The organism is uncultured Nocardioides sp. (assembly GCF_947488025.1).
Taxonomy (GTDB): Bacteria; Actinomycetota; Actinomycetes; order Propionibacteriales; family Nocardioidaceae; genus Nocardioides.
Genome location: NZ_CANKYS010000012.1, coordinates 57,064 through 112,251 on the forward strand (window position 1 = coordinate 57,064; position 55,188 = coordinate 112,251).

Annotated in this window: 54 protein-coding genes and 1 tRNA gene (2 of these 55 cut by a window edge); 28 read left to right on the plus strand and 27 right to left on the minus strand. The window is 72.7% G+C overall.

What is annotated here, in order from left to right; genetic code table 11:
• The 4 genes from Q1B24_RS17750 to Q1B24_RS17765 all read right to left on the minus strand — a co-directional run.
• Nucleotides 1-823, minus strand: partial view of a helix-turn-helix transcriptional regulator gene (locus tag Q1B24_RS17750; protein WP_299931344.1) — the start only. 2,093 nt of this gene lie to the left of the window's left edge; 823 of the gene's 2,916 nt are visible here — the first part of the coding sequence; it begins with the start codon at nucleotides 821-823; its stop codon lies beyond the left edge, outside the window.
• A 430-nt stretch (nucleotides 824-1,253) separates the two neighbouring features.
• Complete coding sequence (hutI, locus tag Q1B24_RS17755; protein ID WP_299931345.1) at nucleotides 1,254-2,444, minus strand: imidazolonepropionase; 1,191 nt, start codon at nucleotides 2,442-2,444, stop codon at nucleotides 1,254-1,256.
• Nucleotides 2,441-3,757 carry a formimidoylglutamate deiminase gene (locus tag Q1B24_RS17760; protein ID WP_299931346.1) on the minus strand — a complete coding sequence of 439 codons (1,317 nt, stop codon included), beginning with the start codon at nucleotides 3,755-3,757 and terminating at the stop codon, nucleotides 2,441-2,443. Before Q1B24_RS17760 ends, hutI begins: the two co-directional genes overlap by 4 nt.
• A 61-nt stretch (nucleotides 3,758-3,818) precedes the next feature.
• The gene (locus tag Q1B24_RS17765) at nucleotides 3,819-5,036 is read right to left on the minus strand and encodes an allantoate amidohydrolase (RefSeq protein WP_299931347.1); all 1,218 of its coding nucleotides are present in this window, start codon (nucleotides 5,034-5,036) and stop codon (nucleotides 3,819-3,821) included.
• Nucleotides 5,037-5,122: 86 nt separating this feature from the next.
• On the opposite strand from Q1B24_RS17765, the gene Q1B24_RS17770 reads away from it, so the two are divergent.
• On the plus strand, nucleotides 5,123-5,719 hold the full coding sequence (locus tag Q1B24_RS17770; protein WP_299931348.1) for a nitroreductase family protein: 597 nt from the start codon (nucleotides 5,123-5,125) through the stop codon (nucleotides 5,717-5,719).
• Here Q1B24_RS17770 and Q1B24_RS17775 read toward each other — a convergent pair.
• From Q1B24_RS17775 to Q1B24_RS17785, 3 genes are all read right to left on the minus strand, one after another.
• The gene (locus tag Q1B24_RS17775; RefSeq protein ID WP_299931349.1) at nucleotides 5,666-6,520 is read right to left on the minus strand and encodes a serine/threonine-protein kinase; all 855 of its coding nucleotides are present in this window, start codon (nucleotides 6,518-6,520) and stop codon (nucleotides 5,666-5,668) included. The genes Q1B24_RS17770 and Q1B24_RS17775 overlap by 54 nt on opposite strands.
• Nucleotides 6,517-8,256 (minus strand): ABC transporter ATP-binding protein, encoded by a 1,740-nt coding sequence (locus tag Q1B24_RS17780; RefSeq protein ID WP_299931350.1) that lies wholly within the window; start codon nucleotides 8,254-8,256, stop codon nucleotides 6,517-6,519. The genes Q1B24_RS17775 and Q1B24_RS17780 overlap by 4 nt, the downstream gene beginning before the upstream one ends.
• Nucleotides 8,257-8,351: 95 nt before the next feature.
• Nucleotides 8,352-8,492 carry a hypothetical protein gene (locus Q1B24_RS17785; protein WP_299931351.1) on the minus strand — a complete coding sequence of 47 codons (141 nt, stop codon included), beginning with the start codon at nucleotides 8,490-8,492 and terminating at the stop codon, nucleotides 8,352-8,354.
• A gap of 132 nt (nucleotides 8,493-8,624) precedes the next feature.
• On the opposite strand from Q1B24_RS17785, the gene Q1B24_RS17790 reads away from it, so the two are divergent.
• Both Q1B24_RS17790 and Q1B24_RS17795 read left to right on the plus strand, forming a co-directional pair.
• A complete protein-coding gene (locus Q1B24_RS17790; RefSeq protein ID WP_299931352.1) occupies nucleotides 8,625-9,971 on the plus strand; it encodes a M20/M25/M40 family metallo-hydrolase in 1,347 nt (448 codons plus the stop codon).
• Nucleotides 9,968-11,431 (plus strand): MFS transporter, encoded by a 1,464-nt coding sequence (locus Q1B24_RS17795; protein ID WP_299931353.1) that lies wholly within the window; start codon nucleotides 9,968-9,970, stop codon nucleotides 11,429-11,431. Before Q1B24_RS17790 ends, Q1B24_RS17795 begins: the two co-directional genes overlap by 4 nt.
• Nucleotides 11,432-11,442: 11 nt before the next feature.
• Here Q1B24_RS17795 and Q1B24_RS17800 read toward each other — a convergent pair whose 3' ends face one another.
• The 5 genes from Q1B24_RS17800 to Q1B24_RS17820 all read right to left on the minus strand — a co-directional run bounded on the left by Q1B24_RS17800 (nucleotide 11,443) and on the right by Q1B24_RS17820 (nucleotide 15,584).
• Entirely contained in the window at nucleotides 11,443-12,219 is a 777-nt protein-coding gene (locus Q1B24_RS17800; protein WP_299931354.1) for a DUF427 domain-containing protein, read from the minus strand.
• A 63-nt stretch (nucleotides 12,220-12,282) separates the two neighbouring features.
• The gene (locus tag Q1B24_RS17805; protein WP_299931355.1) at nucleotides 12,283-12,912 is read right to left on the minus strand and encodes a maleylpyruvate isomerase family mycothiol-dependent enzyme; all 630 of its coding nucleotides are present in this window, start codon (nucleotides 12,910-12,912) and stop codon (nucleotides 12,283-12,285) included.
• Between the two features lie 52 nt (nucleotides 12,913-12,964).
• Nucleotides 12,965-13,219: a PspC domain-containing protein gene (locus Q1B24_RS17810; protein WP_299931356.1), complete on the minus strand. Its 255-nt coding sequence runs from the start codon at nucleotides 13,217-13,219 to the stop codon at nucleotides 12,965-12,967.
• A 77-nt stretch (nucleotides 13,220-13,296) separates the two neighbouring features.
• Entirely contained in the window at nucleotides 13,297-14,529 is a 1,233-nt protein-coding gene (locus tag Q1B24_RS17815; protein ID WP_299931357.1) for a 4-alpha-glucanotransferase, read from the minus strand.
• Nucleotides 14,530-14,648: 119 nt separating this feature from the next.
• Complete coding sequence (locus Q1B24_RS17820) at nucleotides 14,649-15,584, minus strand: hypothetical protein (RefSeq protein ID WP_299931358.1); 936 nt, start codon at nucleotides 15,582-15,584, stop codon at nucleotides 14,649-14,651.
• A 275-nt stretch (nucleotides 15,585-15,859) separates the two neighbouring features.
• Here Q1B24_RS17820 and Q1B24_RS17825 point away from each other — a divergent pair, with 275 nt between their 5' ends.
• The 4 genes from Q1B24_RS17825 (at nucleotide 15,860) to Q1B24_RS17840 (ending at nucleotide 18,767) form a co-directional block, all read left to right on the plus strand.
• On the plus strand, nucleotides 15,860-16,426 hold the full coding sequence (locus tag Q1B24_RS17825) for a DUF1992 domain-containing protein (RefSeq protein WP_299931359.1): 567 nt from the start codon (nucleotides 15,860-15,862) through the stop codon (nucleotides 16,424-16,426).
• 65 nt (nucleotides 16,427-16,491) lie between these two features.
• On the plus strand, nucleotides 16,492-17,589 hold the full coding sequence (locus Q1B24_RS17830) for a CoA ester lyase (protein WP_299931360.1): 1,098 nt from the start codon (nucleotides 16,492-16,494) through the stop codon (nucleotides 17,587-17,589).
• 1 nt (nucleotide 17,590) lies between these two features.
• The gene (locus tag Q1B24_RS17835) at nucleotides 17,591-18,472 is read left to right on the plus strand and encodes a CoA ester lyase (protein WP_299931361.1); all 882 of its coding nucleotides are present in this window, start codon (nucleotides 17,591-17,593) and stop codon (nucleotides 18,470-18,472) included.
• A gap of 151 nt (nucleotides 18,473-18,623) precedes the next feature.
• Complete coding sequence (locus Q1B24_RS17840; protein WP_165355940.1) at nucleotides 18,624-18,767, plus strand: hypothetical protein; 144 nt, start codon at nucleotides 18,624-18,626, stop codon at nucleotides 18,765-18,767.
• An 89-nt stretch (nucleotides 18,768-18,856) separates the two neighbouring features.
• On the opposite strand, the gene Q1B24_RS17845 is transcribed toward Q1B24_RS17840, so the two are convergent.
• On the minus strand, nucleotides 18,857-19,885 hold the full coding sequence (locus Q1B24_RS17845; protein WP_299931362.1) for a M48 family metallopeptidase: 1,029 nt from the start codon (nucleotides 19,883-19,885) through the stop codon (nucleotides 18,857-18,859).
• A 101-nt stretch (nucleotides 19,886-19,986) separates the two neighbouring features.
• Between Q1B24_RS17845 and Q1B24_RS17850 the strand changes: the two genes are divergently transcribed.
• Nucleotides 19,987-21,276, plus strand: a complete 1,290-nt coding sequence (locus Q1B24_RS17850) for an aminoglycoside phosphotransferase family protein (RefSeq protein WP_299931363.1) — start codon at nucleotides 19,987-19,989, stop codon at nucleotides 21,274-21,276.
• 118 nt (nucleotides 21,277-21,394) lie between these two features.
• On the opposite strand, the gene Q1B24_RS17855 is transcribed toward Q1B24_RS17850, so the two are convergent.
• From Q1B24_RS17855 to hutH, 3 genes are all read right to left on the minus strand, one after another.
• Nucleotides 21,395-22,537, minus strand: a complete 1,143-nt coding sequence (locus tag Q1B24_RS17855; RefSeq protein WP_299931364.1) for a M14 family zinc carboxypeptidase — start codon at nucleotides 22,535-22,537, stop codon at nucleotides 21,395-21,397.
• A 105-nt stretch (nucleotides 22,538-22,642) separates the two neighbouring features.
• Nucleotides 22,643-24,349, minus strand: a complete 1,707-nt coding sequence (gene hutU / locus Q1B24_RS17860) for a urocanate hydratase (RefSeq protein ID WP_299931365.1) — start codon at nucleotides 24,347-24,349, stop codon at nucleotides 22,643-22,645.
• The gene (gene hutH / locus Q1B24_RS17865) at nucleotides 24,346-25,899 is read right to left on the minus strand and encodes a histidine ammonia-lyase (protein WP_299931366.1); all 1,554 of its coding nucleotides are present in this window, start codon (nucleotides 25,897-25,899) and stop codon (nucleotides 24,346-24,348) included. Before hutH ends, hutU begins: the two co-directional genes overlap by 4 nt.
• Before the next feature lie 183 nt (nucleotides 25,900-26,082).
• Here hutH and Q1B24_RS17870 point away from each other — a divergent pair, with 183 nt between their 5' ends.
• The 3 genes from Q1B24_RS17870 to Q1B24_RS17880 all read left to right on the plus strand — a co-directional run bounded on the left by Q1B24_RS17870 (nucleotide 26,083) and on the right by Q1B24_RS17880 (nucleotide 27,970).
• Nucleotides 26,083-26,514 carry a hypothetical protein gene (locus Q1B24_RS17870; protein ID WP_299931367.1) on the plus strand — a complete coding sequence of 144 codons (432 nt, stop codon included), beginning with the start codon at nucleotides 26,083-26,085 and terminating at the stop codon, nucleotides 26,512-26,514.
• Nucleotides 26,515-26,599: 85 nt separating this feature from the next.
• The gene (locus Q1B24_RS17875) at nucleotides 26,600-27,178 is read left to right on the plus strand and encodes a hypothetical protein (protein WP_299931368.1); all 579 of its coding nucleotides are present in this window, start codon (nucleotides 26,600-26,602) and stop codon (nucleotides 27,176-27,178) included.
• Nucleotides 27,179-27,202: 24 nt separating this feature from the next.
• On the plus strand, nucleotides 27,203-27,970 hold the full coding sequence (locus Q1B24_RS17880; protein ID WP_299931369.1) for an IclR family transcriptional regulator: 768 nt from the start codon (nucleotides 27,203-27,205) through the stop codon (nucleotides 27,968-27,970).
• Here the strand turns inward: Q1B24_RS17880 and Q1B24_RS17885 are convergent.
• The gene (locus Q1B24_RS17885) at nucleotides 27,942-28,484 is read right to left on the minus strand and encodes a class F sortase (protein ID WP_299931370.1); all 543 of its coding nucleotides are present in this window, start codon (nucleotides 28,482-28,484) and stop codon (nucleotides 27,942-27,944) included. The two genes, Q1B24_RS17880 and Q1B24_RS17885, sit on opposite strands and share 29 nt — an antisense overlap.
• 371 nt (nucleotides 28,485-28,855) lie before the next feature.
• On the opposite strand from Q1B24_RS17885, the gene Q1B24_RS17890 reads away from it, so the two are divergent.
• On the plus strand, nucleotides 28,856-32,527 hold the full coding sequence (locus Q1B24_RS17890) for a heterodisulfide reductase-related iron-sulfur binding cluster (RefSeq protein WP_299931371.1): 3,672 nt from the start codon (nucleotides 28,856-28,858) through the stop codon (nucleotides 32,525-32,527).
• Nucleotides 32,528-32,618: 91 nt separating this feature from the next.
• On the opposite strand, the gene Q1B24_RS17895 is transcribed toward Q1B24_RS17890, so the two are convergent.
• Nucleotides 32,619-33,803 carry an IS481 family transposase gene (locus Q1B24_RS17895; protein WP_299931372.1) on the minus strand — a complete coding sequence of 395 codons (1,185 nt, stop codon included), beginning with the start codon at nucleotides 33,801-33,803 and terminating at the stop codon, nucleotides 32,619-32,621.
• A gap of 206 nt (nucleotides 33,804-34,009) precedes the next feature.
• Between Q1B24_RS17895 and Q1B24_RS17900 the strand changes: the two genes are divergently transcribed.
• On the plus strand, nucleotides 34,010-34,558 hold the full coding sequence (locus tag Q1B24_RS17900; RefSeq protein WP_299931373.1) for a toxin-antitoxin system HicB family antitoxin: 549 nt from the start codon (nucleotides 34,010-34,012) through the stop codon (nucleotides 34,556-34,558).
• 116 nt (nucleotides 34,559-34,674) lie between these two features.
• Complete coding sequence (locus tag Q1B24_RS17905) at nucleotides 34,675-35,508, plus strand: DUF4097 family beta strand repeat-containing protein (protein WP_299931374.1); 834 nt, start codon at nucleotides 34,675-34,677, stop codon at nucleotides 35,506-35,508.
• 167 nt (nucleotides 35,509-35,675) lie between these two features.
• Here Q1B24_RS17905 and Q1B24_RS17910 read toward each other — a convergent pair whose 3' ends face one another.
• The 6 genes from Q1B24_RS17910 to dcd form a co-directional block, all read right to left on the minus strand.
• Nucleotides 35,676-36,641: a siderophore-interacting protein gene (locus Q1B24_RS17910; RefSeq protein WP_299931375.1), complete on the minus strand. Its 966-nt coding sequence runs from the start codon at nucleotides 36,639-36,641 to the stop codon at nucleotides 35,676-35,678.
• On the minus strand, nucleotides 36,638-37,504 hold the full coding sequence (locus Q1B24_RS17915; RefSeq protein WP_299931376.1) for an ABC transporter ATP-binding protein: 867 nt from the start codon (nucleotides 37,502-37,504) through the stop codon (nucleotides 36,638-36,640). The genes Q1B24_RS17910 and Q1B24_RS17915 overlap by 4 nt, the downstream gene beginning before the upstream one ends.
• Nucleotides 37,501-38,577 carry an iron ABC transporter permease gene (locus tag Q1B24_RS17920; RefSeq protein ID WP_299931377.1) on the minus strand — a complete coding sequence of 359 codons (1,077 nt, stop codon included), beginning with the start codon at nucleotides 38,575-38,577 and terminating at the stop codon, nucleotides 37,501-37,503. Before Q1B24_RS17920 ends, Q1B24_RS17915 begins: the two co-directional genes overlap by 4 nt.
• Entirely contained in the window at nucleotides 38,574-39,608 is a 1,035-nt protein-coding gene (locus tag Q1B24_RS17925) for an iron ABC transporter permease (protein WP_299931378.1), read from the minus strand. Before Q1B24_RS17925 ends, Q1B24_RS17920 begins: the two co-directional genes overlap by 4 nt.
• Nucleotides 39,608-40,654 (minus strand): ABC transporter substrate-binding protein, encoded by a 1,047-nt coding sequence (locus Q1B24_RS17930; protein WP_299931379.1) that lies wholly within the window; start codon nucleotides 40,652-40,654, stop codon nucleotides 39,608-39,610. Before Q1B24_RS17930 ends, Q1B24_RS17925 begins: the two co-directional genes overlap by 1 nt.
• A 113-nt stretch (nucleotides 40,655-40,767) precedes the next feature.
• A complete protein-coding gene (gene dcd / locus Q1B24_RS17935; RefSeq protein ID WP_299931380.1) occupies nucleotides 40,768-41,343 on the minus strand; it encodes a dCTP deaminase in 576 nt (191 codons plus the stop codon).
• Nucleotides 41,344-41,423: 80 nt separating this feature from the next.
• On the opposite strand from dcd, the gene Q1B24_RS17940 reads away from it, so the two are divergent.
• From Q1B24_RS17940 to Q1B24_RS17970, 7 genes are all read left to right on the plus strand, one after another.
• Nucleotides 41,424-42,197 (plus strand): SGNH/GDSL hydrolase family protein, encoded by a 774-nt coding sequence (locus Q1B24_RS17940; protein ID WP_299931381.1) that lies wholly within the window; start codon nucleotides 41,424-41,426, stop codon nucleotides 42,195-42,197.
• 29 nt (nucleotides 42,198-42,226) lie between these two features.
• A tRNA-Gly gene (locus tag Q1B24_RS17945) sits at nucleotides 42,227-42,302 on the plus strand.
• Between the two features lie 349 nt (nucleotides 42,303-42,651).
• Nucleotides 42,652-43,887 carry a C39 family peptidase gene (locus Q1B24_RS17950; RefSeq protein ID WP_299931382.1) on the plus strand — a complete coding sequence of 412 codons (1,236 nt, stop codon included), beginning with the start codon at nucleotides 42,652-42,654 and terminating at the stop codon, nucleotides 43,885-43,887.
• Nucleotide 43,888: 1 nt separating this feature from the next.
• Complete coding sequence (locus tag Q1B24_RS17955) at nucleotides 43,889-44,980, plus strand: hypothetical protein (protein WP_299931383.1); 1,092 nt, start codon at nucleotides 43,889-43,891, stop codon at nucleotides 44,978-44,980.
• A gap of 1 nt (nucleotide 44,981) precedes the next feature.
• Nucleotides 44,982-45,614, plus strand: a complete 633-nt coding sequence (locus Q1B24_RS17960; RefSeq protein ID WP_299931384.1) for a DUF2461 domain-containing protein — start codon at nucleotides 44,982-44,984, stop codon at nucleotides 45,612-45,614.
• A gap of 5 nt (nucleotides 45,615-45,619) precedes the next feature.
• Complete coding sequence (locus Q1B24_RS17965) at nucleotides 45,620-46,294, plus strand: HAD family hydrolase (RefSeq protein ID WP_299931385.1); 675 nt, start codon at nucleotides 45,620-45,622, stop codon at nucleotides 46,292-46,294.
• A gap of 107 nt (nucleotides 46,295-46,401) precedes the next feature.
• On the plus strand, nucleotides 46,402-46,938 hold the full coding sequence (locus tag Q1B24_RS17970) for a hypothetical protein (protein WP_299931386.1): 537 nt from the start codon (nucleotides 46,402-46,404) through the stop codon (nucleotides 46,936-46,938).
• Nucleotides 46,939-46,947: 9 nt separating this feature from the next.
• Here the strand turns inward: Q1B24_RS17970 and Q1B24_RS17975 are convergent, their stop codons facing one another.
• Both Q1B24_RS17975 and Q1B24_RS17980 read right to left on the minus strand, forming a co-directional pair.
• Nucleotides 46,948-47,406, minus strand: coding sequence for an Rrf2 family transcriptional regulator (locus Q1B24_RS17975; protein WP_299931387.1), 459 nt, complete (start codon nucleotides 47,404-47,406; stop codon nucleotides 46,948-46,950).
• Nucleotides 47,407-47,521: 115 nt separating this feature from the next.
• The gene (locus tag Q1B24_RS17980) at nucleotides 47,522-48,424 is read right to left on the minus strand and encodes a sulfite exporter TauE/SafE family protein (RefSeq protein WP_299931388.1); all 903 of its coding nucleotides are present in this window, start codon (nucleotides 48,422-48,424) and stop codon (nucleotides 47,522-47,524) included.
• A 261-nt stretch (nucleotides 48,425-48,685) separates the two neighbouring features.
• Between Q1B24_RS17980 and Q1B24_RS17985 the strand changes: the two genes are divergently transcribed.
• The 6 genes from Q1B24_RS17985 (at nucleotide 48,686) to Q1B24_RS18010 (ending at nucleotide 54,316) form a co-directional block, all read left to right on the plus strand.
• Nucleotides 48,686-50,560: an acyl-CoA dehydrogenase gene (locus tag Q1B24_RS17985; RefSeq protein ID WP_299931389.1), complete on the plus strand. Its 1,875-nt coding sequence runs from the start codon at nucleotides 48,686-48,688 to the stop codon at nucleotides 50,558-50,560.
• Nucleotides 50,561-50,764: 204 nt separating this feature from the next.
• Nucleotides 50,765-51,634 carry an ABC transporter ATP-binding protein gene (locus tag Q1B24_RS17990; RefSeq protein WP_299931390.1) on the plus strand — a complete coding sequence of 290 codons (870 nt, stop codon included), beginning with the start codon at nucleotides 50,765-50,767 and terminating at the stop codon, nucleotides 51,632-51,634.
• Nucleotides 51,631-52,443 (plus strand): ABC transporter permease, encoded by an 813-nt coding sequence (locus Q1B24_RS17995; protein ID WP_299931391.1) that lies wholly within the window; start codon nucleotides 51,631-51,633, stop codon nucleotides 52,441-52,443. Before Q1B24_RS17990 ends, Q1B24_RS17995 begins: the two co-directional genes overlap by 4 nt.
• Nucleotides 52,440-53,498, plus strand: coding sequence for a sensor histidine kinase (locus Q1B24_RS18000; protein WP_299931392.1), 1,059 nt, complete (start codon nucleotides 52,440-52,442; stop codon nucleotides 53,496-53,498). The genes Q1B24_RS17995 and Q1B24_RS18000 overlap by 4 nt, the downstream gene beginning before the upstream one ends.
• A complete protein-coding gene (locus tag Q1B24_RS18005) occupies nucleotides 53,495-54,100 on the plus strand; it encodes a response regulator transcription factor (RefSeq protein WP_299931393.1) in 606 nt (201 codons plus the stop codon). The genes Q1B24_RS18000 and Q1B24_RS18005 overlap by 4 nt, the downstream gene beginning before the upstream one ends.
• A 93-nt stretch (nucleotides 54,101-54,193) precedes the next feature.
• Nucleotides 54,194-54,316, plus strand: a complete 123-nt coding sequence (locus Q1B24_RS18010; protein ID WP_299931394.1) for a hypothetical protein — start codon at nucleotides 54,194-54,196, stop codon at nucleotides 54,314-54,316.
• Between the two features lie 83 nt (nucleotides 54,317-54,399).
• Here the strand turns inward: Q1B24_RS18010 and Q1B24_RS18015 are convergent, their stop codons facing one another.
• Entirely contained in the window at nucleotides 54,400-54,612 is a 213-nt protein-coding gene (locus tag Q1B24_RS18015) for a DUF6458 family protein (protein ID WP_299931395.1), read from the minus strand.
• Nucleotides 54,613-54,784: 172 nt separating this feature from the next.
• Between Q1B24_RS18015 and Q1B24_RS18020 the strand changes: the two genes are divergently transcribed.
• Nucleotides 54,785-55,188, plus strand: the 5' portion of a protein-coding gene (locus Q1B24_RS18020; RefSeq protein WP_299931396.1) for a maleylpyruvate isomerase family mycothiol-dependent enzyme. It continues 433 nt past the right edge of the window; only the first 404 of its 837 coding nucleotides appear in the window; it begins with the start codon at nucleotides 54,785-54,787; its stop codon lies beyond the right edge, outside the window.

Genomic DNA, 55,188 nt, shown 5'->3' on the forward strand with positions numbered 1-55,188 from the left:
CGAGCAGCACGTCGGCGAGCTCGCCGGGGACCTGGCCGGACCACGCGGCACCGACGAGCTCCTCGATGAAGAACGGGTTGCCCTCGGCGCGGTCGACGATGGAGACGTACTCCGCCTCGGACAGCGTGGAGGGGTGGAGCGCGCGGACCAGGCGGCGTACGTCGTCGGCGGCGAGCGGCTCGACCTGGAGCCGGTCGACCCCGCGCAGGCGCATCCACTCCGCGACCTGGCGGCGCAGCGGGTGGCGGCGGTGGAGGTCGTCGGAGCGGTAGGACACCACGAGCGCGACGCCGGGGACCGGTCGGGAGAAGAGGAAGCTCAGCATGTCGCGGGTCGACTCGTCGGCCCAGTGGGCGTCCTCCACCACGACGAGGACCGGGGCCTGCTCGGCGACGGCGGCGAGGAGGTGGCCGAACGCGTCGTAGACGTTGCCGCGGTCGAGGGCCTGGTCGCCCGACGCGGTCTCGCTGCTGCGGATCCGACGGCCGGGCTGGAGGCGGGCGAGGGTGGGGTGCACCTCGAGGACGCGGCCCGTGACGTCGGGGTGGTCGGCCATCAGGCGGCCGAGGATCTCGGAGAAGGGGAGGTAGGGCAGCGAGCTGTCGGCGAGGTCGAGGCAGTGGCCGGCGACGACCTGCCAGTCGGCCTCCAGCGCGGTGTCGCACAGGGCCATCAGCAGGCGGGTCTTGCCCACGCCCGCGTCACCGCCGACCAGCACCGCGCGGGCGGCAGCAGGCGCGGACGTGCGAATGCCGAGCTGGGCGGTGAGGTGCTCCAGCTCGGCATCGCGTCCGATGAGATCGGTGGTCCGCAGGGCCGGCACGGACGACATTGTGTCCTGTCGGTCCGACACTGATGGGTCGATCGCGGTACGGGTCACTTCTCGGTGTCGTCGGTGCGGACCCGGGTCCAGCGGCGGTGCCCGTAGTCCTTCCGGATCCTGTCCTGTCGGTAGCTGACCTCGGCGCCCAGGAAGCTGTCGGTGGTGTACATGTCGATCTCCTCTTCTCCTCGGCCCGGTGCGGGCCATGGGAAGAGCGTGCGTCCGTGAGGTGGGCCCCGACATCGGGCGCGTGCCCTATCCCCGGGTGGCCGGCTACCTCAGACGCGGTCCCCGACGGCGTACGGCGCGCGCCTGAGGTAGCGGGCCGGGCGGGGTCGGGCCGGGCGGGGTCGGGCCGGGCGGGGTCGGGCCGGGGTAGTCCAGTGGGTAGTGGCTGCGAACCAGGCGGCGACAGCCAGATCCCACTGGACTACCCCCAGGGGCCGACGACGGGGCGGCCGGCCTGCCAGACCCCGGCGACGAGCGGGACGCCGGGGCGGTAGGCGAGGTGGACGTAGGAGGGAGCCTCGAGCAGGACGAGGTCGGCCATCTTGCCGGGGGCGATCACGCCGACGTCGTCCCGGTCGAGGGCGGCAGCGCCCATGGCGGTCGCGGCGTGCAGGGCCTCGGCAGGACTCATCCGCATCTCGCGGACCGCCAGCGCGATGCACAGCGCCATCGAGGAGGTGAAGCACGAGCCCGGGTTGCAGTCGCTGGCGAGCGCGACGCGTACGCCGGCGTCGAGCAGGCCGCGCGCGTCGGGGTAGGGCTGGCGGGTGGAGAACTCCACCCCCGGCAGCAGCGTCGCGATGGTGCCGCTCGACGCGAGCGCGGACACGTCGGCGTCGGAGAGGTAGGTGCAGTGGTCGACGGCGACGAGACCGAGCTCGCACGCCAGCTGCACACCCCCGCCGTACGTCAGCTGGTTGGCGTGGAGGCGTCCGCGCAGGCCGCTGTCGGACCCCGCCGCCAGGATGGTGCGTGCCTGGTCGACGTCGAAGGCGCCGTCCTCGCAGAACACGTCGATCCACCGGGCGTGCGGCGCCGCGGCCGCGAGCATGGGGCCGGTGACGAGGTCGACGTAGTCCTCGGGGGTGGTCTCCGCGGGGACGACGTGGGCGCCGAGGAAGGTGGTGTCCTCGGTGAACTGGCGGGCCACTGCGAGGCTGCGGGCCTCGTCGTGGACCGACAGCCCGTAACCGCTCTTGATCTCGATGGAGGTGGTGCCCTGGGCCCGCATCTCGGCGACGAGCCTGGCGACGTGCGACGTGAGCTGCTCATCGGTGGCGGCACGGGTCCTCGCGACCGTGGTGCGGATGCCACCGGCCGTGTAGGGCTGGCCGGTCATCCGCGCCTCGAACTCCGCGGATCGGTCGCCGGCGAAGACGAGGTGGCTGTGCGAGTCGACGAAACCGGGGACGACCGCGCGCCCGCCGGCGTCGACCTGCACGTCGGCGTCGGGCGCCTCCGCGGCCGGACCGACCCAGGCGACGCGGGTCCCCTCGACCACGACGGCGGCGTCGTGGACGAGGCCGAGCAGGCCGCCCTGCTCGGCCCGCTCCGGGTCGTTGGTGGTGAGCTCGCCGATGCCGGTGATCACGGTCGAGAGCTGGTGGCTCATCGGCGTTCCTCCCCCCAGGTGCGGGCGATCGCCGACTCCAGCTCGAGCCCGATGTCGTAGCGCTGGCCCTCCTCGACGACCCAGTGGCCGTCGACCATCACCCGCTGCACGTCCTCGGCGGTCGCGGCGAAGACGACCGCGCCCTCGTCACGGCCGGCGCCGGCGGTGCGGGGGCTGGCCGGGTCGACGACCACGAGGTCGGCGCGCTGCCCGACGGCGATGGCACCCGCGTCGTCCCAGCCGAGCGACGCGTGCCCGTCGGTGGTGGCGGCGGTCAGCAGCTCGGCGGCGGTCCAGTGGCCGCGCTGCTGGGTGGCCAGCCGCTCGTCGAGCTCGACGGCGCGCATCTCCTCGAAGAGGTCGATCACCGCGTGGCTGTCGGACCCGAGGGTGAGCCGGGCGCCGGCGTCGTGCAGCCGCCTGCTGGGCCCGATGCCGTCGCCGAGGTCGCGCTCGGTGGTCGGGCAGAAGGACGCATGCGCACGGGACCCGCCGACCAGCGCGATGTCGTCGTCGCTCAGGTGGGTGGCGTGCACCAGCGACGACCTCGGCCCGAGGAGGCCGTGGTCGGCGAGCAGCCGCGTCGGGGTCACGCCGTACGCCTCGAGGCAGGCGGCGTTCTCGGCGACCTGCTCGGAGACGTGGACGTGGAACGGGCGGTCGGCGAGGCGGTCGGCGACGGCTGCCAGGTCGCTGGCGGGGACGGCGCGCACGGAGTGGACCGCCATCCCGGTGACGGCGTGCGGCGCGGGCGCCAGCGCGTCCACGCGGTCGGCCCATGCCTCGACGCTGCCGTCGCTGTAGCGGACCTGCGCACCCTCGGGCGGCACCCCGAAGCCGGAGGAGAGGTAGAGCGTGTCCAGCAGGGTGACCCGGATGCCGGCCTGACGCGCCGCCTCGACCAGCACCTCGCCCATCTCGTTGGGGTCGGCGTAGGGCGTGCCGTCGGGGCGGTGGTGGAGGTAGTGGAACTCCCCGACGCACGTGATCCCGGCCGCCGCCATCTCGCGGTAGGTCGCGGTGGCGAGGGCGAGGTAGGTGTCCGGGTCGAGTCGCGCGGCGACGGCGTACATCTGCTCGCGCCAGGTCCAGAAGGTGCCGCGCTCGCGCTGGGTGCGGCCGCGCAGCGCGCGGTGGAAGGCATGGCTGTGGGTGTTGGCGAGGCCGGGGACGACCAGGCCGCGGACCGGGATGGCGCGCGGCGGGTCGGAGTCGGGCGTGACGGAGGTGAAGCGGTCGTCCTCGACCTCGACCAGCACGTCGTCGAGGAAGCGGTCCCCGATCCAGGCGTGCTCGAGGAGGTACGCCGTCACGCGGGGTCCCTGCGGCGTTGTTGGGAGGAGCGAAGCGGGGGACAAGAACGCCGTGGGGTGCTCATGCTGGCGCACCCGTCAGCTCGGCGAGCACGTCGGCGAGCGCGTCGACGCCGGCCAGGCAGTCGGCGGTCTCGGCGTGCTCATCGGGCGAGTGGGAGACGCCGGTGGGGTTGCGGACGAAGACCATGGCCGTGGGGATGCCGGCGTCGGACAGGATCCCGGCGTCGTGGCCGGCCTGGGTCGGGATGACCGGCCAGTCGCCGAGACCGGCGAGCCGCGCGGCCAGGTCGGGGTCGAAGACGACCGAGCCGGAGACCGACTCCGCGGTGACCTCGAGCGACGTCCCGTCGCGGCCCGCACGGTCGTGCGCCTGCCGCTCGACCGCGTCGACGAGCGCGGCGAGGGCGTCGCCGGACGAGGCCCGCGCGTCGAGCCACGCGGTGACCAGCGAGGGCACGGCGTTGGTGCCGTTGGGCTCGACGGCGATGCGGCCGAAGGTGGCCCGCTGCCCGGCCAGGCGGGCCTGCTTGTTGGCGGCCAGTGCCGTCATCGCGTAGGTGAGCATCGGGTCGCGGCGGTCCTCCATCCGCGTCGAGCCGGCGTGGTTGGCCTGCCCGGCGAAGTCGAAGCGCCACCGCCCGTGCGGCCAGATCTCGCTGGCCAGGCCGACGGCGACGTCGCGGTCGACGAGGTCGCGCCCCTGCTCGACGTGCAGCTCGACGAAGGTGCCCACCCGGTCCAGCGACAGCAGCCCCGCCGACGGGTCGAGACCGGCCCCGGCGACGGCGTCGGCGAGGAACACCCCGTCGCGGTCGCGCAGCTCGCGCGCCTGCTCCCACGTCGTGGCGCCGGTGACCAGCCGAGACCCCAGGCACGCGCGCCCGAACCGCGACCCCTCCTCCTCCACGAAGACGCCGATGCCCAGAGGACGGCCCGGCTCGAAGCCCCGGGCCCGCAGGGTGTCGACGGCGGCGAGCGCGGACGCCACGCCCAGCGGTCCGTCGTACGCCCCGCCGTCGAGGACGGAGTCGAGGTGCGAGCCGGTGAGGACCCCTCGCTCGCCCGTGGCGCTGGCGGGCTCCCACCAGGCGACCTGGTTGCCGATGCCGTCGGTCTCGACGACCAGCCCGCGCGCCGCGCACTCCTCCGCGAACCACGTCCGCAGCTCGGCCTCGGCGGTGGTCCAGGGCTGGCGGAAGTAGCCGCCCGAGGACGCCGAGCGCCCGACCGGCGCGAGGTCGCGCCACATCTGCTCGAAGTCGGTCGTCGGGGCCATGCCAGCAGTCCACCGGGATCGTCGGGCGGGGTCAACGAGCGCGCGTGGCGAGTCGTCTCGGATCCGAGACCACCATGATGGGGACCATGGAGTTCCGCGAGGTCGTACGCCGTCGCCGGATGGTGCGCCGCTACGCCGACCGCCCGGTCGACCCGGCCGTCGTCGACCGGATGCTCGAGCACGCCCAGCGCGCGCCCAACGCGGGTTTCACGCAGGGCTGGGCGTTCCTGGTGCTCGACACCCCCGACGACGTCGCGCTGTTCTGGGAGGCGACGGGCGCGGACCCGGCCGCCTCCAACACGTGGCTCGACGGCATGCGCACCGCGCCGGTCGTGATCGTCCCGCTGACCAGCAAGAGCGCCTACCTCGACCGCTACGCCCAGCCGGACAAGGGCTGGACCGACCGCAGCGAGGACCGCTGGCCGGTGCCGTACTGGTGGGTCGACGCCGGCATGGCCGCCCTGCTCGTCCTGCAGACCGCGGTCGACGAGGGCCTCGGTGCGTGCTTCTTCGGCATCCCCGGGGAGCACCTGGCGACCTTCCGGGAGGCGTTCGGCATCCCGGAGGACCACGCACCGGTCGGCGCGATCACCGTCGGACACCGCGAGGCCGACGCCGGCGCGGCGGGGTCAGCGGCCCGTCGCGAGCGGCGCGGGGACGTCGTCCACCGCGGGCGCTGGTGAGCGGAGCGGCTCGAGGGCGGACCGCACCTGTGCGAGCAGCGGGCGCGCGGCGGGGTCGCGGCTGAGGCACGCGGCCAGCACCTCGCGCACCTCCTCGGGCAGCAGGTCGAGGCCCTCGGGCTCGACCGGCATCCGGCGGTGGAGCAGCGGCCAGCGGCGACGGCTCTCCCACGTCGCCTCGTCGCCGTACGGCGCGGTGCGCGCGAGCGCGTCGACGAGCGTCATCCCCAGCCCCCACACGTCGGTGGCGGGCGACAGTCCGCGCCCGATCGCCTGCTCGGGGGCGAGCCAGCCGCGGGTGCCCGCTCCGGGCCTGCCGTCGCCCGGTCGCCCGGCGAGGCTGAGGTCGATGAGCACCGCCAAGCCATGGTCGACCACCACGTTGTCGGGCTTGAGGTCGAGGTGCAGCCAGTCGTGGCGGTGGAGGTAGCCGAGCACCGACGCGAGCTGGCAGCCGAGCTCCGCCGCGTCCGCGAGCCCGAGCGGCTCGTGCTCGACGAGCGCGGACAGCGTCGCGCCGCGCAGCGTCTCGAGGACGACGGTGGGCGGGTCGTCGAGGACGTCGTAGCCGCGCACGAGGTGGGGGTGGGCGAGCGTCGTGGCCAGGTGGCCCTCGAGCAGCACCGCCTGCCGCACCCGCGGGTCGTCGCGGCGGTCGGCCCGCAGCAGCTTGACCACGCACCGCGTGCCGCGCGCCTCGTCCCAGGCGTCCCACGTCTCGAGCCGGCGACCGTCGGCGAGCAGCGCGAGCGGGCGGTAGCCGACCGGCAGGTCCCCCGTCGGCGTACGTCGCCGGGTCATGCGGGCACCTCCGCGAGGGACGGGGCGAGCGGCACCACGCGGTCGACGTGCTCGAGCACGACCGGGTCGTGGGTGAGCACGACCACCGTCCGCTCGCGCGGGCCGGTGGTCAGCGCGACCATCAGCCGCCGCGCGGCCTCGGCGTCGAGCCCGGTGGTCGGCTCGTCGAGCACCAGCACGCGGCCCGGTCGCAGCAGGGCGCGGGCGACGGCCAGCCGCTGCCGCTGGCCGCCCGACAGGGTGCGACCGCGCTGGCCGATGCGCGTGCCGTAGCCGTGCGGCAGGGCCTCGACGAAGTCGTGCGCGCCGGCGTCGCGGGCCGCCGCGCGCACCTCGGCGCGCGTGGCGTCGGGCCGGCCGATCACGAGGTTCTCGTGCACCGTCGCGTCGAGCATGAGCTGCTCCTGGTGGACCACGGTGACGGCCTCGCGCACCGACGTCGCGGTGTGCGCGGCGACGTCGTGCCCGTCGATCGCCACGACGCCGGAGTCGGCGACGAGCTGGCGCGCCAGCAGCCGGCCGAGGGTGGACTTGCCCGCGCCGCTGGGACCGACGAGCGCCACCACTTCGCCCGCAGCGACGTCGAGCGAGACGGCCTCGAGCGCCTGGCGCGGCGCACCGAGGTAGGTGAACGACACGTCCCGCACCGACAGCGCCCCCGGCCCGGCAGGCAGCGGGGTGGCACCGTCGCGATCCCCGCCGGCGGGCTCGTCGAGCAGCTCCACGACCCGCTCGACGCCCGCACTGGCGGAGTAGAGGGCAGGCACGAGGTCGGCCAGCGTCCGCACCGGACCGAAGCACTGCATGAGGAGGGTGAGGAACGCGAGCAGCCCGCCCAGCGTGAGCCGCCCATCGGCCAGCGACCAGACGCCGAGCCCGACGACGACCAGCACGCCGACCAGCTCGGCGAGGTCGACGAGCGGGAGGAACAGGGCACGGATGCGGCTGGCGGCCAGCTCGGCGCCCGCGATGGCGCGGTTGTGGTCGTCGTACGACGCCACGGCGCGGTCCTGGCGGCCGTAGGACTGCACGAGCGCAGCGTTGCCCAGCGCCTCCTCCGTGACGCTGCCGAGCGAGCCTCCGCGCCGACGACGCTCGCGCGAGACGTCGCGGGTGAGCCGGGCGAAGCGGGTGGAGACCCACCAGAAGAGGGGCACCACGACGAGCGAGGCGAGTGCGAGCTGCCAGTCCATCCACACGAGCGCGCCCGCGAGCACGAGCAGGCGCACGAGGGCGCCGACGCCGTCGCTGACCTGCGACACCATGAACCGCTCGACCGCGGCGACGTCGGACGTCAGCCGCGTGAGGGTGTCGCCGAGCCGGCGGCGGTCGTGGGTCGCGGCCGGCAGCGACAGCACGTGGGCGAACACGTCCCGGCGCAGGTCGACCAGGAAGCGTTGCGAGACGTACGTCGCCAGGTAGTCGTCGGCGCCCGAGACGATCCCGCTCGCGAGGTTGAGGCCGATGTAGAGCAGCGCCAGCACGAGGAGCGGCTCGAACGCGGCCGGCACGAGCACGTCGTCGACGAGCCGCTGGTAGAGGAACGCCTCGGCGACCGCGATCGCCGGCGCGACCGTGAGGAGGAGCAGCCCCAGCAGGAGCCAGCCGCGCAGGGGGCGCAGCCGCGGCCAGAACCGGCGCGCGATGTCGACCGGACGGAGCGCGGCGGCGACGTCGACGAGGGCCTGCTGCTCGGGAGCGGCTCGCAACAGGCCGGCGACACGGCGGAGGGACATCGGAGCTCCTGCGACTCGGGCGAGGGGACGGGACGGCGGGACGGGTGGGCGGCCCGGGGGTGGGGCCGCCCACCCGTCGTGGGGGCAGCGGTCGCTCAGCTGGAGCGCGAGCGCGACCGGCTGCGGTTGCGACGGCGCCGACGGCGACGACGGCGGCGTCCGTCGTCGCTCGAGGAGTCGGCGCGGCGGGCCTGGACGGCCGGCGTGAGGGCGGTGAGGATTCCGGAGCGGGCCATGGTGGCCTCCTTCGGTTGCGGTGTCCGGGTCTTCCCCGGCTGACGAGAAGGACTCTGGTCGTCCGTCATGACGTGACGATGAGTTGTCGGTGAGAGCGCCCTCATGCGCCCGAGCGGCGCTAGGTTCTGCGCATGACCGACCGCATGACCGACCGTGTGGTCACCGCCCTGCAGGCGCTCGTCCGCATCCCGACCGTCTCCGACCGCGACCCGGCGCGGGTCGACACCGATGCCTTCGACCGGCTGCTGGCCGAGCTCGCGACCCAGTTCCCGCTGCTCCACGAGCGGCTGGACCTGACGCGGGTCGGCAGCCACGGGCTGCTCCTCCACTGGGCCGGCGCGAGCGCCGAGCGACCGGTCGTGCTGATGGCCCACCTCGACGTCGTACCCGTCGACGGTGACGCGCCGTGGCGCCACGACCCGTTCGGTGGCGAGGTGCACGACTCCCCCACCGGGCCGGCGATCTGGGGGCGCGGCACCCTGGACGACAAGGGTTGTGTCGCCGCGATCTGCGAGGCCGTCGAGGGCCTGCTGGAGGCCGGGCACGTGCCCGCGCAGGACGTCTGGCTGTCCTTCGGCTGCGACGAGGAGGTCAGCGGCACCGCCGCGGTCGAGGCCGTGGAGGTGCTGCGCGGACGCGGCGTCACCCCGTGGCTGGTGCTCGACGAGGGTGGCGCGATCGCGGCCGGCGCGTTCCCCGGCGTGAAGGCGCCGCTGGGCGTCATCGGCGTCACCGAGAAGGGCACGACCTCGCTCGAGCTGGTGGCCGAGGGGCGCGGCGGGCACGCCTCGACACCCGCCCGCAACGGCCCCACCGCTCGCATCGCGCGGGCGATCCTGCGCGTCGAGAAGTCGCCCTTCCCGGCGTCCGCGCCCGCTCCGACGTTGGAGCTGATGCGCCGCCTGGCGCCGCACGTGTCCCTGCCGCTGCGTCCCCTGCTCGGTCGTGCGGACCGGCTGGCGCCGGTGGTCACCCGGGCGCTGCTGGCCGCAGGCCCGGAGGCCGCGGCCATGACGCGTACGACGGTCGCGGCCACCACCCTCAGCGGGTCACCGGCCCTCAACGTGATCGCGTCGACCGCGAAGGCCGGGCTCAACATCCGGGTGATGGTCGGCGACACGGTCGCCGGTGTCGTCGAGCACATCAGGAAGGCGGTCGACGACGACTCGATCCGCATCGACGTGGTCGAGTCCGGCGAGCCGTCGCCGGTCTCGCCGATGGGTGACGCCTTCGAGCTGCTCGAGGACTGCATCGGCGACGTCTTCCCCGACGCGGTCGCGACGCCCTACGTGATGATGGCGGCGACCGACTCGCGGCACTTCACTGCGATCAGCGAGCACGTGTACCGCTTCGCCCCCTTCCGGATGACCAAGGCCCAGCGCGAGGCGATCCACTCCTACGACGAGCACATCGGTGTCGCCGCGCTCGTCGACGGCGCCCGCTGGTACACGCTGCTGATCGAGAGGCTCCCGCGATGAGCACCACCCAGACCTCCTCGGCCGGCACCGCCGTCAAGGGCCTCGCCACGATCGTCGGCTTCCTGGTGCTGGTGGAGTTCGCCAGCGGCATCCTGCAGGGCTACTACACGCCGATCTACCCGCAGATCGCCGAGCACCTGTCGATCAGCGAGGGCGACATCAACTGGTTCGAGGCGGCGCAGCTGATCGTCAGCGCCCTCTGCATCCCGCTCCTCGCGCGGCTCGGCGACCTGTCCGGGCACAAGCGCGTCCTGCTCGTCTCGACCGCCGTGACCGCGCTCGGCTCGTGGTGGCTGGCGTTCGCGCCGTCCTTCACCACGTTCCTCATCGGCTGGGCCATCCAGGGCGCGTACGTCGTGTGGCTGCCGCTGGAGATCGCGATCGTGCACCGCCGCACGCGCCGCTCGGGCCGCCAGGAGCTGCTCACCCGACGCGGCGCCGCGATCCTCGTCGGCTCGCTCGAGCTGGCGGTGATCGTGGGTGCGGTCAGCAGCGGCCTGCTCGTCGACTCCCTCGACATGAACCTCCTGCTCGCGCTGCCCGCCGTCGTGGTGACGGCTGTCTTCTTCGTGATCCTCTTCGGCATCGAGCAGGCACCCGGCGACGCCACCGGTCGCATCGACTGGACCGGCCTGGCGCTGGTCACCGTCGCGCTGGGCGTGCTGATGGGCGGCCTCGTGTGGCTCCGCCTCGACGGCGCGGGCTCCCTGCTCGGCTGGTCGACGATCGTGCTGTCGGTCGCCGTGTTCGTCGCGTTCTGGCGCTTCGAGCTGCAGCACCCCGACCCCATCGTCGACGTCCGCCTGCTCTCCAGCCCGGCCCAGTGGCCGGTCCAGGTCACCGCCTTCCTGTTCGGCATCCCGGTCCTGGGCGGACAGATCCCGCTGTCGACCTACGCCCAGGCCGACCCGGCCGAGCGCGGCTACGGGCTCGGCGCCGAGCCGGCGTTCATCTCCACCCTGATCGGGCTCTACGTCGTGACACTGGCGATCGGCGCGTTCACGCTGCCGTTGACGACGCGGCTGTTCGGCGGCGTACGACGCGCGCTGGTCGTCGCGTGCTGCCTCGTCGGGCTGGGCTACCTGCTGTGGCTGCCCTTCAACTCCGAGACGTGGCACGCCCTGGTCAACATGGGCATCGCCGGACTCGGGTCGGGTGCGCTCGTCGCCGCTCTGCCCGCCGCCGCGGCGGCCGCGGCACCGCCCGAGCGCACCGGCATCGCGACCGGCATGACCAACGGCACCAAGACCGTCGGTGGTGCGATCGCGTCGGCCGTCTTCGCGATCGCGCTCACCGCGACCGGTTCGCTCGACGCGACGTCGGAGCAGGTCGCGCCGTTCAGCGGCTACCTCACCGTCTGGGCCGTCTGCGCGGGCGCGTCCTTCCTCGCAGCGCTCGCGCTGCTCGCCGCGCCGGCCCACGCCTTCAGCGACGTACGCAACGAGACCGTCCCGCACTGACCTTCGGCGCGTCAGGCGTCGCCGCCGGGCCGCTGCTCGCGCGAGCTGAACGGCGACTCGGGCCGCTCCTGGCGCACCCCGTCGACGGTGAGGTCCACCAGCTCGTTGTAGAACGCCACCCGGCCGGCCACGGCACCGACGGCCGGCGCGGGCGAGGTGTACGTCCAGGCGACATTGGGCAGGGCAGGCGGACCCGGCCAGGTCCAGTAGCCGTCGGTCCTGCCCTTGTAGGGGCAGTACGAGACGTTGTCGGTGGGCTCCAGCAGGTCGAGCCGCACGTCCTCGACCGGGAGGTAGAAGCGCGTCGGCAGATGGGTCTCGAACAGCAGCACCGGCCGGTCGCTGTGGGCGAGCGCCACGCCGTCGACGGCCACCTCCACGCGGCGCGAGCTCGCGATGGCCTCGACCCGCTTGTGCGGGTCACGGGGGTGACCCGTGACCGGCTCCTCCTCCTCGGTCCACTCGAGCAGCCCCGGCTCCCAGGTGAGCACCACCCGGTCGGCGACTGCCTCGTCGGCCAGCGACCACGCGGCCGCCGGGAGCACACGGCCCGCTGCAGCAACGTCGTACCACTGCGACACCGGGACCTGAGGGGCGAAGAAGGAGAACCCTGCACGCACGGGCGGGTCGATGGGCGCGAGCACGCCGTCGGCGATCTCGTCGCGACGGAAGGCATAGACCGGCGGGAACATGCCCTGCCAGACGAGCAGGGGCTCCCGGGACTCGACGACCACCTCGCCGTCGAGGCGGCCCCGCACCCACTTGTCGATCGGCTCGGTCCGCACCACCTCGCCAGTGTGCTCCCGCTGCGGACGGCCGCGCCACCGTCCGGCGCGTCAGGCGCCGCGCGGTCAGCTCGCGAGCGCTCCTTCGAGCCGGTCCAGCCCGGGTCCGGTCAGGTCGTCGAGCGCCTCACCCCGACCCGAGACGGCCATCAGCAGGGACACCAGCGGACCGCTGACCTCGGCGCCCTCACCGTGGGACCAGTCGCCGTCGGTCGCCACGAGCCGGAGACCGGCCGCGCGTTGCTTGCCACCGCCCAGCCCGACCGGCGTCCTGAGCTGGTGGGCCAGGGCGCGCTCGACGGTCTCCGTCGGGTAGTCGCGGCTCACCTCGAGCGGGCGTCGTACGTCCTCGCCGTGCACGACCTCCTCGACGAGCCGGCTGTCGAGCGGCGCGGGAGGGGTCGTACGCCGCCCCGCCACCGCCCGCAACCGGTCGAGCGTCTCGGCTGGGGTCGCCCCCTTCTCGCGCGCGACGCCGGTGTCGTTCTGCCGGTCGAAGTCGAAGCGCGCCCGCACCATCGCGACCACGATGCCGAGCCTCGTGGTGCGCGCGTTGTCGACGAGGTGGGCGGCGACGTCGTGCACCGTCCAGCCGCCGCACAGCGACGGCACCTCCCACTGCTCGGGCGTCAGCCCCGCCAGGTCGTCGACGAGCGCCCTGCGCTCCTGGTGCACCAGCTCCCACACGTCAGTCATGCGGTCACCCTGACAGGACGCACGGACAGCCGGTCGCCGCGCGTGTCCTGGGTCAGCGCGTCGGGAACTCCCCGCGGGCAGCGGCGGCCTCGATGCTGTCCTCGGACGGCATGAGGAACCAGAGCAGCGGGTAGATCAGGATCTGGCTGCCCGGGAGCACGATCATCGACACGATGAAGAGCAGCCGGGTGATCCACGGCGTGAGACCGATGCGGCGGCCGACGCCGGCGCAGACACCGGCGATGATCGCCCGGTCGGTCGCGCGAACGAGGCCCTGCCGGGCGAGGGACGTACGGATCTTCTCCATGTCTCCAGCATGCGCCTCCTCACGGCGTCATGCCATCGGGATCGACCCTTGCCCGACCCCGAGCCACCGACCCCGAGTCACCCGCGGGTGCGTCCGGACTCCTCGCTCACGTCGCGCAACCGGGCCGCGAGGTCGGCGGTGAGCATCCCCGGCTCGAGCTGCCAGGACCACGTGGCCGCGGTGCCGGGCGTGTTCATCCGCGCCTCGGAGCCGAGGGAGAGCACGTCCTGCGCCTGCACCATGGCGAGCCGGCAGGGAGCCGCATGGGCGAGCCGGATCATCGCCCACGCGGGGTCGGGGTCCGTGGTGCCGGCCGCGCGCCAGGCTCGCTGCGCCTCGTCGCGCCGCCGCCGCGGCAGCGTGTCCCACCAGCCGACGACGGTGTCGTTGTCGTGGGTGCCGGTGTAGACGACCTGGTCGCGGTGGAGGTGGTCCGGCTCGTGGGAGCGGTCCTCGCCGTCGGGGTCGAAGGCGAACTGCAGCACCGCCGTCCCGGGGAAGCCCAGCGCGTCACGCAGCTCCTCGACCGGGGCGTCGATGACGCCGAGGTCCTCGGCGACGGCCGGCAACGGCCCCAGCTCGGCGGCCGCCGCGTCGAAGACCGCGCGCCCGGGCCCCGGCTCCCAGGTGCCGTGCTCGGCCGTCGCGTGGTCGGCCGGGACCGCCCAGTAGGCCGCGAAGCCCCGGAAGTGGTCGAGGCGGACCATGTCGTAGAGGGCGAGGCTGCGGCGCAGCCGCTCCACCCACCACCGGTAGCCGTCGGCGGCCATCGCGTCCCAGTCGTAGAGCGGGTTGCCCCACAGCTGGCCGGTGTCGCTGAAGGCATCGGGCGGGACGCCGGCGACGGCGTCGTCGCGGAAGAGCTGCGGCCAGGTCGCGACGTCCGCGCTGCCCGCGGCGACGTAGATCGGGACGTCGCCCATCACCCGGACGCCGTGGTCGGCGGCGAAGGACCGCAGCGCGGACCACTCCCGCTCGAAGCGCACCTGGTCGGCGAGCGCCCCTCCGTGCGCCGCCCACGACCCGGCCCAGTAGGCGTGCTCGGTAGCGAACTCCGCCACCTGGTCGTCGTCGACGGGCGCGCCGGGATCCTCGAGCAGCCCGGGCCAGGCGGCGAAGGCCGACGGGGAGGCGTACGGCGATCCGTGAGGGTCGGGGACGGCGAGGGGCAGGACCTGCCACACCGACTGGCCGGCGGCCGCGAGCCACCGGACGAAGTCGCGGGCCGGCTCGCCGAGCCGACCCCCGGGGAGCGACGTGACGTGGAGCTGGACGCCGGCGGCCAGATCGGGGATGCCTGGGGTGTCCACGCACCCAGCCTGACACGGTCCCCCCGGATGAACTTCCACCCGAGCGCGTGGAAGTTCAGCACCCACCGCGCGCTTCCACGCTCAGCCCCCGATGAACTTCCGCCCCACCGTGTGGAAGTTCAGGCGGCGAGCCGTCCCGGGAAGTGGGGTCGCCAGTCCTCGCTCGGGCGCGCTGGCAGGCCCTCGAGTCCCCGTCGCTCGAGCAGCCGGAAGATCCGGCGGACCGTGCGTGCCGGATCGACGTAGATGCCGGACGCGACGACCACGAGGATCCGCCACTCCTCGTCGTCGATCTCCTCGCGCCGGTCGATGTCGGACTCCCACTGCTCGACGCGTTCGACGTGGTGCCGCCCGTCGTACTCCACGATCACCCGGACCTCGGGCCAGCACAGGTCGAAGCGGCGGACCTCCTGGCCGTCGACCGTGCGTACGGAGACGTTGACCTCGGGCTCAGGCATGCCGGCCAGGACGATCAGCATCCGCAGCCGGGTCTCCATCGGGGAGTCCACCCGGGGGCGGACGTAGCGCGCCGCCCGGCGCGCCAACCGGGCATGTGGTCCGGTCGCCGTCGTGGCCGCGCGCCGGAGGTCCTTCGGACGGACGCGGTGACGACGCACCATCCAGTCCCCCGCGACCACCAGCTCCACCAGCGAGAGCTCCTCGGCCAGCTCCACGAAGAGGTCGACGAGCGTGGACACCCGCACGCCGTCTCGCACCGCGACCGATGCACCGGTCCGGTGGTACGTGGTCACGCCGGCGCGACGCAGCCGGTGGGCCTGGTCGACGACGGTGACGTGCTCGCCAGGACGGGTCTGCACCGGGACACGCCAGACTCTCGCCGCCGAGGCGTGACTCGCATAGGCACTGTCGAAGTGGCACGCGAGCGCGGCCTTCACCCTCAGCACTGCAGAGTCGGGCACGTCGGCAGACACGATGACCCCGTGCAGCAGCCGCCTGAAGGCGTCCGAGTCGACGGTGGCGCGCGGGATGCCGGCCTGCAGCGCACGGAACCGCGGGAACGGCTGACGGGGGTCGAAGGGGCGACGACGGTGCATCGGCTCAGCGTGCCCAGAACGGGACGCGGGCGTCGTACGTCATCCACAGGCGCCCGACACCGCCCCGACCGCCCCGCCCCGCCCGCCCTACCGACCCGCCCTCCCGATGAATTTCCACCCGAGCGCGTGGAAGTTCAGCTCCCTCAGCAGCACCGCACGCGGAACACGCGATGGACTTCCACCCGAGCGCGTGGAAGTTCAACGCGGGGGGGTCGGGGCGGGCAGGGGTCCGCTCGCCAGGGGGCGCCTAGGCTGGCCGGACGGAGGTGATCGTGATGTCCGACCTCGAGCCGTCCCCCGAGGAGTCCGGCGTCGAGCCTGTCCGCAAGGAGCGGGAGCGCGACGACCGCACCGGCCGCTCCGCCGCAGCCGCCCGGATCGCGCAGCAGGCCACCTGGGTGGACCTGCAGGTGCGCCAGGCGATGGAGCGCGGGGAGTTCGACGACCTGCCCGGGAAGGGCAAGCCGATCGAGGACCTCGGCGTCGAGCACGACCCGGACTGGTGGGTCAAGAAGCTCGTCGAGCGGGAGAACATCGCCCTGCTCCCCCCGGCCATCGCGCTGCGCAAGGAGGACGCCGAGCTCCACGACCGGCTCGACGAGATCACGGCCGAGAGCGAGGTACGGCGCGAGCTCGCCGACTTCAACAAGCGGGTGGTCGAGACGCGGCGGCAGCTGCAGGGCGGACCCCCGGTGATCACCGCACCGCGCGACGTCGACGCCGAGGTGACCGCGTGGCGCGAGCGACGTACGGCCCGGGTCGAGGCGCAGCGCGCGGCCGTCGCAGCGAGTCGGCCGGCACCGCGCAAGCGGTCGTGGTGGTCACCCTGGCGCGAGCGCTGACCGGCCTCACGCGGAGGAGACATGCGTCATATCCGCCGCCCGGCGGGCGACGGTAGTTTGCGGCCATGACACGCCCCGCCAAGGACTTCTTCGCTCCCCTCGCCGTCGGTGCGCCGGCGCCCCCGCGCGAGATCCCGGCCCGGCCGAGCCGTGCGATCCACTTCTTCGACCCCGGCAACGAGAAGATGGCCGGCAAGGTGCCCGACATGGTCGGCACGGTCGACGTGCTGCTCGGCAACCTCGAGGACGCGGTCAAGGCGGAGAACAAGGAGAAGTCCCGGCAGGGCCTCGTCGACATCGGGAAGTCCACCGAGTTCGGTCCCACGCAGTTCTGGACCCGCATCAACTCCCTCGACAGCCCGTGGGTGCTCGACGACCTCACCACGCTCGTGCCCGAGATCGGTCACAAGCTCGACGTGATCATGGTGCCGAAGGTGCAGGGCGCCGAGGACATCCACTACGTCGACCGGCTGCTCGCCCAGCTCGAGGCGAAGGCCGGCCTCGACCGTCCGATCCTGGTCCACGCGATCCTCGAGACCGCGCGCGGCGTGGCCAACATCGAGGAGATCTGCGCCGCCAGCCCGCGCATGCAGGGGCTGTCGCTCGGTCCCGCCGACCTCGCCGCAGACCGTCGGATGAAGACCACCCGCGTGGGCGGCGGCCACCCCGGCTACGTCGTGCGGCAGGACCCGGTCAAGGACGACCTCGGCGTGCCGCAGTACGACGCCCAGCGCACGTCGTACCAGCAGGACCTGTGGCACTACACGATCGCGCGCATGGTCGACGCGTGCGCGATGCACGGGATCTACCCCTACTACGGGCCGTTCGGGGACATCAAGGACACCGTCGCGTGCGAGGACCAGTTCCGCAACGCGTTCCTGCTGGGCTGCGTCGGTGCCTGGTCGCTCCACCCGGTGCAGATCGCGATCGCCAACCGGGTCTTCTCCCCCAGCGTCGAGGACGTCGCGCACGCCCGCCGCGTCATCGCGGCCATGGGCGACGGCACCGGCGCGGTGATGATCGACGGCAAGATGGAGGACGACGCGTCGGTCAAGCAGTGCCAGGTCATGGTGGCGCTCGCCGAGGAGCTCGCCGCGATCGACCCGGAGCTGAAGAAGCAGTACGACGCCATCCCCGACCAGCAGAGCGCGACGGAGGCCTGAGATGACCCGCCAAGAGACGGCATTCACCCCGCTCCGCTCCGTCCTCTACATGCCGAGCTCCAACGAGCGCGCGCTGGAGAAGGCGAAGACCATCGCCTGCGACGGCCTGATCCTCGACCTCGAGGACGCCGTGGCTCCCGACGCCAAGCCGGCCGCCCGCGAGGCCGCGGCCGCCGCGGCTGCCAGCGGCGACTACGGCCGGCGTACGGTCACCATCCGCGTCAACGGCCTCGGCACCGAGTGGCACGACGACGACATCGTCGCCGCCAGCCAGGCCGGACCCGCCGCGATCGTGGTGCCCAAGGTCGACAGCGCCGACGACGTCGCCCGGCTCGTCGCGGCGATGGAGAAGGCCGGCGCGCCCGACCACACCCGGCTCTGGGCGATGGTCGAGACCCCGGTCGCGATCCTCGACGCCCTCGCCATCGCGCGCGCGTCCGAGCGGATCGGCGCCTTCGTCCTCGGCACCAACGACCTCGTCAAGGAGCTGTACGCCGAGCACGTCCCCGGTCGTGCCCCGATCCTGCCCAGCCTCCACACCGCGCTGCTCGCCGGTCGGGCCGCCGGCATCGCCGTCGTCGACGGGGTCTACAACGACGTCAAGGACACCGAGGGCTTCCTCGCCGAGTGCGAGCAGGGGCGCCAGATGGGCTTCGACGGCAAGACCCTCATCCACCCCGGCCAGGTCGAGGGCGCCAACCGGGCCTTCGCCCCCAGCGAGGCCGCGGTCGACGACGCCCGCGGCCTGATCGCTGCCTGGGAGGACGGGAAGGGCGCCGGCGTCGTGACGTACAACGGCAAGATGGTGGAGAACCTGCACGTCGAGTCGGCCCGTCGCACGCTCGCGATCGACGAGGCGATCCGGGGCCTCGGCACCGCCTGAACCCCACCCGACGCGGTGGACAGAGCGTGGACACTCCCTCACCCACAGGGATGAGGACGACTTGGCCGGAGGCGGGTGGTACCGCCAGAGTGATCCGGCCCGCCCACCGTGGGCCGGCCGCACCACCCCGCGTCACCTAGGAGGCACACCCATGATTGTCCTCGGACTGATCCTTCTCATCCTCGGACTCCTGCTCCCGCAGAGCATCCTGACCACGATCGGCATCATCCTGATCGTCGTCGGCCTGGTGCTCAACTTCGTGCCGATCGGCGGCTCCAGCCGACGGGTCTGGTGACACCCACCGCCTGACTGGCTCCCGGCCCCGGACACCCATCGGTGTCCGGGGCCGAGCTGTCTTTCGGACCGGCAGGGTCCGGACGTGGGTCAGGCGCCCTCGTTGGCTCGGCGAATGCGGTCGTTGAGCCACGAGCTCGCCGTGCCCACCCAGCCGGCGAGGTCGTGGACCAGCCGGCCGAGGGTGTCCTGGGTCCGCTCGAACGCAGCGGTGTAGCTGGCGGCCGCCTCCTGCGCGGCGTCACTGACCGAGGCGGTGTCGTCGTCGGCGCGGCGCGGGTAGTCGCCCCCGAGGATCGCCGTGTAGGCGCCCGAGTCGATCCAGCGCCGCAGCTCGGTCGCACGGACCACCGCGAACGGGTGGCTCTGCTGCTGGAGCAGCGAGAGCTTGATGAGGGACTCGCGGACGTCGCCACCCTCGTCGTACTCCGCACCCTGCGACAGGAACGACGTGACGTCGAGCTCGTCGAGGGTGCCACCGCTGGCGAGCTTCATGTGGGTGCGCAGCGCTGCGGTGGGGTCCTGGCTGGCCAGCAGGCCGGCGCGGTCGGCCGACAGCTCGGCCTTGCGCGACCACTCCAGCAGGCCGACGGTGATCATCCGGATGCCGATGGCGCCGCCGGGGATCGCGTAGAGCAGGCCGCCGAGGCCCAGCAGCCGCACCAGGAGCGTGCGGTAGACGGCGTGGCCGCTGACGGCGTGCCCGAGCTCGTGACCGATGACGAAGCGCAGCTCGTCGTCGTCGAGGTGGTGCACCAGGCCCGAGGACAGCACGATGATCGGCCGGTCCATGCCGACCGTGACGGCACCGAGCGCAGGGTCGGCCTGGACGTAGAGCTCCGGCAGGTCGCTGACGTCGAGGCTGCGGCCGACCTCCGCGAGCAGCCGGTGCAGGCGCGCGAACTGGCGCTCGTCCACGCGCACGGCTGAGCCGAGCAGCGTCAACCGCCAGGCCCGCTCCCGGAAGACCCCCGACATGGTCTTGAGCAGCACGTCGAAGCCCTTGAGCTTGCGCAGCGCGACCAGTGCGCCCCTGTCGGCGGGGTGCTCCCACGCCCGCGAGCTGATGTCCGTGAGCACGGCGCGCGCACGCGCCGGCTTCTTCTCCCCCGATGCCATGGGGGGATCCTGACCTACGCGACCGCGTCGTGTCGCGGGTTCGCCCGGACCGCGTGGAAATCGGGTGACGACGAGCGAACCGCGCGGCGATCATTCCGGGCATGGCCGGCTCGCAGCGCACGCACCACGTCGCCCTCGTCCGCGACGGCACCGTCCTGGTCGGCCCCGACGGGTCGCTGGCGAGCTTCGTGCAGGACCTCGCGGACGACGACGCGCCTGAGCCCACGGCGTACGCCACCACGCTGGTCGGCGACGGGGTGCACGCGGCGCCGGTCGTGACTCTGCCCCCGGAGTACGACGACGTCCGGCCCGACCTGTTGCACGTCCTCGCCCTGCGCGGCGGGGCTCCCGCGGGCGTCACGTGGCGCGCGGTCGACGACCTCGCCGAACCGTGGCGCTCACCGGTGCGGACAGCACTGCAGCAGTACGCCGACGAGGCCCCGCCGCGCCGACCGGCCTGGTTCCGAGCGGGTTGGCACGACCGCGTCGAGGGGTGGGTCGACCAGCAGCTGTCCGGGACCGACCGCGGCCGCACCGGCCCGCTCCGGACGCACCGGGTCTGGGGCATCTCTGCCGTCTTCGAGGTGCCGACCGACCGCGGCGCGCTGTGGTTCAAGGCGTGCTGCGACCACTTCATCGCCGAGGCAGCGATCGTGCACCGCCTTGCCCGGCGGATCGGCCACCTGGTGCCGGTGCTGGCGGGCGCGGACGACGAGGCCGGCTGGCTGCTCATGGAGCCGATGCGAGGTGCCTCGGACCGGGACCGTGCCCCGGGAGCGGTGGACGCGGTGGCGCCCGCATGGGCGCAGGCCCAGATCGCGGCGCTCGACTGGCTCGACGAGCTGCGGGCGGCGGGCTGCCCCGAACGCGGCCTGGAGGCCACCCTCGAGGCATGGCACGCCGTGCTGGCCACCAGCCCGGAGATGGCCCTGCTCACCGACGGCGAGCGGGAGGAGCTGGCGACCGCGGCCCCGCGCGCCGAGGCGCTGGTGCGTGAGTTCTGGGGGTGCGGGATCCCCGACACCCTCTCCCACGGCGACCTGCACCCGGGCAACGTCGCCTACGACGGGCGCGAGGTGCGGATCTTCGACTGGACGGACGGCTGCGTGACCCACCCGTTCCTCGACGGCAGCCACCTGGCGCGCGTGCTCGACTGGTACGGGACCGGTGATGGCGAGGCGGAGCGGGTGATGCGGGCGCACGCGCGGCCGTGGCGCGATGCCTTCCCCGAGGCCGATGTCGACCGCGCGCTCGAGCTCGCGCCGCTGGCCGACCTCGTCTTCCAGACCGTCACCTTCGCCCACATCGCCACCGCATCCGAGGACGGTTCGGGCGACTTCACCGGCACGGTCGCCCGGCTCACGAGCGCGCTGCTCGACCTCGTCCGCTGACGGGCGACCGCCACCGCGCACGTCCTGGCGCTCGTGCTTCAGGTAGCTGTGGAGGTTGGCCTTCGCGGCGTCGGCGTCATGGGCGGCACCCTGCCACCGACGCCGCGTCGGCCACCGGTCATCCGTGCGGGTCAGGGACGAACGGACCGCGCTCGCGGATCGTGTCGGCGGGCACCGTGTCGCGGGTCCACAGCGAGCCGTCCGCAGCAGCCCGGAGGATCGCCGTGCCGGCGACCTCGGTCTGCTTCGCGATCATCCCGCTGCTGGCCTGGCCCATGTCACCGCGGGCCTCGTAGAGCACGGAGGCGGAGCCGAGCAAGCCGTAGGCGTTGCGGGCGATGCCCGGGAACGGGGTGCTCGGGTAGCGCGTGATGTTGGCGTAGCCCTTGCCCTCCAGGGCGTCGAGCATCTCCGAGACCACCCGCTTGGAGTCGGTCACGACGCCGGCGAACTCCTCGCTGATGCCCAGGGCCTCGGCCTCCGCCTCGGCGTTGGGCCACATCACCGAGCCGGTGATCATCCGGCCCTCGTCGTCGACGTAGGTCCCCTGGTGGTGGAAGTCCACGACGAGCCGCGGTTGCCGCTCGTCCCACAGCAGCCGCATCGCGGTGGCCTCGGGCACGGGGTTGTTCGTGTCCGGACCGGGCTGGTAGGGGTGGTCGTACGCGTTCTCCGAGTAGGAGTGGTAGCGGTTGATGTCGTAGCCGCGACCGGCCTGGTAGAACTCGCAGAAGGCCGGGCAGGAGGTGTCGAAGTTCTGCCGCCACGGCGTGGTGTTGCCGGCCAGGTCGACCACGTCGGCGTCGAAGCCGTCGACGTTGACGCGCGGCACGATCGTGACGGTGAGCGCGTCCCTGATCGCCTTCGCCTCAGCCGACCCGCCGGCCAGTCCGCGGACGACGCTGATCATCGCGTTGGAGACGAGGTACTCGTTGCCGTGCTGGTTGGCGACGAACATGATGTCGGTGTCGCCGTCGCCGATCGTCACGACGGGGATCTCGCGGCCCGTGTTGGACGGCAGGGGTGCCGGGCTGAGGTCGAAGCTCCCCTTTGCGCTGCCCTCGATCGACTCGAGGGTGCTCCACAGCTGCTCGTAGCTGCGGATGGCGTTGGTGTTCTCCTCGCCCTGCGGCCACGGGCCGCCCGGGGTGGTGTCGGGGCCGGCGACCGCCGGTCCCATGGTTCCCGCGGCTGCTGCCAGTGCGACGGCTGCCGCGGCGAGGGCGCACGTCCGGGTGCGCCTGGTGATGGATGGGTGCATGAGCCTGTCCTCCCGATAGGTGGTCTCGCGGTCCATCCACCCACCGGCCCGGAGGGGTGTCAACGGCTACCGGCCGGTCACCCCTCTACGGGCGAAGGCCGGGGCTCAGACCTCGGACATCGGCACCCGGACGCCGCGCTCCTCGGCGACCTCGATCGCACGGTCGTAGCCCGCGTCGACGTGGCGGATGACGCCCATCCCGGGGTCGTTGGTCAGCACGCGCTGGATCTTCTCGGCTGCGAGGTCCGTGCCGTCGGCGACGGTCACCTGGCCGGCGTGCAGCGACCGGCCGATGCCGACGCCACCGCCGTGGTGGAAGGACACCCAGGTGGCACCCGAGGCCGTGTTGACGAGCGCGTTGAGGATCGCCCAGTCGGCGATCGCGTCGGAGCCGTCGAGCATCGCCTCGGTCTCGCGGTAGGGCGAGGCGACGGAGCCGCAGTCGAGGTGGTCGCGGCCGATGACGACCGGCGCCTTGAGCTCGCCGCTGGCGACCATCTCGTTGAACTTCGCGCCGGCCTTCGCGCGGTCGCCGTAGCCCAGCCAGCAGATGCGCGCCGGCAGGCCCTGGAACTGCACGCGCTCGGCGGCCATGTCGAGCCACGTGTGGAGGCGGGCGTACTCCGGCTTCGCGTCGGCCGGGAACAGCTCCTTGATCGCCCGGTCGGTCGCGGCGATGTCGGCGGGGTCGCCCGACAGCGCGGCCCAGCGGAAGGGGCCCTTGCCCTCGCAGAAGAGCGGACGGATGTAGGCCGGCACGAAACCGGGGAACTCGAACGCCCGGTCGTAGCCGCCCTTGCGGGCCTCGTCGCGGATCGAGTTGCCGTAGTCGAAGACCTCGGCACCGGCGTCCTGCAGCTCCACCATCGCCCGCACGTGGGTCGCCATCGACTCCTGCGCACGCTTGGTGAGACCGCGGGGGTCCTCGGTGCGCTCGCGCTCCCAGTCGCCGTACGACGTCCCCGCCGGCAGGTAGTAGAGCGGGTCGTGGGCGGAGGTCTGGTCGGTGACGATGTCGACCAGCGGTCCCTCGCCCTTGCCCGCCCGGTCGAGGTGGCGCTCGAGGATCTCGGGCAGCACCACCGCGGCGTTGCCGAGCAGACCGATCGACAGGCCGCGCCGCTCCTCGCGCGCCTCGAGCGCGAGCTCGATGGCGTGGTCGAGGTCGCGGGCCTGGACGTCGAGGTAGCGCGTCTCGAGCCGCCGGTCGATGCGGTGCTGGTCGCACTCGACGCAGATGGCGACACCGTCGTTCATGGTGACCGCGAGCGGCTGCGCGCCGCCCATGCCACCCAGCCCGGCGGTGACGGTGATGGTGCCGGCGAGAGTCCCGCCAAAGCGCTTGTCCGCGATCGCGGCGAAGGTCTCGAAGGTGCCCTGGAGGATGCCCTGGGTGCCGATGTAGATCCACGAGCCGGCCGTCATCTGGCCGTACATCGTGAGTCCGAGGTCCTCGAGGCGCCGGAACTCCTCCCAGTCGGCCCAGTCGCCCACGAGGTTGGAGTTGGCGATCAGCACGCGGGGAGCCCACGCGTGGGTCCGCATGATGCCGACCGGCTTGCCCGACTGCACGAGCAGCGTCTCGTCGTCCTCGAGGTCGCGCAGGGACGCCACGATCGCGTCGTACGCCTCCCAGCTGCGCGCTGCCTTGCCGGTGCCGCCGTAGACGACGAGGTCCTCGGGGCGCTCGGCGTTGTCGGGGTCGAGGTTGTTCATCAGCATCCGCAGCGGCGCCTCGGTCTGCCACGACTTCGCGGTCAGCTCGGTGCCGGTCGCGGCGTGGATGGGCAGGCGGGGGTTGGACGAGGTCACTGGAGTTCTCCGATCACGGACTCGGCGGCGGCGAGGACCGCGCCGGACTGGACGAGGCCGACGGCGGCCTCGATCTCGGGCGAGAGGTGGCGGTCGGGGCCGGGGCCCTCGATGCCGTTGCGACGCAGCAGGTCGACGACCGCTCCCGTCGCGGGCGAGGGGGTGAGGGGGGCGCGGAGGTCGAGGGCGCGAGCCGCGGTGAGCACCTCGACCGCGACCACCCGTGACAACCCGTCGACGGACCGGCGCAGCTTGCGGGCGGCGTTCCAGCCCATCGAGACGTGGTCCTCCTGCATCGCGCTCGACGGGATCGAATCGACGGACGCGGGCACCGCGAGCCGCTTCAGCTCGGACACGATCGAGGCCTGGGTGTACTGCGCGATCATGTGGCCGCTGTCGACCCCCGGGTCGCTGGCGAGGAACGGCGGCAGCCCGTGGCTGCGCGCCCGGTCGAGGAAGCGGTCCGTACGTCGCTCGCTGATCGAGGCCACGTCGGCCGCGACGATCGCGAGGAAGTCGAGCACGTAGCCGACCGGGGCGCCGTGGAAGTTGCCGTTGGACTCGACGCGGTCGCCCACCACGACCGGGTTGTCGATCGCGCTGGCGAGCTCACGGCCGGCCACGGTCGCGGCGTGCTCGACGGTGTCGCGGGCGGCGCCGTGCACCTGCGGGGAGCACCGCAGCGAGTAGGCGTCCTGGACCTTGTTGCACTCCACCGTGTTCTCCGGCCCGGTCCGGTGTGAGGCGACGATCGCCGAGTCGGCCATCAGCGCGGTGAGGTTGGCCGCCGACAGGGCCTGGCCCGGGTGGGGCCGGATGTCCTGCAGCTCGGCCGCGAAGACCCGGTCGGTGCCGAGCTGCGCCTCGACGCTCATCGCCGCGGCGACGTCGGCGCTGCGCAGCAGCATCCGCAGGTCGGTGATCGCCATGACGAGCATGCCCAGCATCCCGTCGGTGCCGTTGATGAGGGCGAGCCCTTCCTTGGCGACCAGCTCGACCGGCTCGAGCCCGGCAGCCGCGAGGGCGTCGGCCGCCGGCACCAGCGTGCCGTCGGCGTCGCGGACCTCGCCCTCGCCCATCAGGGCCAGCGCGCAGTGCGACAGCGGGGCGAGGTCGCCCGAGCAGCCGAGCGAGCCGTACTCCCGCACCACCGGCGTGATGCCGTGGGACAGCAGGTCGGCCATCAGCTGCGCGGTCTCGCGACGTACGCCGGTGCGACCCGTCGCGAGCGTCGAGAGCCGCAGCAGCATCAGCGCGCGCACCACCTCGCGCTCCACCTCGGGACCGGAGCCGGCGGCGTGCGAGCGGACGAGGGAGCGCTGCAGCTGGGCGCGCATCTCGGTGGGGATGTGCCGGGTGGCGAGGGCGCCGAAACCGGTGCTGACGCCGTAGGCCGGCGTCTCGGCGGCGGCGAGCGCCTCGACCACACCCCGGGCGTGGTCGATCGCTGCCAGCGCGTCGTCGGTGAGCGTGACGCGGGAGCCCTCGCGGGCGACGCTGACGAGGTCGTCGAACGAGACGGGGCCGACCCCGACGTGGATGGTCTGCATGCCTTCATCAAACGCTCGTGACGAGGTCGTCGCCAGAGGCGGAAGCGAGGTCCAGTCTCAGATCCGAGACCGGATCACTCACCCGTACGGAGGACACCGGACACGCCCGGCGCATGGCACGGTGGAGGGGCGGGGACACACCCGTGGCAAGCCCAGAAGCAAGCCGGAACAAGGAGGCCCTCGATGGACGCGACGACATGGATCATCGTCCTGGTGGTGGTGCTGGTCGTGGCGGCGCTCGTCGCCTGGCTGGTCACCCAGCAGCGCAAGAAGAAGCAGCAGGAGCACGCCGAGCACCTGCGGGCGGAGGCCCACGAGCACGCGACCGAGATCCCGGAGACCCAGGTGCGGGCAAAGGAGGCCGAGGCCGAGGCGGAGCGCGCCCGGCTCGAGGCCGAGCGCGCCCAGTCGAAGGCCCGCGAGGCGCAGGTGGCCGCCACCCAGCAGCAGGCGGTGCACGAGGACCGGCTGCGGACGGCCGACGAGGTCGACCCCCGCGTCGACACCTCGTCGGACGACTACGCCCCGGGCACGTCCGCGCACGACCCCGACACCGTGCTCGACGCGGACGACCCGCGCCGCAGCGACGGGACCGAGGGCACGCACCGGGCCTGACCGGCACGCCTCACGACGCAACGCAGGACAGGGACGGCCAGTGCTGGAAGACTGGCCGTCCCTGTCCCGTGAAAGAGGAAGCCCCGTGACCACGCTCATCATCGTCCTCGTCATCATCGCCGTCGTGCTCGCTGTCGCGGCGTTCCTCGTCCGGAAGAAGAACCGCGAGGCAAACGTCGCGCGAGCCGAGCAGCTCCGCGCCCAGGCCGCGACCCAGGCCCAGTCCACGATCGCCCCGGCCCAGGAGCGCGCCGCGGCTGCAGAGGCCGAGGCCGAGCAGGCCCGCGCCGCAGCCGCCAAGGCCGAGGCGGAGGCCGAGGAGGCCCGCGTGGCCGCCCAGCAGATCGAGGCGACCCACGAGGGCCAGGTCCGCGCGGCCGACCGGATCGACCCGCGGGTGGACCACCGGGCCGACGGCTACGCCCCGCAGGTGCCGGGCACCGCGGACCACACCCCGACCCCGCCGTCGGAGGTCAACGCCGAGCCGACCGCCAGCCAGCCCGCCGAGCAGCCGGCCGCCGGCAGCACCGAGGACGGCCGGGCGCCGCTGCTGCCGCGCCGCACCCCCGGCGCCAACGAGATGCCCGGCAAGCCGATCGAGCAGACCGACGGCGGCGGTGGGTGGTTCACCAAGGAGTCCGACAAGGACTCCGACCGCACCTGACCGGGACGTGCCACCATCGGCCCCGTGAGCCAGGTCCCCGCAGCGACGCGCACCCTGCGCGTCCTGCGATTCCTGGCCACGCAGGCCGATCCGGTGCCGCTGGACCGCATCGTGCGCGCGTGCGGCCTGCCGCGCAGCACGGCGTACCACCTGCTCAACACGATGATCGACGAGGGCTTCGTCGTCCACCTGCCCGACGAGCACCGCTACGGCCTCGGGGTCGCCGCGTTCGAGGTGGGCAGCGGCTTCACGCGCCAGGAGCCGCTGGCCCGCCTGGCCCGTAGACCGCTGGCCGAGCTGGTCGACCGGACCGGCCACGGAGCCCACCTCGCCGTGCTCCACGGTCGCGACGTCCTCTACGTCATCGAGGAGCGCGCCCCCGGACGGCCACCGCTCGTCACGGACGTCGGGGTGCGCCTGCCCGCCCACCTGACCGCCTCCGGCCGCGCGATCCTCGCCGCACTGCCGGCCAGCCAGGTCCGGGCGCTCTACCCCGACCGCGACGCGTTCGTCGACCGGCACGGCAAGGGCCCCTCGTCGTTGAGCGCCCTCCGCACGGTGCTGTCCACGACGAGGCAGCGCGGCCACGCGAGCGAGGACGGCGAGGTGACACCGGGGCTGCAGAGCGTGGCCGCCGCGGTGCTCGACCACAACGCGCACCCGGTGGCAGGCGTGGCGGTGACCTTCCCCAGCGACACCGGGGCGGACGTCGAGGCGATCGCCGCGGCGGTGAGGCAGACCGCCGCCCGGCTGACCCGGCGGGTCAGCGGGCGGGCAGCAGCCGCGCGTTGACGACGATCCGGGTGCGGTAGACGCCGGTCAGGTCGTTGCGGTCGCCACACGTGATCAGGACCAACCGCGGCCTGCCCCGGTCGCTGAACAGCGCGGCCACCCCCGTACGCGTCATCCCGGTGACGCGGCGCACCCGGGTGACCGCGAAGCGGTGGCGACCCACCACGACGACGTTGCCGGGACGCAGCCGTCCGAGGTCGTCGAAGACGCCTGGCCCCTTGGACCAGGTGTGGCCGGCGAGGACGGCGCTGCCCGGCTGCCCGGGCAGCACGCCCGAGCGCCAGCGGTAGACGTCGCGGACGCTCCGCCCGATCGCGAGGTGGCCGGCCCGGGTGACGCCCACCGGGATGATCCCGGCGTCCACCCCGATCGCCGGGATGGCCAGGCGGCCGGTCGGCGCGGCCCGCGCGATCGTGTCGGGTGACGCCACGACCGGGTACGCACCCGCGGGCGCGCCCGCGAGCACAGCCGACGCCACCAGCGCGACCACCAGCACCCTGCGCATGCCCCACATCGCGAAACCCTCCTCGGACCCATCGGACGAACCCCCTCGTCCGGCGATCGGAGGCTACGCCCGCGCGGGCGCCCTCGTGTCGATCTTCGACCAACGTGGGGGGATCCTTCGACGAGCAGCCAGGAGAAGGGGCCGTGGCGTCAACGCTGCTGCATGCGCCGGCCGGCGCTCAGCAGCTCGCGGGTATCCCACACGTTGCCCGCCCGCGAGATCGGGGTCGAGAACATCGCGATCGGGAACTGATCGCCCGCACCTCGGAACTTCAAGTTACCTGCGGGTAGGATCCATCTCACGCCGCAGAGCCCTGCCGTCGGCGTGTTCGGCGGACCTAGGCTGCGGCTCTGTACGCCCCTACCGAGGAGCAGCCCTTCATGCAGATGTTCGCGATCGTCGTCTCGTTCGCACTGACCGTCGCCGCCGTCGCCATGCTCGTCCCGGCCGTACGGCGCATGCTGGGCGTGATCCGCGCGAGCCAGCCGGCGCCGGGCCGCAACGACAACCCGACCGGTCGCACCGCGACGATGCTCAAGGAGACGTTCCTCCACACCCGGATGCTGCAGTGGCACTGGGTCGGCATCATGCACTGGTTCGTCTACATGGGGTTCCTGCTCCTCAGCACGGCCGTGCTGGCCGCGTACTTCCAGCTGTTCAAGCCCGACTTCGCGTACCCGATCATCGGCCACTGGTACCCCTTCGAGTGGCTCATGGAGGTCATCGGGGCACTGAGCACGATCGGCATCGTCTTCCTGATCGTCTACCGGCAGACGCACCACCCGCGCAGCGAGGGCCGCCGGAGCCGGTTCTTCGGCTCCACCTTCTGGCAGGCCTACTTCGTCGAGGCGCTCGCGCTGCTCGAGGGGTCCGCGATCCTCTTCGTCCGCGCCGCGGAGTGGCGGCTCGACGAGGAGGCCGGCCGCGCCCACTACCCGTTCTCGTCGTGGCTCGGCGACGTGCTCTACCCGAGCTCCGTCACGTCGCTCGAGAACCTCATCTACGTGATCGCGACCTTCAAGATCGCGCTGGCGATGATCTGGCTGATGGTGATCGCCCGCAACATCACCATGGGCATCGCGTGGCACCGCTTCACCGCGTGGTTCAACATCTGGTTCAAGCGCGAGGCCGACGGCACCACCGCCCTCGGCGCGATGAAGCCGCTGACCTCGGACGGCAAGGCGATCACCCTCGACGACATCGACGACCTCGACGAGGACTCGGTGCTCGGCGTGGGCAAGGTCGAGGACTTCTCGTGGAAGGGCATCCTCGACTTCACCACCTGCACCGAGTGCGGCCGCTGCCAGTCGCAGTGCCCCGCGTGGAACACCGAGAAGCCCCTCTCCCCCAAGCTCCTGATCACCAGCCTGCGCGACCACGCGTACGCCAAGCACGACGGCGACGCAGCCCACGCCCAGCGCGAGCTGGTCGGCGTCGGCTCCAAGGGCGAGACCGCCGGAGCGGGCACCGACGTCCTCGACTACTTCTACAACCCCGCGGACGGCGACTTCGTCATCGACGAGGACGTGCTCTGGAGCTGCACCTCGTGCGGCGCCTGCGTCCAGCAGTGCCCCGTCGACATCGAGCACGTCGACCACATCATGGACATGCGCCGCTACCAGCTGCTGGTGGAGTCCAACTTCCCGGCCGAGCTCAACCAGCTGTTCAAGGGCCTGGAGAACAAGGGCAACCCCTGGAACATGTCGAGCACTGCTCGGATGGACTGGGCCAAGGGCCTCGACTTCGAGGTGCCGGTCGTCGGGGAGGACCTGGAGTCCCTCGAGTCGGTCGACTGGCTGTTCTGGGTCGGGTGCGCAGGGGCGTACGAGGACCGCGCGAAGAAGACCACGCGGGCGGTCGCCGAGCTGCTCGACATGGCCGGCATCTCCTTCGGCGTGCTCGGCAACGGCGAGACCTGCACCGGCGACCCGGCCCGGCGCGCCGGCAACGAGTTCGTCTTCCAGGGCCTCGCGCAGCAGAACGTGGAGACCTTCAAGGAGTACAAGGTCAAGAAGGTCGTCTCGACCTGCGCCCACTGCTTCAACACGCTGAAGAACGAGTACAAGGACTTCGGCATCGAGCTCGAGGTCGTGCACCACACCCAGCTGCTCAACCGCCTCGTCCGTGAGGGGAGGCTGACGCCGGTCAAGGACGGCGCGGGCGCCGCGAAGCGCTCGATCACCTACCACGACCCGTGCTACCTCGGTCGCCACAACGAGGTCTACTCGCCGCCGCGCGAGCTGCTCCAGGTGCTGCCCGGCGCCGAGGTCATCGAGATGGAGCGCAACTCCGAGCGGTCCTTCTGCTGCGGCGCCGGTGGCGCGCGCATGTGGATGGAGGAGAACCTCGGCGAGCGGATCAACATGAACCGCACCAGGGAGGCCGTCGGCACCGGCGCGGACCAGATCGCCGTGGGCTGCCCCTTCTGCCGCGTGATGCTCTCCGACGGGCTGACCTCGCAGCAGGCGTCCGGCGAGGCCCGCGAGGAGGTCGAGGTCCTCGACGTCGCGCAGATGCTGCTCGCCTCGGTCAAGGGCGAGCAGGCGACCAAGGCCGCCCCGGGCTCGGCGCCCGCAGCTGCACCCGCTGCCGCTGCCGCGTCCGCCGCCTCTGCCGCTTCCGCCACCGACGTCGCGACCAAGGACGAGCCTGAGGCGGGAGACGTCACCGTCACCGACGACACCGTGACCGAGACCGCCGACGTCGGTCCCGCCGCCAAGGCGTCCGGCGGCTCGTCGCTCTTCGACACCCCGGCCCCCGCAGAGTCGGCTCCTGCCGCAGAGCCAGCCTCCTCCGGATCGCTGTTCGACACCCAGGCGCCTGCGGAGGCGCCGGCGGCCAAGGCGGACGACAAGGCCCAGGAGAAGCCGGCCGAGGCCTTCTCCGGGGGGTCGCTGTTCGACACCCCGGCCCCGGAGCCGGAGGCGCCGAAGGACGAGGCGCCCACGGCGGCCCCCGCCGAGGCGCCTGCCGACGAGAAGCCCGCGGCCCAGCCGACGACGGACCTCGGCTCCGGTGGCTCGCTCTTCGACCTCGGCACTCCCGAGCCGGAGCCGGCAGCTGCCGAGGCCCCGCCGACCGCCACGGCCGAGCCCGCCGCCGTCGAGGAGAAGCCCGCTCCCGCACCGACCGCCGACCTGGGCGCCGGAGGCTCGCTCTTCGACATCGCGGCCCCCGAGCCGGTGGCCGACCAGCCTGCGGCCGACGCCGAGCCGGCCCCCGAGCCGAAGGCGGAGGTCGCGCCCGAACCGGTCGCTGACGCACCGTCCGCCGGTGGCGCGGCGTCCACGCCCACCACCGACGCCGACCTCTCGGGCCTGGGGTCGCTCTTCGACCTCCCGGCCCCCGAGCCGGCAACTCCCGAGCCCGCCCCCGAGCCCGCCAGCGAGCGCCCAGTGGACCGTGAGTCTCCTGGAGACTCAGCGGCCAGTGAGCCGGCCGAGGCGGCTCCTGAGCAGGCCGGCGAGGCGCCCGTTGAGCCGGCGCCCGAGGCGACACCGGCGGCTGCCGAGTCGGCGCCCGCGAGCGCTACGGCGTCGACGCCTGCGACGGACGTCGACCTGTCGAGCCTGGGGTCGCTGTTCGACCTCGAGGCGCCCGCGACCCAGCCGGCGGCGGGCGAGCCCGCAGCGAACGTTGAGTCTCCCAGCGACTCAGCTCCCAGCACACCGACCGAGACCGTCGCCGAGCCCGAAACGGCAGCTCCGTCGGAGACGACGCCCGAGCCGGACCCCGAGCCGCAGGCCGAGTCCCCGTCGACACCCCCGAGCGGGTCGGACCTGAGCCAGGCGGCCCTGTTCCGCGACGCCGACGACGCGCCCGTGCCGGCCGATCCCGAGCCGGCCGAGCCCGAGCCCGAGCCCGCGGAGGACCCGGAGACCGTGCTCGATGCGGACGACGCCGACCGCGAGCCGGCAGCCGACGCGCCGGCGGACGCGGGCGACGTACCCGCGTCGACGGACGACGAGCCCAGGCCCGCCTCCGACGGCCCGGCCCACACGCCGCGGACGGACGCCGACATCAGCGGATCCGGCTCGCTCTTCGACCTCTGACCCGGCCTCAGCGTCATACGAACCCGCACCCATCGGTGCGTGTGATGTCTCAGGACATCGGTGACACATATGTCTCAGGACATCGGTGACACTACGCGGTGCGGGCGTGGCGTCTTTGGTAGCCGCGTGTGCCGCTGAGGGTGACCTCGGCGAGGAGCTCGTTGCCTCGTAGGACGACGACGTGGCGGTGTTGTCGGATCACGGTGACGTGCTCGCCGCTGTGGCGCCGGCCGACGCTGAAGAGGTGGCCGTCGATGCCGATGCAGCCGCTCGAGCTGACCTTGGCGGTGAGGATCTTGACCGGCCACGGGGTGGGGCCATCTCCCGGGCCGTCCTTGGGGCCGAGGGCGTAGCGCTCGGCTGGGGTAAGGCCGTTGAGGTGGGTCTTGCGGCGACGATGGTTGTAGTGCTCGCGGTAGCGGTCGAGCAGCGTCTGGAGCTCCTCCAACGAGCTGGCAGGGGGTCGTTTTCGCAGCCACTTGAGCACCGTGGCGTGGGCCCGTTCGTTCTTCCCGCAGGTCTGGGGGTGGGCGATCGAGCTGGTGCACGGCGCGACCCCCAGGGCGCGGAGATTCTCCTCCAGCGCAGCGATCCAGCCTCGGCGTGCGCCGGAGAATGCTGTGCCGTTGTCGGTGAGGAACCGGGCCGGCAGCGCGTAGCGGGAGCTGGCCCACAGCACCGCGGTCCAGACATCGGCGGCGTTCTCGCTCACCGCAGCCCGCAATGCGAGGTCGAAACGGGAGCAGTCATCGATGATCTGCAAGACACACACCACCCGCCCGTCGTGCAGGGTGTAGTCGAAGCCATCCATCTGCCACAGGTGGTTGGGCTGGACGGCCTCGAAGCGGTGCCGCGAGGAACGAGGTCGACGCTGCGGGACGCGCACCACCTGGCCCCGACGATCCAGGACCCGGTTAATCGTGGCCCGGCTCGGCACCGGCTCACCGGCCGGCCACCGCTCGAGATGCTCGCCGATCCAGAACGCGATCTGCTCCGCCCCGGCATCCCAGCCCTCACCATCGAGGTCCTTGCGAGCCTCCACGACCACGTCCTCGACCGCCGCGCTGACCCTCGTCGGCGACGTCAACGGGCGTCGTGAACGCGGGTAGAACCCCTCGACGCCCTCATCGCTGAACCGCTTGCGGTACTTGTAGAACGTCTTGGTCGACACACCGATCCGGGCGCACTCCGCCCTCACGTCGAACCGCTCACCACCGACAGCCCTGGCCACCAACGCAGCCACCTCTGGTCCCACCGGAACCCCATCTCTGGCCATCGCCCAGCATGGACGAGAACCGATCAGGTGTTACCGATGTCCTGAGACATATCCCGTTACCGATGTCCTGAGACTCGACACGCACCCATCGGTGCGGGTTCGTATGACGTCCGGGCGGTTCGCCCGTCACGACTGACGTCACGACGATGTCAGTTGACATCACCAAGGCGTTGACATGACATCACCGTGATGTCAGAGTGGTGCGCATGGACATCACCCCGTACGTCGACAGCCTGCGCCGCGACCTGGTCGCCGCGTCCGAGGCGGGGGGCGAGGAGCTGAAGCAGGCCGCCGAGCGCCTGGCGTACGCCCTGGACCCGAGCGCCCGGCTCGCGCTCATGGAGGCCATCTCCCACGCCGCGGCCGAGATCACCGCCGAGCTGCCCGACGGCAGCGTGGACGTGCGGCTCGTGGGCCGCGAGCTCGACTTCGTCGTCGAGGTCGCCCCGCCGACGGCCCTGCCCACGCCTCCCCCGCCGCCCGCTCCCCCGGCGCCCCCGGAGGAGGAGGCCGGCGACCTGGCCCGCATCACGCTCCGGATCCCGGAGGCGGTCAAGGCCAAGGCCGAGGAGAAGGCCGCCGCCGCCGGGCAGAGCCTCAACACCTGGATGGTCAACGTCGTGCGCAGCGCGACCAGCGAGCATGCCATCAACGTCGACATCGACCTCAGCAGCGTCCCCTTCGTGGGCTACGACCCGTTCGCAGGCAACCGCAAGCAGGGCCAGGGCAACCGCCGGATGACCGGCTGGCTCTGACCACCTGACCACCTGACCACCTGACCACCTGATCCCGGGGCCCGAGCCCCGCCACCTCATCGCCCACCGGACCGGCACCGCCGGCCCGTCGGACGAGCACACCCTCAGGAGACCCGATGAGCCACCAGCTCGACCTCACCTTCGACACCCCCGAACCGATCGACCTCTACGTCGAGAACGGTCGCGGTCGTGTCGACGTCACCGCCACCGACACCACCGAGACCACCATCCGCATCACCGGCGAGCGCGCCGAGGAGTTCGACGTGCGCGACCTCGGCGACCGGATCGCGATCATCGCCCCCCGGCGGGGCGGTGGCCTCCTCGGCAGGGACCCGCACGCGGAGATCGTGGTCGAGGTCCCCGTCGCCAGCGGGCTGCAGGCCAAGGTCGGCAGCAGCGACGTCCGCACCCACGGCCGGTTCGGCGACGTCCGGGTCGACAGCGGCTCGGGTGACGTCTCGCTCGACGTCGTCGAGGGCGACGTCCTCGTCCAGACCGGCTCCGGCGACCTGGTCGCCCACCACGTCCTCGGCGAGACGCGCCTCAAGTCCGGCTCGGGCGACGTCCTCGTCCGGCGAGCCGAGTCGGCGCTGGTCGTCACGACGGGCAGCGGCGACGTCCGAGTCGAGTCGGCCCGCGCCGAGCTCGCGGTCAAGACGGGCTCGGGCGACACGCACGTCCTGTCGATGGGCGGCGAGGCCGTGGTCAACACCGGCTCGGGCGACCTGGTCATCGGCGAGGTCGCCTCGGGCCGGGTCACGGCCAAGACCGCCAGCGGCGACGTGAGCATCGGGGTGGTGCCCGGTACGCCGGTGTGGACCGACGTCCGCACCGTGAGCGGCCGGCTCAGCTCGACGCTCCCGAGCACGGGCGAGCCGGCACCCGACCAGCCCTACCTCGAGGTGCGCGCGACCACGGCGTCCGGAGACGTCACCCTCCACCACAGCTGACACCCGACCTCACCGACCGACGAGAAGGAAGGAGCACCGCCATGCACGACTCGTTCACCGACATCGAGCTGATCGCACGTCACCGCATCGCCGAGCGCGTGCGCTACTCCCCGCGCGCACCCCGCACCAAGCGCCGCTGAGCGCTGGCTGACCCCGGCCGCTGCCGGTCAGGACTTCATCGCCACGCCGCGCCGCCAGTAGCCCATGAAGGCGACCTGGCTGCGGTCGAAGCCGAGCTCCTTGACCAGGTGGCGGCGCAGGCCGGTGACGACCTTCGACTCGCCGGCGATCCAGGCGTAGGTGCCGCCCACGCCCGCCACGTCGCCGGGGACGTCCTCGCCCGAGGAGGAGTAGAACGGCGTCTCCCACAGGTCGGGGTCCACCTCGTCGGGGGCCACCTGGACCTCGGCGCCGGCCACGCCGGAGGAGCCCGGATCGAGGTGGGCCACCACGGCGTCGTGCAGACCCGTGCCGAGGTCGGCACCCTCGCGGGCCAGCCACACGACCCGGACGCCCGCCGGACGGCGTACGTCCTGGACGTCGGCAGCGAGCGGGACCTCGAGGAACGCCGTCCCGGTGGCGTCGTCCGGCAGCTGCTCGAGCACCGTGCAGACGGCCGGCACGGCCGTCTCGTCGCCCACGAGCAGCAGCTCCGCACCCGGACCGGGCGTGAACTCGATGCCGCCGTAGGGGAAGCCGCGCCGCGGGGCGAGCAGCGCGATGCGGTCACCGACGCTGGCGCGCGACGCCCAGAGCGAGCCGGGGCCGACCAGGTCGCCCTCGAGGTGGAGCACCATGTCGACGACCAGGGTGGTCTGCGCACCGGAGCCGCGGACGTCGCGGACCGTGTAGGTGCGCATGTGGCCGCGCTCGGCCGCCGGACGCTCCAGCCACGTCGCGAACCAGGTGCCGTCGGCGTCCTCGGTGGAGGTGATGCCGCCCGTCTCGGGGTCGGGGAGGATCAGCTTGATCCGCTGGTCCCAGCGCGGGCCGTCGACACCGAAGTCGGCGAGGGCGGCGCTGCCGAGCTCGACCCGGACGAAGGTCGGCGACAGCCGCTCGACCGCGACCACCTCGACCTCGGTGAAGAGCATGGGCAGGACAGCGCGGTTCGAGCTGGCGGTCACGGTCATCGGGTCTCCTGGCTGGAGGGGGCGGACGGACGGGTGCGGCCGGGCTGGTGGCGCCCGACCGGTACGACGAGCGGGGTGTGCGAGACCGGGTCGTCGATCACCCGGTTGTCGAGGCCGAACACGGTGCGTACGACGTCCTCGGTCACGACCTCGCGGGGACTGCCCTCCGCGACGATCCGCCCGGTGTGCAGCGCGACGAGGTGGTCGGCGTAGCGGGCCGACAGGTTGAGGTCGTGCAGCACCATCACGATCGTGGTGCCGCGGCGGGCGTTGAGCTCGGCGAGCAGGTCGAGCATCTCGACCTGGTGGGCGACGTCGAGGTAGGTCGTGGGCTCGTCGAGCAGCAGCAGGTCGGTGCCCTGCGCGAGCGCCATCGCGATCCACACCCGCTGGCGCTGGCCGCCGGAGAGCTCGTCGACGACCCGGTCGGCGAGGTCGAGGGTGTCGGTGAGGGTCAGCGCCTCGGCGACCGCCTCGTCGTCGGCGTGGGTCCAGCGACCGAAGGGGCCGTGGTGCGGGTGGCGGCCGCGACCGACCAGGTCCGCGACGGTCACCCCCTCGGGGGCGACGGGGTTCTGCGGCAGCAGCCCGAGCGTGCGGGCGACCTGCTTGGTGGGGAGCCGGTGGATGGCCTCCCCGTCGAGGAGCACCGACCCCGACCGCGGGCGGAGCAGCCGGGCGAGGCCGCGCAGCAGGGTCGACTTGCCGCACGCGTTGGCGCCGACGATGACGGTGATCCGCCCGTGCGGGACCTGCAGGTGGAGGTCGCGGACGACGGCCGTGTCGGTGTAGCCGAGCGTCAGGCCGCTCGCCTCCAGCCGGGCGGGGGTGTCGGCGGTGAGGGTGGTGGCGGGCGCGGTCATGCCGCTCTCCTTCGACGGTGTCCGGTGAGGGGGCCGCGGGCGAGCAGCCAGAGCAGGAACGGTGCGCCGAAGGCGCCGGTGACGACGCCCACGGGCAGGTTGAGGTCGGCGAAGGCGTAGGCGCCGGCGTAGTCGCCCGCCAGCACGATCACCGCGCCGACGAGGCCGGCGGCGGGGAGCGTCGTACGACCCCGGTTGAGGGCCCGCGCGATCGGCCCCGACAGGAACGCCACGAACGCCACGGGGCCGGCGGCGGCGACGCCGACGGCGACCAGCAGGACGCCGAGGAGCATGAGCAGGTCGGTGCGGCCGCGCCCGACCCCGAGGCCGGCGGCGGCGTCGTCACCGAGCTCGGTCGCGCGCAGCGAGCGCGCGGCCCATGCCGTCGCGGGCAGCAGCACGGCCAGCGCGAGGGCCAGCAGCCCGATCGCCTGCCACGCGACCCCGTTGACGCTGCCGGTCAGCCAGCGCAGCACCAGCTGGACGTCGTACTCGTCGACGCGGGTGAAGACGTACTGGATGACCGACTGCATGGCGGCGGCGAGGCCGATGCCGGCCAGGACGAGGCGGAAGCCGCCGTGGTCGCCGGCGACGGCCCGCACGGTGAGGGCGACGGCGAGGGCTCCCAGGATCGCGGCGGCGGAGACCGGCCAGCCGGTCCAGCCAGCCAGGGCGATGGCGGAGATGGCGGCGGCGCTCGCGCCGAGGCTGACGCCGACGATGTCGGGGCTGGCGAGGGGGTTGCGCAGCGTGGTCTGGAAGATGGCGCCGCCGACGCCGAAGGCCACGCCGACGAGCACGGCCAGGACGGCACGCGGGAGCTTGGACTCCATCACGATGTAGGTGGCGCCGGGGATCTGCTCGCCACCCAGGATGCGCACGAAGTCGGGGACGGTGACCGTGAAGTCGCCCAGCAGCACGCGAGCGGCGAAGGCACCGACCAGGGCGAGGACGAGACCCGTGAGAAGGCGTCGGTGGTGGCGCAGCGGCGCCCGGCGCGCACGTCGTACGACGTCGAGGGCGTGCTGCGCGGTGGGCTCCGTGGTGGCAGGCCGGTCGACGGTCACGGTCACAACGCCCTCCCGGTGCGGCGGATCAGGGCGAGGAAGACGGGGACGCCGACGGCGGCGGCCATGATCCCGACCTGCACCTCCGACGGCGGCAGCACGACGCGACCGACGGTGTCGGCGACGACGACGAGGACGGCGCCGCCGAGCATGGAGAAGGGCAGCAGGCGGCGGTGGTCGGGGCCGACGAGGGCGCGTACGACGTGGGGCACGACGAGGCCGACGAAGGCGATCGGCCCGGCCAGGGCGGTCGCGGTGCCGGCGAGCAGGACGATCGCGACAGCGATCACCAGCCGGTCGCGGGTGGTGTGGCGACCGAGCCCGCGGGCCAGGTCGTCGCCGAGGGCGAGGGTGTTGAGCAGGCGTGCGCCGGCGAGGGCCAGCAGCGCGCCGAGGACCAGGAACGGCAGACCGGCGAGGAGCACGTCGGTGCCCCGCCCGGCGACGGTGCCGACCTGCCAGAAGCGGAAGCTCTCCATCGTCTTGCGGTCGGCAAGGAGCAGGCCGGTGGTCCAGCTGGCGAGGCCGGCGCTGAGGGCCGCGCCGGTGATGGCGAGCTTCATCGGCGTCGCGCCGTCGCGACCCAGCGACGCGATGCCGTGCACGGCCGCCGCGGCGACGGCGGCTCCGAGGAACGCCAGCGGCAGGAAGGCGCCCATCCCGGACAGCCCGAACGCCGTCATGCCGACGACCATCGCGAAGGTGGCTCCGGCGTTGACGCCGAGGATGCCGGGGTCGGCCAGCGGGTTGCGGGTCAGCCCCTGCATGAGCGCCCCGGCCAGTCCGAGGGCCGCACCGACGGCGAGGCCGAGGACGGTGCGGTCCAGTCGCGCCTCGACCACCGGGTGCAGCGGGTGGGCGGCGTCCCAGACCGCCTCGAGCGGCAGGGCGCGGGCCCCGACGAGCAGCGACAGGGCGCCGGCACCGGCCAGCGCCACGACCGAGATCGCGACGCTGACCGGCAGGGCGGGACGACGCCTCTGGCCTCCCCCCGGAGCCCTGGAGACGTCGTCCCGCGTCGGGACGAGGGCGGTCATCAGCCCTCGAGTGCCTCGACCACGTGAGGCAGGAAGTCGCTCACGATGACCGGGATGGAGAGGGGCGTGGGGTTGGTGGACGCCATCGCGTTCTGCTTGTCGGTCTCGGCGTACCAGCGGCCGTCGGCGATCGCGGGGATCTGGCCGAGCAGCTTGTCGCCCTCGATGGTCTCGACGTTGTCGGGCGAGTCGACCCAGGTGACGAAGACGTCGGAGTCGAGGTCGGCCGCCTGCTCGGCCGACACCGTGCCGTAGAACTCGCCCGGCTTGATCGCCTCGGCGACGGCGGGCGCGTCGACCATGCCGAAGTCGCGCAGGATCGACACGCGCGGGTCCTCGGGGGCGTACATGCCGATGGTGGAGAGGTCGGTGGCGGCGAGGTAGCCGTAGATCAGCTCGGCACCCTCGAGCTCGGGGTTGGCCTCGGCGGCCTCGGCGATGGTGGCCTCGGTGTCGGCCGCGACCTCCTCGGCGAGCGCCGTACGACCCAGCGCCTGGCCGACCATCTCGAGCGACGTCCGCCAGTCGGTGGTCCACGGCGCCTCGGGGTAGGCGACGACCGGGGCGATCTTGGAGAGCTTGGCGTACTCCGCGTCGGTGATGCCGGAGTTGGTGGCCAGGATCAGGTCGGGCGCGAGCTCGGCGACCTCGTCGATCGGCGCACCGTCGGCGTCGTCGTAGCGGACGGGCGCCTCGGCACCGGCCTCCTCGACGGCCGCGTCGAACCAGTCGGTCGAGCCGCCCTCGTTGCCGCCCCACGTGATCTTGGTGGCACCGACGGGGACGACGCCCAGCGCGAGGGCGTGGTCGTGGTCGGTCCAGCCGAGGGTCGCCACCCGGGTCGGCTCGGACTCGATCGTGGTCTCGCCGAGCGCGTGCTCGATGGTGACCGGGAAGGCGTCGGGGTCCACGGACGTGGTCGAGGTCGGCTCCGCCGCGGCCTCGGTCCCGCTGGTGGACCCGGTGCTGCAGCCGGCGAGGGCGGCGACCAGGACGGTGGCCGCGGCGACCTTGATCGGGGTGGGCACGGCGAGGCTTCGCTTCATCAGGACTCCGGGTGGCTTGGTAAGGCGACACTAACTAAGGGAAGCCTAACCACACCCCGTCCGATTAACGCAACGAGGGTGTGCCGTAATCCGCGATGTGGACCGCGCGAGCCTCAGATGGGCGTGCGGTGGAACCCCTGGAACGACCGGCTCGGGGTGGGCCCGCGCTGGCCCTGGTAGCGCGAGCCGTACTTCTCCGAGCCGTAGGGGTGCTCGCTCGGCGAGGAGAGCCGGAAGAAGCAGAACTGGCCGATCTTCATCCCGGGGTAGAGCTTGATCGGCAGCGTCGCGACGTTGGCCAGCTCGAGCGTGACGTGGCCGGAGAAGCCGGGGTCGACGAAGCCCGCCGTCGCGTGGGTGAGCAGGCCGAGCCGGCCCAGCGACGACTTCCCCTCCACCCGCGCGGCGATGTCGTCGGGCAGGGACACGACCTCGTACGTCGAGCCGAGGACGAACTCGCCCGGGTGCAGGATGAACGGCTCCTCGCCCTCCGGCTCGACCTCGCGGGTGAGCTCGGACTGGTCGGCGGCCGGGTCGATGTGCGGGTAGCGGTGGTTCTCGAAGACGCGGAAGAACCGGTCGAGGCGTACGTCCACGCTCGAGGGCTGCATCATCGCCGGGTCCCACGGATCGAGCGCGATCCGGCCGGCGTCGATCTCAGCGGTGATGTCGCGATCGGAGAGCAGCACGCGGCCGACCCTAGCGCTCGCGCCCGCTGGTCGAGGAGGGACGAAGTCCCGTCACGAGACCCACTTGCCACAATGGATCGGTGACCTTCCACCGCTACGTCGCCCTGGGCGACTCCTTCACCGAGGGCGTCGGCGACCCCGACCCCACGCGCCCCAACGGGCTGCGCGGCTGGGCCGACCGCGTCGCCGAGGTGCTCGCCCAGCAGACCGACGACTTCGGCTACGCCAACCTCGCCATCCGCGGCCGCAAGCTCGCCGCCATCGTCGCCGAGCAGGTCGACGCCGCCGTCGCGCTCGAGCCCGACCTGGTCACCATCCACGGCGGCGGCAACGACGTCCTGCGCCCCCGCGTCGACATCGACACCCTCGCCCGCACGTACGACGACGCGATCGCGCGGCTGCGGGCCACCGGGGCCCACGTGGTCATGTTCACCATCTTCGACCCGGGCGCCGGCGGCATCTACGGGCCGATGCGCGGCCGGATGGCGATCTTCAACGAGTGGGTCCGCGAGATCGCCGACCGGCACGGGGCCACCGTGGTCGACATGTGGCGGATGCGCGACATCGAGATCGCCGGCGTCATGGACACCGACCGGATGCACCTCAACAGCTCCGGCCACACCCACATGGCCCACGCCGTCCTCGAGGCGATCGGCGTCGAGCACGGCATGGACCCCGTGACCGTCGGCCCGCTCCCCGTCCTCGGCCGTCGCGAGACCTGGGCCGCCAACGCCCAGTGGACCCGCGAGTTCCTCGTGCCGTGGGTCCACCGCCGGCTCACCGGGCGCTCCTCCGGCGATGCCGTCTCGCCGAAGCATCCCGCCCTGTCCGACGTACGGCCCACGGTCAGGTAGCATCTGGCCCGCCGTCTGCGGTCGGCACTGCGGATGTAGCTCAGCTGGTAGAGCGCGACCTTCCCAAGGTCGATGTCGCGAGTTCGAATCTCGTCATCCGCTCCATCCACATTTCTTCCCAGCGCGCCGAGCGCGACGCTCTGCCCACCGTCGATGTCGCGAGTTCGAATCTCGTCATCCGCTCCAACTCTTGCCCCACAGCCCGACACGGCCCCACCACCGAGCGGTGGTCCACCCACATCCGTGGCGCTCGGAACGTCGCTCCACCACCGCCCGACGAGGCGACCCCGGCGTGTCGTCGTACGAGCGGTGAGCCACGCAGGTTCTGGCGCCCGGAAACCTGCCTCACGCACCGCTCACATCCCCTCATTGGGGCAGGAGTGAGACTTGCGACTTCTGGGACCAGAGAGGACAGTGAGGCGTCCGTCGTTTCTCGGTTCGAAGGTCTTCCCCCATGCCTGCACTTCACCGCCCGACCCTTCGCAGGGTCGCCCACCGCATCGCCGACGAGGACGCCTCGCGCCCGCTCTGGCGCCACCCGGCGACCATCGCTGCCGCAGCCCTCGCGCTCACGCTGGGCGCCGTCCCACTGCTGCCGGACGGCGGCCACGACGACGATCGCGGCGAGATCGCACCGACCGCCGAGACGACCGGAACGCCCCGTGCCGCTGGCCGGGGCGAGCTGACGACCGCGATGCGCGCCGAGATCGACCGCGTGCTCGCCGCGGGAGCCGACCTCGACCGCGCCGAGGGGCGTACGGCGCTCGCGCGGGCGTCGGTGCGCTGCGCCACCTTCGAGGGCCAGCGCTACTGCCTCGGCTTCGGCTGGACCAACCAGTCGGAGGAGGCCCTCGCCGCGCGGCTCGAGGCCCGGCCGACGGCAGGCACCACCGAGCGCACCGGCGATCTGGACGCCGACGGGCTGCTGGCCCGCGCCCAGGGACGTACGTCGACCGCGCGCACCGAGGCCGAGCGCGCCGAGCTGACGATGGCGGCCCGGTCGGTCGGCAAGGTCTGGATGCTGCGCCACGAGATCCAAGGCGTGCCGCTGCCCGACGGCTTCGCCGAGCGTCACCCCGAGGTCACCTCGGGCGTCGACGCACGCGGCGGCTTCGGGGAGTCCTACCCGGAGCGGTCCAAGATCCTCAGCAGCAAGGTGGCCCAGGCCCAGAACACCACCTACTGGTGCGGCCCGGCGACGATGCAGGCCATCGGCTGGGGCTCGCAGGGCAAGCGGAAGAACCAGTCCTACTGGGCCCGCCGGCTCGGCACGACCAGCGCCGGCACCGCGATCACCGACATGGTGCGCGTGGTCAACAACAAGACCGACTACGACGAGGACACCTACGCAGGTCCCTACGTCGTGCTCGACATCAGCGACTTCACCTTCAAGCAGTGGTACCGGCTGATGATGCGCCACATCCACGACTACCAGGCGCCCGTCGTGCTCCACCCCCAGCTGCTCAAGCAGTACTACCCCTACCTCGACGACGACGCGAGCGGTCACTTCCAGGTCGGCCGCGGCTACGACCAGAACCCCGGTGGCAACCCGCAGCTCGGCTGGTTCGAGCCCTGGGACCAGTCGAGGTTCGACCCCAGCGAGCCGGCGATCGGCCGCGTGCAGTGGCGCAACGCCTACCGGTCCTTCCGCGCCAACCTCGACCACTTCCAGCACAACGTCGGGGTCTGACGTGCGAGGACGTACGACGACCGCGCTGGCGCTGCTGGTCGCGCTGACCGGCTGCGGTGGAACCGACGAGCCCACACCCGGCCCCGACCCGACGTCGAGCGAGTCCGCGGACCCGGCCGCTCCGACCGGTGGCCCCGTCGACGACCCGGTCGTCGTGGAGCCGGAGACCGCGCTGCTCGACTGGCAGGACACCGGCGTCCTGCCCGACACGCGCTACGTCAAGGGACCGGAGTGGGAGGCCCTCGGCGACGCGGGCGACACGCGGGTCGAGCTCGCCCGCGACGGCGATGCGGCGACGGTCCGTGCCGGCGGCGGACGCACGATCTCCGAGGTCCTGATGAGCGAGGACTGGGCCGTGGTGGTCAAGCAGGACAAGACGGAGACCGCGCCGAGCGAGGTCGCGGTCGTCGACCTCGCGACCGGCGACACCGGCACGGTCGCCACGCCGCCGGCGGCGAGCGGTGGCTCCTGGGCCCTCACCGGCGGCGACCTCTACTACCCGACGTACGGCGACGGCGGGGCGTACTGCCTGGCCACCGCCGCGCTGGCCGACAGCAACGGCGAGGACGGCTGGTGCGCCCCGGAGCGCAGCGGCTTCTCCGGCCTCACCGCCAGCGAGCACGGCATCGGGATCATGACCTTCGACGACGCCCGCCCGGTGGCCTGCCGCACCGCCAACCTCCTCGACGGCAGCGGGGTGCCCCAGCCCGTCGAGGGACCGGAGGACTGCAGCGCCTGGGACGTCGCCGCGACCGCGGACGGGGTCGTGTGGTCCGAGGTGCCGAAGCCGCGACGCCAGGAGGAGGCCCGCTTCCACGCGTCGGCCGACGACGGCTACTTCGACCTCGGCCCGGGCACGACCGGCACCGCGGTCCCCTGCGGCGACTCGATCTTCTTCGCGAGCGACCCGCAGGGCCCCGACGAGCCGGCCCGGCTGATGCGCTGGACCCCGGACCGCGCGCTGCAGGTCGCCTACGAGTCGCCGTCGACGGGCAACGCGTTCCTCGGTGAGCCGGTCTGCGGCGGCGGCGTGCTCACCCTGACGTCGTACGGCGAGCAGGGTGACGAGCACGTCTGGGCTAACGTCGGCTGACGTGAGCTTCACCGGATTCCCCGTCGCTGCGCTCGACTTCTACGACGACCTCGAGATGGACAACACCAAGTCGTTCTGGGAGTCCCACAAGCACGTCTGGAAGGAGTCCGTCGAGACGCCGATGAAGGCGCTGATGGCGGCGCTGGAGCCGGAGTTCGGACCGGCCAAGGTGTTCCGGCCCTATCGCGACGTGCGCTTCGCGAAGGACAAGACGCCCTACAAGACGCACCAGGGCGCGTTCGTCGCGGCCGGTCCGCGGACGGGGTGGTACTTCGAGATCTCGCCCCGCGGCACCCGGGTCGGCGCCGGCTTCTACGACGCCGACGGCCCCACCCTGGCGGCGATCCGCGAGGCGATGGCCGACGAGAAGACGGGCAAGGCGCTCGACCGGCTCCTGCGCAAGCTCGAGAAGGACGGCTTCGAGGTCGGCGGCGAGCAGCTGAAGACCTCACCCCGCGGCTACGACGCCGACCACCCGCGCATCCACCTGCTGCGGCGCAAGCAGCTCTTCGTCGGCCGGTCCTACGGCTTCGGGGCCGACGCGATCGACGCCGGTCTGGTCGACCGGGTGCGCGAGGACTGGCGGTCGCTGCGGCCGCTCGTCAGCTGGCTGCGCGCGGTCCCGGTCGGCTGACGCCCATGATCGTCACCTTCGACCTCTTCAGCGCCCTGACCGACACCCGCACCGGCGCCTCGCGAACCTTCGCCGCGATCGCGGCCGAGCGCGGTTGGGACCTCTCCGGCGAGACGGCCTACGACACCTGGGACGGCCACAACAAGGTGCTCCAGCGCGAGGCGCGCCCGCCGACCGGCTTCCGCGAGGTCTCGCGCACGGCCCTCGAGGCGGCGTACGCCGACCTGGGGCTCGACCCCGCGCTCGCGCCGAGCGACCTCGCCCGGCTGCACGAGACGATCCCCGACTGGCCGCTGTGGCGCGACGTCGCGGCCGGGGTGGCCGCGGTGGCCGGCCTGGACCGGGTCACCGGGGTCGGGCTGCTCTCCAACGTCGACGACGACCTCGCCCGACTCACCCGTGCGCACGCGCTGGTCGACCCCGACCTCGTGCTCAGCTCCCAGCGGCTCGGCGCCTTCAAGCCCAGTGCGGAGATCTACACGCGAGCGGTCGACGCCGTCGCGCCCGCGCGCCTGGTCCACGTGGCAGCCTCGGCGAGGGACGTACGAGGTGCGCTCGAGGCCGGCATCACCGCCGTCCGGCTCGCCCGGCCCGGGCACGTCGTGGACCCGACCGGTCCGCGGCCCCCGCACGAGGTGCGGGACGCCACAGAGCTGGCCGCCGTGGTCGACGGGCTCTGAGGACGATCGTCGGGTTGGACACGCGGGGTCCCCCCCGACCTGCGGAGTTCGGCCTCGCGCGGCGCCGTGTTCACGCAGCGTTCGGCCGCGCGGACGAGGCTCGCGCCATGGCGAAGAGAGTGTTCATCCTGCACCTCGGCCCCCTCCCGGTGGACACGGGCTCGATGGCCGAGGCGCTCGAGGTCGGCGGCGTGCAGGTCCCCGACGCGGGCGCCGACGTCCTCGCGCACGCCGAGGTCGAGATCCTGCGCTCGCACAAGGCGGCCGGCCTCCGACGCAAGGAGGTCGAGGGCTCCTGGGCACGGGTGTGCCGGCGGGCCCGCAAGACCGGGACGGACTGCTTCGTGAGCATGCCCGGGTGGTCCGCCGCGACGCCGGAGCAGGCCGCGCTGGCGCTCGACGGCCTCACCGCGGACTTCCGGGTCGTGCTCGTGGCGACGAGCGGCTTCGGCGAGCCGCCGCGGAGCTGGATGTCGCTGGTGAACGAGAACCGCTCCCACGTCCTGCCCGCCCACCTCAGCGACGAGCAGCTCGCCGCGCAGGTGGCGCGGATCGCCCTCATGGAGGAGGAGGCCCGCCTCGACCGCCGCCTCGCCAAGGTGGCGCGACGACGCAGGCTGCTCGACCGCAGGCCGGCCGCCTGAAGCAGTCCGTCAGTGCGGCTGCCAGGCGTCGTCGTCCTCGGTGAGGGCCGCGACCGCCGGCGGGAGCGTGCCGTCGGCGAGCTGCTGGATGGTGACCTGCTCGAAGACGTTGCGCAGCGAGTGCCGCGCCGCGATCCACACGTGCTGCAGCACCTGCGCGCTCTCGTCGTACTCGACCGCCTCGGGACGCAGGCCGTAGACCGACACGAGCGGGCCGTCGACCGCACGGATCACGTCGGCGACGGTCACCGACTCGGGCTTGCGCGCGAAGCGCCACCCACCGGACTGGCCGCGCTGCGACACCACGATGTCGGCGCGCCGCAGGTCGGCCAGGATGGCCTGGAGGAAGCCGTGCGGGATGGACTGCGCCTTGCCGAGCTGCTCGGCGCTCACCGCGGTCCCGTCAGCGCGCACCGCGATCTCGATCAGGGCCCGGAGGGCGTAGTCGGCCTTGGCGGAGACGCGCATATGGCCAGTTTGTCAGATATGTCGGCCGAGACACTGTTCTTGGTCGCCCCGGCCACCGGCACGCGCGTACGCCGCTCCCGCGGGGCAGGAACGGCGTACGTCGTCGAGCTCTGCGTCAGGCCGTCGCGGTCTCGAGCTCCGGCTCGTCGACCCGGGCGGCGCGGGACAGGCGCTCCTGCTTGACGGCCCACACGATGGCCGAGATCCACAGCACGAAGACGACCGCGGCGGTGACGGCGACGCCGACACCGGGGACGCCGACCGCCTCGAGCAGCGTCTTGGAGTTGGTCAGGATGATCAGGCCGCCGGCGGCGGTGCCGAGCACACGGGCGGCGAGGTGCTTGACCAGCCAGGCGGCGATCGGCGCCGCGATCACGCCGCCGGCGAGCAGCGCGCCGGCGTAGCCCCAGTTGATCCCGGCAGACCCGAGGCCGAGGAGGAAGCCGAGCGAGGCGCCGACGGCCACGACGAACTCCGAGGTGTCGATGGAGCCGACGACCTTGCGCGGCTCGAGGCGGCCGCTGGAGAGCAGCGACGTGGTGCCGACCGGGCCCCATCCGCCGCCGCCGACGGCGTCGAGCGTGCCGGCGACGAGGCCCATGGGGGCGAGGAAGGCCACGGACGGGCGCCCCTTGAAGGCCGGGCGGGCACCACCGAGGCGCAGGAAACGGTAGACGACGTAGAAGCCGAGGCTCAGCAGGATGATCGCCACGACCGGCTTGGCGACCGCGGCGTCCATGTTGGAGAGCAGGGTGGCGCCGAGGAACGCCCCGATGAAGCCCGGCACCGCCAGGATCGAGACGGTGCGCCAGTCGACGTTCCCGAACTTGTGGTGCGAGGCGCCGGACACGAGCGAGGTGCCGAGCTCGGAGAAGTGGACCGCGGCCGACGCGGCGGCGGGCGCGACACCGGCCGCCAGCAGCAGGGTCGAGGAGGTCACGCCGTAGGCCATGCCCAGGGAACCGTCGATGAGCTGGGCGATGAGGCCCACGACACCGAGAACGAGGAGCTTGCGCATGTTGCGAGGGTCCTTCCGGGACTGGTCGGCACGTCCGAAGTCGTGCGACTGAGGTATGTCAGGTGAAAGACTAGACATACATGGAGTGATAGACAAAGCCGACTATGTGTTCGGCGTGTCCCTCCCTGCTCCGGACCCGGTTTCTGGCGTTCGTGTTGCGCCGAGGCCGATCGCGAGGCATCCTTTAGTTACCGGTGAGTAGAACTACTCAGTAGCGCTCGCCCCCGAGACCGCAGACCCGCACAGGAACAGGTGGAAGCTGTGAGCCACTACAAGACCAACCTCCGCGACATCGAGTTCAACCTCTTCGAGGTGCTCGGCCGGGACGCCGTGCTCGGCACCGGACCGTTCGGCGAGGTCGACGGCGAGAGCGCGCGCGAGATCCTCCGCGAGGTCGAGCGCCTCTCCCGCGAGGACCTGGCCGCGTCCTACGAGGACAGCGACCGCAACCCGCCCGTCTTCGACCCGGCCACCCACACCGCTCCCGTGCCGGAGTCGTTCAAGGCCAGCTACCAGGCCTGGATGGACGCCGAGTTCTGGCGCCTGCAGGTCTTCGAGGAGATGGGCGGCACCCCCGCCCCGTCGTCGCTGATCTGGGCGATCGGCGAGATGGTGCTCGGCGCCAACGCCCCGGTGTGGATGTACGCCGCCGGCCCGGCGTTCGCCAACGTCGTGCACCGCAACGGCAACGACCGCGACAAGGCCGTCGCCCAGCACATGGTCGACCGCCAGTGGGGCTGCACCATGGTGCTCACCGAGCCCGACGCCGGCTCCGACGTGGGCGCCGGCCGCGCCAAGGCCGTCCCCAACGAGGACGGCTCGTGGAACATCACGGGCGTCAAGCGCTTCATCACCAGCGCCACCCACGACATGAGCGAGAACATCATGCACCTCGTCCTCGCGCGCCCCGAGGGCGTCGAGGGCGTCGGCGGCCCGGGCACGAAGGGCCTCTCGCTCTTCTGGATGCCCGAGCACCACTTCGACCCCGAGACCGGCGAGCTCACCGGTGAGCGCAACGGCGTCTACGTCACCAACGTCGAGCACAAGATGGGCATCAAGGTGTCCAACACCTGCGAGGTCACCTTCGGCGACCCGCAGGTCGGAGGCGGCGAGCCCGCCAAGGGCTGGCTGCTCGGCGAGGTCCACGACGGCATCGCCCAGATGTTCCAGGTCATCGAGAACGCCCGGATGATGGTCGGCACCAAGGCCATCGCCACGCTCTCCGCCGGCTACCTCAACGCCCTCGACTACGCCAAGGAGCGCGTCCAGGGCGCCGACCTCACCCAGGCCGCCGACAAGACCGCGCCGCGCGTCACGATCACCCACCACCCCGACGTACGCCGCTCGCTGATGACGCAGAAGTCGTTCGCCGAGGCGATGCGCGCGCTGGTGCTCTACACCGCCACGTGGCAGGACCAGGTGATGATCGCCGAGCACGAGGGCACCGCCGACTCCGACGAGGCCCGCCTCGCCGCGGCGGTCAACGACCTGCTGCTCCCGATCGTCAAGGGCTACGGCTCCGAGCGCTCGTGGGTGCTTCTGGGCACCGAGTCGCTGCAGACCTTCGGCGGCTCCGGCTTCCTGCAGGAGTACCCGATCGAGCAGTACGTCCGCGACGCCAAGATCGACACCCTCTACGAGGGCACCACCGCGATCCAGGGCCAGGACTTCTTCTTCCGCAAGATCGTCAAGGACCAGGGCCGCGCGCTGGGTCACCTGGCGAAGGAGATCGAGGGCTTCATCGCCTCCGAGGCCGGCAACGGTCGCCTCAAGAACGAGCGCGCCCTGCTCGCCACCGCCCTCGAGGACGCCAACGCCGTCGTCGGCCACATGATCAACGACCTCATGTCGTCGGCCGAGGAGCTGCGCAACATCTACAAGGTGGGCCTCAACACCTCCCGCCTGCTGATGGTGCTCGGCGACGTCGTGTGCGCCTGGCTGCTGCTCCGGCAGGCCGACGTCGCGCTGGAGAAGCTGGCCGGCGACGTCTCGGCCAAGGACAAGGCGTTCTACGAGGGCAAGGTCGCCGCCGCCCAGTTCTTCGCCCAGACCAACCTGCCGAAGATCAGCGCCGAGCGCGCCATCGCCGAGGCCACCACCCTCGAGCTGATGGATCTCGACGAGGCGTCCTTCTGACGTTCGTCCCCACGTCCGCCGAACGCTGTAACGCCGGGTTGATGCAACTACCCACCCAGATGCATCAGGGTGGGTAGAGCACCTAACCCGGCGTTACAGCGTGTGGGAGCCCGCGGCTCGAGGTCATTTCGGATGACAGGTGTCACGGGCAGGTCGTGACACTTCGGCGAGGGACGCGAGGCCGTACGCCGACAGGCTGGGCGCATGACCACCCCCGCCATCGACGCCACCGGGCTGCGCAAGGCCTTCCGCTCGACCGATGGCAGCCCCGTCCTCGCGGTCGACGACGTCGACCTGACGGTCCGGCCGGGCGAGATCGTGGCGTTCCTCGGCCCCAACGGCGCCGGCAAGACCACGACGGTCGACATGCTGCTCGGCCTCACGGCGCCCGATGCCGGCACGATCGAGGTCTACGGCACCTCGCCGGCCGACGCCGTACGGCAGGGGCGGGTGTCCGCGGTCATGCAGACCGGCTGCCTGCTCAACGACTTCACCGTCCGCGAGACGGTGCGCGCCATCGCCGCGCTGCACGGCCGCTCCGACCGCGTCGAGGTGGTGCTCGAGCGCGCCCGCCTGACCGACCTCGCCGGCAGGCGCGTCGAGGCGTGCTCGGGCGGTGAGCAGCAGCGGCTGAAGTTCGCGCTCGCCCTGCTGCCCGACCCCGACCTGGTCGTCCTCGACGAGCCGACGACCGGCATGGACGTCGGGGCGCGGCAGGAGTTCTGGCGGGCCATGCGCGAGGACGCCGCGCTCGGTCGCACGATCGTCTTCGCCACCCACTACCTCGCCGAGGCCGACGAGTTCGCCGAGCGCACCGTCCTGATGAACCACGGCCGGATCGTCCACGACGCCCCGACCACCGACGTGCGGGCGGCGTACGGCGGGCGCACCCTCACCTTCCGGCCGCCGGCCCACGTGGTGGGCACGGACGGGATCGACGCCGCCTGGCTGGACCGGGTGCGCCGCGCCCTCGAGCCCCTCGGCGTCACCGACCTCGACGTCTCCGCCGCGAGCCTCGAGGCCGCCTTCCTCGCCCTGACCGCCGAGCCCGAGCTCGAAGGAGCCACCCGATGAGCACCGAGATGATCACCGAGACCCTCACCGACCCGCGTGCCGCGGACGGCGTACGCGCCACGCCTCGACCGGAGATGCTCGCCTATGCGCGCCTCGACCTGCGTCGCCAGCTGCGCGACCGCATCGGGATGTTCTTCGTCGTGGGCCTGCCGACCTTCATGTACCTCGTCTTCGGCATCGGCTCCGACGACCCGGTCGGCAGCGGCAACGTCGCGATGTACGTGATGATCTCGATGGCCGCCTACGGCGCCGTCACCGCGACCACCAGCGTCGCCGGGAGCGCCGCGACCGAGCAGGTGATGGGCTGGGGTCGCCAGCTCGGCCTGACGCCCATGCGCCCGGTCGCGTTCGTGGCGGCCAAGGCGGCCGTCGCCATGGCCGTCGCCGCCGTCCCGGTGATCGCCATCTTCGCCATCGGCGCCGCCACCGGCGCGAGGGGCCACTGGTCGGACTGGGTGCTGTCCGGCGCCCTGGTGTGGCTCGGCTCCGCCATGTTCGCGGTCTACGGGCTCGCGATCTGTCTGGTCGTCCGCGGCAGCAACGCAGCCGGCATCGCCTCGGGGATGATCGTGGTGCTCGCCTTCCTGGGCAACGTCTTCACACCGATGAGCGGCTTCATGCTCGACCTCGGCCGGTTCACGCCCCTCTACGGGTACGTCGCCCTGGCCCGCTTCCCGCTCACCGACGGGTGGCTGCCGGTGGCGGGCCGCGACCCGCTGTGGCTGCCGGTCGCTAACGTGCTCGCGTGGACGGTGATCTTCGGGCTGGTGGCCCTGTGGGGCGTACGCCGGAGTCGGGCGCGCACGTGACATCGACGCCGGACCCGACGCCGCTGCCGGACAACCCCTGGGAGAAGTGGGGGTGGGCCTTCGCGGCCATCTGGCTGGTCTTCCTCGCCTTCCCGATCATCGCGGTCGTCGAGTCCGAGGTGGGCCTGCCGGCGAAGGTCTTCGCGATGCTCTGCATCGCCGGGTTCGCGGTGGCCAACGTGCTCGGCTACTCCTCACGGCTCAGGCCGTGGTGGGCCCTGGGCCTGATGGTCGCGCTGGCACTGGCGACGGCACCCGTGATCGGGATCGGGGTCATCTCGTTCACGCCCTACCTCGCGATCCTGTCGGCGCTCCGGCTGCCGAGCCCGGCCTGGAAGTGGGCCGTGGGGCTCTGGGCAGCCTTCCCGGTGCTGTCGCTGCTCGACATCGACGGCTTCCCGACCTTCTTCTTCCTGATGCTGTGGCCGATCATGATCGGCGGCGTGATGCTGCGGCTCTTCGGCGAGCGGGAGTACCTCGCGAACGCCGCCCTCCGCGAGCACGTGGTGGTCGTCGAGCGCGAGCGGGTGGCCCGCGACGTGCACGACGTGCTGGGTCACTCGTTGACCGCCCTGTCCGTGAAGGCCGAGCTCGCCGCGCGGCTCATCGACATCGACCCGGCCCGCGCGAAGCAGGAGCTGGAGTCCATCCAGGCCACCGCGCGGCAGGCGCTGGCCGAGGTGCGGGCGACGGTCGGCGGGTTGCGCGCCGGCAACCTCGAGGCCGAGCTCGCTGCCGCGCCCCGTGTGCTGGCGGACGCCGGCATCACCACGACCGTCGACGGCACGGTCGCCGACACCGACCCGCGTCACCGGGCGCTGCTGGCCTGGGTGCTGCGCGAGGCCGTCACCAACGTCGTACGCCACTCGCGGGCGCGGTCGGTGCGCATCGAGCTCGGCCCGGCCGGGATCGTCGTGGTCGACGACGGCCGGGGCTGCGACGGCGCGGAGGGCAACGGCCTCCGCGGCATGCGCGAGCGCGTCACCGGCGTCGGCGGCACCCTCGACGTCGGACCAGCCACGCCCGGCACGCGGGTGGAGGTGGTCCTGCCGTGATCAGGCTGCTGCTGGCCGACGACCAGGCCCTCGTGCGCGGTGCCCTCGCCGCGCTGCTCGACCTCGAGTCCGACCTCGAGGTGGTGGCGCAGGTCGGCCGCGGCGACGAGGTCGTCGACGCCGCCCGCGCCTCGGGCGCCGAGGTCTGCCTGCTCGACATCGAGATGCCGGGCCTCAACGGCATCGACGCCGCCGCGGCCCTGCGACGTGAGCTGCCCGGCGTACGGTCCCTGGTCGTGACGACCTTCGGCCGGCCTGGCTACGTCCGCCGGGCCATCGAGGCCGGCGCCTCGGGCTTCGTCGTCAAGGACACCCCGGCCCGGCAGCTCGCCGACGCCGTACGACGTGTCCACGCCGGCCTGCGGGTGATCGACCCCGACCTCGCCGCCGAGTCGCTGATCGACGGGCCGAGCCCGCTCACCGGCCGCGAGCGCGAGCTGCTGACGTACGCCCTCGACGGGTCACCTGTCTCCGCGATCGCCGCACGCGTCCACCTCTCGGAGGGCACGGTCCGCAACCACCTCTCGGCCGCGATCGGCAAGACCGGCGCCACCACCCGCAGCGAGGCGGCGCGGATCGCGCAGGAGCGCGGCTGGCTGTAGGGCCCGGATCCGGTCGGAGGTTCCGCGTCACGGATCGGGAGCGGCGCCGTCTCCTCTTCGAGGACACCGGGCCGACGGACGGGTTGCAGAAGCATGGAGATCGACTGTGTGACGCCGTACGAGCAGGAGGTCGTCTTCAGCGCCGCCTTCTGGCAGGGGTGCGAGCGCGAGGCCGCCCAGCTGCTTCGAGGTCTGACCGGCGTCGACGAGGAGTAGGTCGGCTGCGGTGCGCAGTGGGGAACCGACCGCACGCGAATCGGGGCGTTCGAGGTGCCGTTGGTTCCCCAGACGCAGCCGCCTCAGACGTCGCGACGCTCCTCGACGTGGGTGGTCTTCGAGCGCTGGTTGTTCATGACCAGGCCGAGCACGAGCGCGAGGACGCCTGCGATCACCAGGATCCAGCCGACGGTGGCCGGGTCCACGACCTCCTGGACGGAGTCGGGGAACTCCTTGACCGCGAAGAGGAGGATCAGGCCGATGACGAGCAGCAGGATGCCGAGTCCCATTCCCATGACGACTCCTTCGTGAGGCGGTGCGGGCGCGGCCACCGGGTCCGGCCGCTCCCGCCAGCGTAGGGGCGCGAGGCGCGGAAGGCCGGTACCCCCGGTCCCACCAACGTGTCGGTGACCGGGCGAGTGGGACACGTGAGCGCACCTGTCCCCGCCTCCCCCTACGCTCCTGTCCATGACACAGCCCGGCGACGTCCCCACCGACCAGGACAGGCTCGCCGCCCTCGTCGCGATCTGGTGGGGGGCGATCGACTCCTTCACCCGCGTGCTGGAGCACGTCGCCGACGACCAGTGGTCCGCCCCGACCGACCTGCCCGGGTGGGACGTCCGGGCCGTCGCGGCCCACACCGCCCACCTCGAGGCGCTGCTGGCCGGGCGACCGCACGAGGAGGTGGAGATCGGTGATGCGCCGCACGCGCACGGGATGATGGGCCGCTTCACCGAGCAGGGCGTGCTGGCCCGGCGTGACGAGACCCCCGACGACCTCATCACCGAGATCCGCGAGTCGACGACCGCCCGCCACACCCAGCTCCTGGCCGACCCGCCCACCGACGCCTCGGCGCCCGCACCGGGCGTCTT

Excerpts from the sequence above, each read along its gene's own strand:
- hutI (WP_299931345.1), bottom strand. The coding sequence starts at position 2,444 with ATGAGCCACCAGCTCTCGACCGTGATCACCGGCATCGGCGAGCTCACC.
- Q1B24_RS17765 (WP_299931347.1), bottom strand. The coding sequence starts at position 5,036 with ATGGCCCCGACGACCGACTTCGAGCAGATGTGGCGCGACCTCGCGCCG.
- Q1B24_RS17770 (WP_299931348.1), top strand. The coding sequence starts at position 5,123 with ATGGAGTTCCGCGAGGTCGTACGCCGTCGCCGGATGGTGCGCCGCTAC.
- Q1B24_RS17775 (WP_299931349.1), bottom strand. The coding sequence starts at position 6,520 with ATGACCCGGCGACGTACGCCGACGGGGGACCTGCCGGTCGGCTACCGC.
- Q1B24_RS17780 (WP_299931350.1), bottom strand. The coding sequence starts at position 8,256 with ATGTCCCTCCGCCGTGTCGCCGGCCTGTTGCGAGCCGCTCCCGAGCAG.
- Q1B24_RS17785 (WP_299931351.1), bottom strand. The coding sequence starts at position 8,492 with ATGGCCCGCTCCGGAATCCTCACCGCCCTCACGCCGGCCGTCCAGGCC.
- Q1B24_RS17790 (WP_299931352.1), top strand. The coding sequence starts at position 8,625 with ATGACCGACCGCATGACCGACCGTGTGGTCACCGCCCTGCAGGCGCTC.
- Q1B24_RS17795 (WP_299931353.1), top strand. The coding sequence starts at position 9,968 with ATGAGCACCACCCAGACCTCCTCGGCCGGCACCGCCGTCAAGGGCCTC.
- Q1B24_RS17805 (WP_299931355.1), bottom strand. The coding sequence starts at position 12,912 with ATGACTGACGTGTGGGAGCTGGTGCACCAGGAGCGCAGGGCGCTCGTC.
- Q1B24_RS17810 (WP_299931356.1), bottom strand. The coding sequence starts at position 13,219 with ATGGAGAAGATCCGTACGTCCCTCGCCCGGCAGGGCCTCGTTCGCGCG.
- Q1B24_RS17820 (WP_299931358.1), bottom strand. The coding sequence starts at position 15,584 with ATGCACCGTCGTCGCCCCTTCGACCCCCGTCAGCCGTTCCCGCGGTTC.
- Q1B24_RS17825 (WP_299931359.1), top strand. The coding sequence starts at position 15,860 with ATGTCCGACCTCGAGCCGTCCCCCGAGGAGTCCGGCGTCGAGCCTGTC.
- Q1B24_RS17830 (WP_299931360.1), top strand. The coding sequence starts at position 16,492 with ATGACACGCCCCGCCAAGGACTTCTTCGCTCCCCTCGCCGTCGGTGCG.
- Q1B24_RS17835 (WP_299931361.1), top strand. The coding sequence starts at position 17,591 with ATGACCCGCCAAGAGACGGCATTCACCCCGCTCCGCTCCGTCCTCTAC.
- Q1B24_RS17840 (WP_165355940.1), top strand. The coding sequence starts at position 18,624 with ATGATTGTCCTCGGACTGATCCTTCTCATCCTCGGACTCCTGCTCCCG.
- Q1B24_RS17845 (WP_299931362.1), bottom strand. The coding sequence starts at position 19,885 with ATGGCATCGGGGGAGAAGAAGCCGGCGCGTGCGCGCGCCGTGCTCACG.
- Q1B24_RS17850 (WP_299931363.1), top strand. The coding sequence starts at position 19,987 with ATGGCCGGCTCGCAGCGCACGCACCACGTCGCCCTCGTCCGCGACGGC.
- Q1B24_RS17855 (WP_299931364.1), bottom strand. The coding sequence starts at position 22,537 with ATGCACCCATCCATCACCAGGCGCACCCGGACGTGCGCCCTCGCCGCG.
- hutH (WP_299931366.1), bottom strand. The coding sequence starts at position 25,899 with ATGCAGACCATCCACGTCGGGGTCGGCCCCGTCTCGTTCGACGACCTC.
- Q1B24_RS17870 (WP_299931367.1), top strand. The coding sequence starts at position 26,083 with ATGGACGCGACGACATGGATCATCGTCCTGGTGGTGGTGCTGGTCGTG.
- Q1B24_RS17885 (WP_299931370.1), bottom strand. The coding sequence starts at position 28,484 with ATGTGGGGCATGCGCAGGGTGCTGGTGGTCGCGCTGGTGGCGTCGGCT.
- Q1B24_RS17890 (WP_299931371.1), top strand. The coding sequence starts at position 28,856 with ATGCAGATGTTCGCGATCGTCGTCTCGTTCGCACTGACCGTCGCCGCC.
- Q1B24_RS17895 (WP_299931372.1), bottom strand. The coding sequence starts at position 33,803 with ATGGCCAGAGATGGGGTTCCGGTGGGACCAGAGGTGGCTGCGTTGGTG.
- Q1B24_RS17900 (WP_299931373.1), top strand. The coding sequence starts at position 34,010 with ATGGACATCACCCCGTACGTCGACAGCCTGCGCCGCGACCTGGTCGCC.
- Q1B24_RS17905 (WP_299931374.1), top strand. The coding sequence starts at position 34,675 with ATGAGCCACCAGCTCGACCTCACCTTCGACACCCCCGAACCGATCGAC.
- Q1B24_RS17910 (WP_299931375.1), bottom strand. The coding sequence starts at position 36,641 with ATGACCGTGACCGCCAGCTCGAACCGCGCTGTCCTGCCCATGCTCTTC.
- Q1B24_RS17915 (WP_299931376.1), bottom strand. The coding sequence starts at position 37,504 with ATGACCGCGCCCGCCACCACCCTCACCGCCGACACCCCCGCCCGGCTG.
- Q1B24_RS17925 (WP_299931378.1), bottom strand. The coding sequence starts at position 39,608 with ATGACCGCCCTCGTCCCGACGCGGGACGACGTCTCCAGGGCTCCGGGG.
- Q1B24_RS17930 (WP_299931379.1), bottom strand. The coding sequence starts at position 40,654 with ATGAAGCGAAGCCTCGCCGTGCCCACCCCGATCAAGGTCGCCGCGGCC.
- Q1B24_RS17950 (WP_299931382.1), top strand. The coding sequence starts at position 42,652 with ATGCCTGCACTTCACCGCCCGACCCTTCGCAGGGTCGCCCACCGCATC.
- Q1B24_RS17965 (WP_299931385.1), top strand. The coding sequence starts at position 45,620 with ATGATCGTCACCTTCGACCTCTTCAGCGCCCTGACCGACACCCGCACC.
- Q1B24_RS17970 (WP_299931386.1), top strand. The coding sequence starts at position 46,402 with ATGGCGAAGAGAGTGTTCATCCTGCACCTCGGCCCCCTCCCGGTGGAC.
- Q1B24_RS17975 (WP_299931387.1), bottom strand. The coding sequence starts at position 47,406 with ATGCGCGTCTCCGCCAAGGCCGACTACGCCCTCCGGGCCCTGATCGAG.
- Q1B24_RS17980 (WP_299931388.1), bottom strand. The coding sequence starts at position 48,424 with ATGCGCAAGCTCCTCGTTCTCGGTGTCGTGGGCCTCATCGCCCAGCTC.
- Q1B24_RS17990 (WP_299931390.1), top strand. The coding sequence starts at position 50,765 with ATGACCACCCCCGCCATCGACGCCACCGGGCTGCGCAAGGCCTTCCGC.
- Q1B24_RS17995 (WP_299931391.1), top strand. The coding sequence starts at position 51,631 with ATGAGCACCGAGATGATCACCGAGACCCTCACCGACCCGCGTGCCGCG.
- Q1B24_RS18010 (WP_299931394.1), top strand. The coding sequence starts at position 54,194 with ATGGAGATCGACTGTGTGACGCCGTACGAGCAGGAGGTCGTCTTCAGC.
- Q1B24_RS18015 (WP_299931395.1), bottom strand. The coding sequence starts at position 54,612 with ATGGGAATGGGACTCGGCATCCTGCTGCTCGTCATCGGCCTGATCCTC.